We start from the raw sequence: 55,742 nt of genomic DNA on the forward strand, positions 1-55,742 counted from the left end.
TGCCGGGCCGCGCCGCGCGCCGCGTGGTCGCCGGGCGGCGGTATCACCACCGGGACGCCGAAGATCAGCGAGGCGATCTCGCGCACCGCCGGCAGCCGGCCGACCGCGCCGAGCAGCACCACCCGGTTGATCGCCACGCCCTGGGCGCGCAGCGTGTCCAGCGCGTCGGCGATGTTGCAGAGCATCCCCTCCACGGCGGCCCTGGCCAGGTGCTCGGGGGTCATCGACTCGGCCCGAAGGCCCGTCAGAGTGCCGGCCGCGTTCGGCAGTCGGGGGGTGCGCTCGCCGTCCAGGTAGGGCAGCAGGACCAGGCCGTAGGCACCCGGGGAGGAGCGCAGCGCCAGCTCGCTCAGGCCCTCCAGGTCGCAGCCGAGCAGTGCGGCGGTGGAGCGCAGCACCTGGGCGGCGTTGAGCGTGCCGACCATCGGCAGGTGGTTGCCGGTGGCGTCGGCGAACGAGGAGACGATGCCCTTGGGGTCCACCACCGGCTGCCCGTGCACGGCGAAGATGGTGCCCGAGGAGCCGAGCGAGACCACCGCGTCCCCGGGGACCAGGCCCAGGCCCAGCGCGGCGGCCATGTTGTCCCCGGTGCCGGCCGAGATCAGCAGACCCTCGGGGGTGTGCCCGGCGGGCTCGTTGGGGCCGAGCACCTCCGGCAGCCGCAGCAGTTCGTGGCCGAGCGCCAGCTTGACCAGGTCCTGGCGGTACTCGCCGGTGATCGGCGACCAGTAGCCGGTGCCGGAGGCGTCGCCGCGGTCGGTGGTGCGCCGCTGCGGGTGGCCGAGCAGCTGCCAGACCAGCCAGTCGTGCGGCAGCATCACCTCGGCGATCCGCCGCGCGTTGGCCGGCTCGAACTCGGCCAGCCAGCGCAGCTTGGCGATGGTGTAGGTGGCCGCCGGGACGGCGCCGATCGCCTCGGTCCAGGCGGCGGGGCCGCCCAGCGCGTCCACCAGGTGGGCGGCCGCGCCCGAGGAGCGCGGGTCGGTCCACAGCAGTGCCGGGCGGACCAGCACGCCGCCCGCGTCCAGCCCGATCATGCTGTGCTGCTGCGCGGAGACGCCGATCGCCCGGACCCCCTCCAGCAGGCCGCCGGTGGCCGCGTCGCCCAGCGAGTGCAGCCAGGACTGCGGGTCCGCCTCGGTGCTGCGGGCTCGTGAGGCCTCGGACTCCGGGTGCGGGGCCTTGCCCGAGCGCAGTACCTCACCGGTGTCCGCGTCACACGCGACGATCCGGGTGCGAAGGGTCGAGCTGTCGATGCCCGCAACGATGGCCATGATGGAGATCATGCCTCAGCCGGGCCCCGTGGGACGGTCGCCTGCGGCAAGTGTTGCCCACTCGGTACCGCCCGGCGCTACCGCCGGACGGTGCCCCAGCTGTCGTCCTGGTCCTGCTTGCGGTGGAAGTACGGCACCCGCTCGGTGAGCGCGTTCGGCAGCTTCTCGCCGACCTTGCCGGTCACCGCGTCCACCGCCTTTCCGGCCGCCGCGCCCGCCGACTCCTTGGCCCGGTGCGTGGCGTCCTGCACCCGCGGGTTCTGCGCGACCTTCTGCGCGGCGGCGGCGAGCTGCTCGTAGCGCTGCCGGCCGGCCCGCGCGCCCAGCACGTAGCCCGCCGCGGCCCCCACGATGAACGACAGCTTCCACATCTTTCGGCCTCCACCCTCGTACGCGGCACTTGCCGCGGTGCCCTACCCGTCCCGGCCGTCGGCGAACCGCTCGGCAGGGTCCCGCACTCGCGTGAGCCCCCAGCATCCCCGGCGCGGGCGCCGGGCGCCCGGCGGGCGCGCCGAACAGCCCGCCGCGAGGATCACGCGAAGATCAGCGGGCGAAAGCGATTGGCGGAGCACCCCCCTGGATGCGCTAATGTATGTCCCGCAGCGAGCGCTCCTGGGTGCCCGGCGCAGACAACACAATCCCGCATAGCTCAATTGGCAGAGCAGCCGACTGTTAATCGGCAGGTTATTGGTTCGAGTCCAATTGCGGGAGCTCAGGCAGCTGAGCCGGTGTCAACCGGCTCACGGTGCTTGGCACAGCGATCCCCCATAGCTCAATTGGCAGAGCAGCCGACTGTTAATCGGCAGGTTATTGGTTCGAGTCCAATTGGGGGAGCCAAACCGACGCCCTCCGGCCCACGCCGGGGGGCGTTCGGCGTTCTCAGCTCGCGGTGGCGCCGGTGGCCTGCCGGTACAGCGCGAGGATCCGGTCGTCGAAGCTCACGCTGTACGAGATGTCCGGGGTGTCCCCGCCGGCCTGGTAGCCGCCGATCACCCCGACCAGCTCCCCCTGGTCGGTCAGCCACGGGCTGCCGCTGGTCCCGTCCGAGAAGCCGCCGCAGTCGAACCGCTCCTGGGTGGCGCTCTGCGCGGTGGTCCGGGCCGAGCAGGTGACCGGAGTCTCCTGGTCGAACGGGTAGCCGGTGACCGTCACCGGCAGGTCGAAGCCGCGGTTCACACCGAGCCGGTTGCCGCCGCCCACCGCTTCCTCGATCTCCCGGCCGTCGGTGGGCCGGACGGTGAGGAAGGCGACGTCGTACTCGGGGTCGGCGTCGTCCTGCCAGTGCTGGTCCACGATGATCCGGTCCACCGTCCAACTGCCCAGCGGGGTCGTGCCGTCACGGTAGCCGGGCTCGAAGGTCAGCCCGTCGATGGTGCCGGTGCCGGACTGGTAGACGCAGTGCGCGGCGGTGACCAGCAGGTTGTGCGCCGGGCTGTCGACCACGCTGGCGGTGCAGGAGCGGGCGTTGCCGCGGTCCGCGTGCCGCAGCACGCCGATCCGCCCGACCGGCCCGTTCGACGGGGCGACCACGGCGCTGAGCGAGGGCGCGGCGTGGGCCGCCCCCTGCTGCTGACCGCCGCACCCGGCGCAGGCCAGCGCACCCACCACGGCGGCGCCGAACGCCAGGATCCGCCGCAGCCCGGCCATCCCGCCACCTCTCGGTCCCTCCCGGCACGCGGTGCGCCGGACGTCGGACTCAAGATCTACCAGGCCGCGCAGGCCGGACGCCAGCCCTCCACCAGCGGATCCGGTCAGCTGGTGGCCCGGTCGTAGAGGGCCTGCACGGCGTCCCCGAAGTAGCTGCTGTAGGAGGTGTCCGGGGTGTCCCCGCCCTCCTGGTAGCCGCCGATCACGCCGACCACGGTGCCGGTCCTGGTGGTGGGGTCGAAGCCGGTCACCCAGGGGCTGCCGCTGGTGCCGCCGGTGTAGTCCGGGCAGTCGATCCGCAGTTGGGTGGGGCTCTGCTGGGTGGTGTTGTTCACACAGGTGATCGGCACGTCGGCGCTGCTCGGATAGCCGGTCAGCTTCACCGGGAGCTGGAAGCCCTTGTTGGTGCCGAGCTTGTTGGCGCCGAGCACCTGCTGCACCTGCTGGCCGCCCTGCGGCTGGACGATCGCGAAGGCCACGTCCAGGTCCGGGTTGCCGCTCCTCGCCCAGCTCTGGTCGACGGTGATCGCGGCCAGCGGCCAGACCCCGTTCGGCGCCTCGCCGCTGCGGTAGCCGGGGACGAAGACCAGATCGTCGCGCTGCCCGACCCCGGGGTCGTAGACGCAGTGCGCCGCGGTGATGATCAGGTTCTGGCCCGCGCTGTCCACCACGCTGGCGGTGCAGAAGTGGTCGCCCGAGGAGTCCTTGGTGAAGACCGCGCCGACCAGTGCGTTGAGTGTGGTGGGGGAGGCGGTACGGGTGGTGCCCTTGTGCTTGTCGAAGGCGGCCAGGAAGCGCTCACGGTTCCAGCCGGCGCCGCCGTTCGCGCTCGCCGCCGTCCCCGCGGGTGTGGTCACCCAGACCGCGCCGTTCGGCTGTTCCGCCGAGGAACCGCAGCCGACCGTCGCCGCGAGCAGCGCGACCGCCAGGCCGAGTGCCGGCTTTCGCCCCGTCATCCGACTCCCTCCACCGCTGTCCGCACCGCCCGGACCCCGGAACCGCAGCTCAGGGGCCGGGAGCGCACTCGTGGTACGCCCCCGGCGCGCACCACGGCTGATCGACCGGATATGCTGCCCGAGGCGGCCCTGCGGGGCCGTCTGTGCTGCGATGGACAGCCACTGTGGTGGCCGGTGCCGACGCGGTGAGTTCGGGGCGGTAGCTCAGCCGGTTAGAGCAGGGGACTCATAATCCCTGGGTCGTGGGTTCGAGTCCCACCCGCCCTACCTACGCTTTACGGGGTCTCGCGCGGGTCTCACCAAGGTGAACTCCGGGATTTCGGGGTCGCACCAGGGGGAATCGTAGGGCACGGGCCCGATTCTGACGGCGCGACAGGCCGCTGTTCACCCTGATGGAGAAGTGCGGCGGGTTCGGCGTTGACCGTGCTGTCGGCCGTACGGCTGAACTTCGCTGTGACAGGTTGCATGCGCATGGATGCGCCGTGTGATCGTTGCATGTGTCGAACCGCCATCACGCTCCCATGTGCTGAACAACGATGCGGCTGCTCGCGCCCTGAGTGCTGAGCCCCGCGCCCTGTCCTGAGCCCGGTCTGGAGCCCTACGGCCCGCAGGCGAGCAGGACCGGGACGGTGGGCAGCGCCAGGGCGAGCAGGCAGTAGGCGGTGCGCAGGGGGCGGGGGAGCGGGTGGACGGGGAGCAGGCGGCGGACGCGTTGGGCGGTCGCGAGGTGGCCGGCGGCGAGGGTGCCGGGCGGGGTGGCGGCGGTGGCGACCGCGCACAGGGCGGTGGCCAGGGTGTGCGGGGCGCTGTGGCGCAGGGCCCGGTCGTCGGCGGCCATCTCGATCAGCACGGGGATCTGTTCGGCCGCCGCACGGGCCAGCGGTAGGCGGGGCAGGGCCCGGCCCAGCGCTCCGGCGGCGCTGCTCGGCAGGTGGTGACGGCCACTCAGATGGGCACGCTCGTGGGCCAGCACGGCCGCGCGCTGCGGTGCGTCCAGCAGTTCGAGAGCGCCACGGGAGAGGATCACCCGACCGCCCCGGCCGGGGACGCACCAGGCGACCGCCCGCGGGTCCTCGACGGTCCACCAGGCCTCGGCGGCCTCCTGACGGGCCACCAGGTCGAGCAGCTCGCGGTGCCTGGCCCGGGCCCGGGCCGCGCGGAACCAGGCCGGGCCGACCACGGCGGCGGCCGACGCGAGCACCAGGGCGCCGATCAGCAGCGCCTGCCGGTGGCCGGTCGGCCCCTCGACCATCCGCTCGGCGTCCCGGGCCAGCCAGGTCAGTGGCGGGCCGCTGAGGTGGCCGGGCTCGGTGAGGGTGTGCACGGTCATCGCCACGGCGGTGGCGAAGGCGAGCCACAGGCTCAGCCAGAGCGCGAGCGCGGCCCGTGGCGCGCGCACGGCCCAGCGGGCCCGGGCCAGCGCCGACGGCGCGAAGCCGCCGACCCAGGTGCCGAAGAGCAGCAGCAGGAGCAGGCCGATCACGCTGCGCCGCCGTCACGCGGGGCGCCCTCGGTCAGCACTGCGCGCAGCGCGGCGGCCTGCTCGGCGTCCATGCCCTCGACGAAGAGCAGCAGCGCGGCGCGCGGGTCGTGGCTCTCGCCGAGCACCTCGCGCATCAGGTCGGCGGTGTACTCCTCGCGGCTGCGCACCGGCTGGTACAGCCAGGCGCGTCCCTCCTTGTGCCGGCGCAGTCGGCCCTTGCGGTAGAGGATGTCGGCGACCGTGGTGACGGTGGTGTAGGCGATCGGGCGGGTCCGGTTGAGGTCGTCGACCACCTCGCGCATGCTGGTCGGCCGCCCGCGGGCCCAGAGCCGCTCCATGATCTCGGTCTCCAGCTCGCCGAACCCGCGCACCGCCCCGCTCCTCTCGACCCGCTCCCCTCGCCCACTCGCCGGCCAGCCTAGCCGCAGGCCCCGGTCCAGGCCTCGGTCGCTCACCCCAGGCGTCGGTCGCTCAGTTCCAGCGTCCGGCGAGCCAGCGGGCGCCGCGCAGCAGGGCCAGCCGGCGGCGCTGGCGGCGGGAGTTGCCGCGGGCCTGGGCCGGGACCCGGCCGGGCGGGGCGCCGGCCAGCGCGGCCAACCGGCCGGCCGCGCGGGCGAGCTCGGCGAGCAGGCGGCGGCGCCGGGCGGGGTCGGTGCTGTGCAGCAGGGCGGCGTGCAGCCCCTCGATCTCGGCGACGGCGGCCGCCAGGCGAAGGTCGGCGGCGTCGGTGGACCGGTGGTCCCCCCAGTGCTTGGTCAGCGGTGTTCCCTTCCGAGTAGGTCAGCCGTAGGTGAGGCCGGCGCAGGGATCGGCGTCGGCGGGGCGGCTGTTCTGCGCGATTCCGGTGGGCAGGCCCGTGGGTGACGGGCCGGCCGATGGCGAGGCGGTGGCGGCGGCCGTGGCGGCGTAGTCGTCGCCGAGGGTGACGGTCAGCGGGACGGTCGCCTCGGCGTCGGCGCGCACGTCCGCGCCGGGGAAGTACTGGGCGAGCTGCTCGGCCTCCCCCTGGTGACCGGGGCCGTAGCCGATGGTGGTGACCGCGTGCTCGATCCCGCCGCTGCCCGCGCTGACGTCCTGGTACCCCTTGGCCCGCAGCTCGTGGACCGCCTGCAGGGACAGGCCGTAGGTGCGGGTGCCGTTCTGGACGAGGACCGGGACCGTGAGGTTGACGGCCGGGCTGGCGGAAACCGGTGCGGCGGTGCTCGGATCCGCCGGTCGGCCGGTGCTCTGGCCATCCAGTGTGCGGTCCTGGCGCAGGAGCGTCCACAGGGTATCGACGTCGGGATGGACCAGGGCGACCCGGTCTCCGGCGTACCGCCAGGGCGCGGTGACGAAGGTGATGTCGGCGAGTTTGATCGAGCGCATCGACTGGGCGAACGAGGCCAGCTTCATCGGGCTGCCGAGCGCCGGGTCGACGGTGAGCGACTTGGTCGCCGCGTCGGCGAGCGGCAGCAGCGCGGTGAGGTCGAAGCCGCGGTCCTGGATCTTCTTGATCAGGGCGCCGAGGAAGGCCTGCTGACGCTTCATCCGCCCGATGTCCGAGCCGTCGCCGATCCCGTGCCGGGCGCGGACGAAGTCCAGTGCGGACTGGCCGGCCACGTTCTGGCGGCCCTTCTTCAGGTGGATGCCGAAGCCGTTGATGTCGTTGGGGACGCAGACCGGCACCCCGCCGACCGCGGCGGTCATCGTCGCGAAGCCCTTGAAGTCGACCACGATGGTGTGGTGGACCCGCAGGCCGGTCATGGTCTCCACGGTGTTCTGGGTGCAGGCCGGGTTGCCGGTCGGGCTCGCGCCCAGCGAGAAGGCCGAGTTGAACATCTGGTCGTGCTGCGGCACGGTCCACTTGCCGTTGGGCAGCAGGCAGCGCGGGATGTCCACCAGCGAGTCGCGCGGGATCGAGACGCCGACCGCGTGCCGGTGGTCGGCGTAGACGTGCAGCAGGACGGCGGTGTCGGAGCTGCCCGCGCCGAGCTCGCCGCCGGCCAGCGTGTCGTTGCCGTTGGCCCGGCTGTCCGAGCCGAGCAGCAGGATGTTGACGGGTTGTGAGCCGCTGGCGTCGGCCGGCCCGTCCGGCGGCCGGTCGCTGGCGATTCCGGCGCTGTCGAAGATCGACAGGTTGCCGTTGAGGTGCTCGTAGAACCAGAAGCCGGCGCCGGCGGTGGCCAGGACCAGGGCGGCCGCGGTCAGCCCGGCGATCTTCGCCAGGTGGCGGCGTCGGTGCTGGGCGGCGGAGGGCTCGGGCCGTACGCTGGTGCCTTCGGGCTTGCCTCGGGCACGCTCCTTGCCGGGACGGTCGGTCATCGAAGGTCTCCGCACGGTTGCCGGTGGGCTGATGGCTCGTCAGGGCCGGTTGCCCGGTTGGGCGCCCGGGGCCTCTCTGGGGGCGACCCACTCGGATATCCGGTTGCACACTTGCGCAATTTAGCAAGTAATGGGCATGCCGCAAAACCCGGCGGCGTGGTCAAGCGGGGGATGCGGCCGTTCGGCCCAGGATCAAGCAGGCGCCAGCAGACGTCGCAGGGCGTCGGGAGGCGTCAGAAGCCGGGGGACTCGGGCTGCTGTCCGGGCGCGGGGGTCGGCGCGGAAGTCGGACCCGGCGTCGGCTGGGCCGTGCCGTGCACCGTCGCCCGGCCGTACGGCGGAGGCGTCGCGCCCGAGGACGGCGGCGCCGGCGGGGTGGCCCGCAGGTACATGGTGTCGTTGTCCGGCGGGCCCACCGGCCCACCCTGCTCGGGCACGCCGCCCTGCGCCGGTGCGCCGGCCGGTGCGGCCACGGGTGCGGCCATCGGCGCGATCGTCCCCGAGGGCTCCGGCTCGGGCTCCAGCATGGTCCGCCCGGCCGCGTCGCTCAGCTTGATCAGCAGCGCGGTGAGCAGCCAGTTCGCCATCGTCGAGGAGCCGCCGGCGGCCAGGAACGGCAGCGCCTTGCCGGTCAGCGGGATCAGCCCGGTGACCCCGCCGACCACCACGAAGACCTGCAGCGCCACCGCGCTGGCCAGGCCGGTGGCCAGCAGCTTGCCGAACGGGTCGGAGAGGCTCAGCGCGGTCTTCAGCCCGCGCTGGATGAACAGCCCGTAGACCATCAGCACGGCGATCACCCCGGCCAGGCCCAGCTCCTCGCCGATCGTGGTGAAGATGAAGTCGCTGCGCCCGGCGAAGCCGATCAGCCAGGGCCGGCCCTGGCCGAGGCCGGTGCCGGTCAGGTGGCCGGTGCCGAAGCTGAACAGCGCCTCGGCCGGCTGGTTCGAGCTGACCGCCGGGTGCGGCTGGCCGAGCGTCTTGTAGTAGTCCAGCGGGTGCAGCCAGGCCTCGACCCGGCCGTGCACGTGCGGCTCCAGGGTGCCGACCACGGTCGCCCCGCCGACCGCCATCAGCATGCCGAGCACGGTCCAGCTGGTGCGTTCGGTGGCCACGTAGAGCATCACGATGAAGACGCCGAAGAAGATCAGCGAGGTGCCCAGGTCGCGCTCGAAGATCAGCACCAGCAGGCTGATCACCCAGATCGCCAGCACCGGTCCGGCGTTGCGCCCGCGCGGCAGGCTCAGGCCCCAGATCTTGCGGCCGACCAGCGCCAGCGCGTCCCGGCTGACCATCAGATAACCCGCGAAGAAGACGCAGATCGCCAGCTTGACGAACTCGTCCGGCTCCAGCGAGATGCCGGGCAGCCGGATCCACCGCTTGGCGCCGAAGCTGTCGCCGGGGAAGAAGGCCGGCGCCATCAGCAGCACCAGCGCGCCGACCATCAGGATGTAGACGTAGCGCTGGAGGATCCGGTGGTGCTTGACCAGCACGATCAGACCCAGCGCCACGGCGACCGCGATGAAGATCCAGGTCACCTGCTGGGGTGCGGCCGGCAGCTTCTGGAAGTCGCCCTTGGCCGCGTGCACGATCTTGTAGGACTGGTCGAGCCGGTCCAGCAACACCTGGCCGAAGCCGTTGAGCAGCACCGCGCAGGGCAGGATCAGCGGATCCGCGTACCGGGCGAAGCGGCGCATCACCAGGTGCGCGACCAGGGTCAGGCCGGTGAACATGACGCCGTAGACCAGCAGCCCCTTGGGCAGCTTGCCGTTCATCGCCTCGTTGGCGTCGATGTAGGCGAAGAAGCAGACCGCCAGGGCGAGGCCCAGCAGCGCCAGCTCCACATTGCGCCGCCGGTCGGCCCCGCGTCGGCCCTCGGCCCGCTGGCTGGCCCGTTGGCTGCCTATCACACGAACTCCCCACCGGCGCGGCACTCTGGACCGGCGAATTCTCGCATGCCGAGCGGTGTGGCGGGGCCACCGGGCCGCGCAGCGGTAGTGGAGCGCGCCCTGTGCGCCCCGGGGCGGCGCGGTTAGACTGAGCGGCCACATGACCAGGGAGAGGGCGGTACGGATGACGGGCTGGACCAAGCTCGACGACCCATCCCCGCAGCTCCTGCAGCAGGCGGCGGCCTCCTTCGGCCTGCTCGCCTCCACCATGCGGCTGCACATCGTGTGGGTGCTCAGCCAGGGCGAGGCCGACGTCGGCACGCTGGCCGAGCGGGTCGGCGGCACCCTGCAGGCGGTCAGCCAGCACCTGGCCAAGCTCAAGCTGGCCGGCATCGTCTCCAACCGCCGCGAGGGCCGACGCCAGGTCTACGAGGTGGAGGACCCGCAGGTGGCGACGCTGGTCCGGCTGATGATCGAGAAGCTGGACGCCGCCCAGCCGACCCTGGGCGGCGAGGTGCGCCGGTTCCGGGGCAGCGGTGCCTGAGCGGCTGCGCTCGGTCCCGCCACCGCTTCCGGGCGGACCGGCGGACCGGCCGGCCCGGCTGAGCCGACTGCAGGCGCTGCGCGCGGTGGAGGCCTCCCCGCGCGGACTGACCGAGGCACAGGCCGAGGAGCGGCTGGCCCGGTACGGCGAGAACACCGTGCTGCCGCCGCCCGAACCGAGCGGCCCGCGGCGGGCGCTGACCGCGCTGGCCGACCCGTTCACCGCGCTGCTGACCGTGCTCAGCGCGGTCAGCGCGCTGATCGGCTCCTGGGGCGGCGCGACGATACTCGCCCTCCTGGTGACCGGCGCGGTGGCGCTGCGGCTGGCCGGCGAGCGGCGCAGCGCGGCGGCCCTGCGCGCGCTGCGGGCGTTGCTGCCGAGCACCGCGACCGTGCTGCGCCGGGCCGAGCACGGTGACCTGCCGCTGGCCCGGGAACTGCCCGCCGACCAGTTGGTGCCGGGCGACGTGGTGCGGCTGAGCTGGGGCGACGCGGTGCCCGCCGACCTGCGGCTGCTGCGCGCCGAGGGGCTGACGGTGGATCAGTCAGCGCTCACCGGGGAGAGCGAGCCGGTCGCCCGCACCGCCCCCGACCTGCCGCCGCAGGCTGCCACGGACAGCCCGTTCGAGGAGCCGCACCTGCTCTTCGCGGGCAGCACGGTGGTCACCGGCAGCGCCACCGCGCTGGTCCTGGCCACCGGCGCCACCACCCGCTTCGGCGCCGCCCACCGCCCGCTCACGGCGCCCGGGCCCGGCCCCAGGTCCGCCGTCGAGCGGGGTGTCCGGCGGGCGGTGCGCGCGCTGATCGGGTTCATGGTCGCCGCCGTCCCGGCCACCGTGGCCGCCGACACGCTGCTGCACGGGTGGAGCCGCACGCTGCTGCCGTTCGCGGTGGCGGCGGCCGTCGGGCTGACGCCGGAGCTGCTGCCGCTGGTGGTCAGTTCGGTGCTGGCCCGCGGCAGCCGGGAGCTCGCCCGGACCGGGCTGCTGGTGCGCCGACTGCCGACGGTCGGCGAGCTGGGCGCGCTGGACGTGCTCTGCCTGGACAAGACCGGCACCCTGACCAGCGGCGAGCTCGCCGTGGTCGGCGGCCTCGACCCGGCGGGCCGGCCCGACCCGGAGCCGCTGCGTCGGGCCGCGCAGCTCGCCGAGGCCGCCCTGCTGGAGGCCGAGCCCGGGCTGCTCGACCCGCTGGACGAGGCGCTGCTGACCGCCGCCGACCGGGCCGGGCTGCTCGACGGCCCGTCCCCGGTGGTGCAGCAGCTGCTGCCGTTCGACCCGGCCAATCGCTGTTCCGGCGCGGTGCTGCGCACGACGGGCCGTCAGACCCTGCTGGTCAAGGGCGCCCCGGAGGCGGTGCTGGCCCGGTGCACGGAGCTGGACGAGTCGCAGCGCGCCGCCCTGGAGGAGCTGGTCGCCGACCGCACCGGCCAGGGCCTGCGGCTGCTCGCGGTGGCCCGCGCCGAACGGACCGCGCGGCTCGGCGGGTTTGCGGCCGACGCCCCGCTGACCCTGCTCGGCTTCGTCGCGGTGCGCGAGGAGCCGGTGGACTCCGCGGCCGCCGCACTCGCCCTGCTCGCCGACCTCGGCGTCACGCCGACCGTGCTGACGGGTGATCACCCGCGGACCGCGCTGCGGCTCTGCGAGCAGCTCGGGCTCACGGTGCGGCGGGTGCTGCTCGGCGCCGAGCTGGCCGCACTGGAGGACGGCGCACTGGCCGCCGCCGTGGCCGAGGGGGCGGTCTTCGCCCGCTGCGACCCGGAGCAGAAGGCCCGGGTGGTGCACGCGCTGCGACGGACCGGACGGACCGTCGGCTTCCTCGGCGACGGCGTCAACGACGTCCCCGCGCTGCGCGCCGCCGACGTCGGGATCGCCACCGCGGGAGCGGTCGGCGCCGCCCGGGCCTGGGCCGACCTGCAGCTCGGCGACGGCGATCTGGCGAGCGCCGGGCGCGCCCTGGTGGCGGGCCGGGAGGCGGTCGCGCGGGTGGCCGCCTATCTGCGGATAGCGCTCTCCTGCAACCTCGGCAACGCCCTCTCGATGCTGGCCGGCGGGGTGCTGCTGCCGTTCCTTCCGATGCTGCCCGCGCAGGTGCTGCTGCAGAACCTCTGCTTCGACGCGGCCCAGCTCTCCTTCGCGGTGAGCGGGCGGTCACTGGGCCCGGCGGAGCGACCGGTGCGGCTGCCCTGGGGTGCGCTGGCGGGCTTCGCGGCGGTCTTCGGTCTGCTCAACTCGGTCTCGGACATCGCGCTCTTCGAGGCGATGAGCCGAGCCGCCGACGGCTTCCACGGCCCGGGCGCGGCGGCGGTCTTCCACACCGCCTGGTTCACCGAGAACCTGCTGACCCAGGCACTGGCGCTGCCGGTGCTCTACTGCCTGAGCAGCACGGTCAGGCTGCGCCCGCCGCGTCCGGTCTGGTGCGCGGCGGCCGCCCTCGCGCTGGTCGGCGTGCTGCTGCCGCTCGGCCCGCTCGGCCGGGCACTGGGCTTCGGCCCGCTGCCGACCGAGGCCTACGGGCCGCTTGGGCTGGTCGTGCTCTGCTACGCGGTGCTGCTGTGCGCGGGTCGCGCGTTCTGGCGAGCCCTGATGCGGCGTCGCGCCTGACCGGTGGTCGGCCCGGACGGACTGCGCTACGCGCCGGCCCCCGTGAGCATCCGCTGCAGGAGGTCGCGCAGGGTGCGGCGCTCGTCGTCGGCCAGGGCGGCCAGCGGCTCGCGGGCGAAGTTCAGCGATTCGCGCAGCTCCGCGGAGGCGCCCTGGCCGGATTCGGTGGCGGCGACCAGCTTGACCCGGCGGTCCTGCGGGTCGGCCTCCCGGGTGACGAAACCGCGCAGCTCCAGGCGGTCGACGATGCCGGTGATGTTGGACGGTTCGCAGCTCAGCGTCTGGGCGATCTGGCGCATCGGCATCGGCCCGCGGCGCAGCAGCGCCAGCACCTTGGCCTGGGCACCGGTGAGCGAGCGGGCGGCGGCCGCCTCCTCGTACTCGCGGTGGAAGAGCGCGACCAGGCCCGCCATGAGGTCGACCACCTCACGGGTGAGCTCGTCGGTCGCACCGGGGGTGGTTGCGGGCTCTGTCTCCAAGCGCTCCATGGGAACGAGTCTACCTGAATATTTGACAATCTGAACCTTTCAGGTCCAGTGTTGCTTCAGTAACTCAACCTTTCAGGTCAGGAGCATGTCCCATGGCAGTGCAGCCCGTGCCCGCCACCGCCCGCGAGTGGCACCTCAAGGCCCGTCCGAACGGCTGGCCCGTCCCCACCGACGTCGAGCTGGTCGAGGCACCGGTGCGCGCGCCGGAGCCCGGCGAGGTGCTGGTTCGCAACGCCTACCTGTCGGTCGACCCGTACATGCGCGGCCGGATGAACGACGTGAAGTCGTACACCCCGCCGTTCCAGCTGGGCAAGGCGATGGAAGGCGGCGCGGTCGGCCACGTGGTGGCCTCCGCCGCCGAGGGCTACGAGGTCGGTGACGCCGTGCTGCACTTCGGCGGCTGGCGCGAGTACGCCACCGTCCCGGCGCAGCACGCCGTCAAGGTGGACGAGGCGCACGCCCCGCTCTCCTACTACCTCGGCGTCCTCGGCATGCCCGGACTGACCGCCTACGCGGGCCTGTTGGAGGTCGGCGCGTTCAAGCAGGGCGACACCGTCTTCGTCTCCGGCGCGGCCGGCGCGGTCGGTTCGCTGGTCGGCCAGATCGCCAAGCTCAAGGGCGCCTCCCTGGTGGTCGGTTCGGCCGGCTCGGCGGAGAAGGTGGCCACGCTGACCGGGGAGTTCGGCTTCGACGCGGCCTTCAACTACAAGGACGCCCCGGTCCACGAGCAGCTCGCCAAGGCCGCGCCCGAGGGCATCGACCTGTACTTCGACAACGTCGGCGGCGACCACCTGGAGGCCGCCATCTCCGCGCTCAACGTGCACGGCAGGGCGGTGCTCTGCGGCGCGATCGCGCAGTACAACGACACCGGCGCGCCGGTCGGCCCGCGCAACCTGGCGCTGGCGATCGGCAAGCGGTTGCGCCTGGAGGGCATGCTGGTCGGCGACCACGCCGCGCTGCAGGGGCAGTTCGTCACCGAGGTCGCGGGCTGGCTGAAGGACGGCAGCCTGAAGTACGAGGAGACCGTGGTGGACGGCATCGAGCACACCATGGACGCCTTCCTCGGCCTGCTGCACGGCAGCAACACCGGCAAGATGGTTGTCCGGCTGGCCTCCTGAGCAGTCCTCGGACCAGCGCGCCCCGGCGGACCCCCAAGGTCCGCCGGGGCGCGCGGCGTTGTGGCGCGCGACCCCCGCAGACGGATTCAGGCCCGTTCCGACGGAGCGTCAGACGGCCCCGGGTGCGGCGCGATAGCGTGGCCGCACCGCCGCTGCGCCACCGGATGGGGCCGTTCGGGGGAGAGATCCCGATCAGGGGTAGACCTCTTCCCGGAACTGACTACCATGGTTGAAGCCTGTCCGTTTTGCTCAAGTTAGTTACCTATTGTCGATTGACCCTGAGCAGTTGACTGACCTGAGCACCGAACGGGCAGGAGTCGAGCCAAGTGGCGCCCAGGACCAACCGGCCACCGGCACGAGGCAGCTGGGGAAGGCGACCCTCGTCCACAGCCTGGAGGTCCCGGTGACGACACGTGGAGTCCTGTACATCCACTCCGCGCCCCGCGCGCTGTGCCCGCACGTCGAATGGGCGGTGGCGGGCGTGCTAGGCGTGCGGGTCAGCCTTGACTGGATCCGCCAGCCGGCGGCTCCCGGCCAGTGGCGCTCGGAGTTCTCCTGGCAGGGGGAGGTGGGCACGGCGTCCAAGCTCGCCTCCGCGCTGCGCGGTTGGCAGTTGATGCGCTACGAGGTGACCAGCGAGCCCTGCGCCACCGCCGAGGGCGAGCGCTACAGCAGCACCCCGACGCTGGGCATCTTCCACGCCGTCACCGGCATGCACGGGGACATCCTGATCCCCGAGGACCGGCTGCGCGCGGTGCTGCTGCGGGCCCGCAGCGAGGGCACCGACCTGGAGGCCGAGCTGTCCCGGCTGCTCGGCAAGCCCTGGGACGACGAGTTGGAGCCGTTCCGCTACGCCGGTGAGGGCGCGCCGGTGCGCTGGCTGCACCAGGTGGTCTGACAGTCCGACAGAGCAGGGCGGCCTCCCGAGGGAGACCGCCCTGCTCAAGCCGCTGCCGAACGAGCGTCAGACGCTGCCGGACGAGCGTCAGACGCTGCCGGACGAGCGTCAGACGCTGCCGGACGAGCGTCAGACGCTGCGGAAGGCCAGCACCACGTTGTGGCCGCCGAAGCCGAAGGAGTTGTTCAGCGCGGCGATCTGCCCGGCCGGCAGCTCGCGCGGCTCGAACCGGACGATGTCGGCGTCGACCTCGTCGTCCAGGTCCTCCACGTTGATCGTCGGCGGGGCCAGACGGTGGTAGAGCGAGAGCACGGTGGCGACCGTCTCGATGCCGCCGGCGCCGCCCAGCAGGTGGCCGGTCATCGACTTGGTGGCCGAGATCGCGACGTGGTTCAGGTGCTCGCCGAGCTCCTTGCGCAGCGCCTTGATCTCCGCGACATCACCCTGCGGGGTGGAGGTGGCGTGCGCGTTGACGTGCACCACCTCGGCCTTGTCCAGGCCGGTCGACTCGAACAGGTGGGCCAGCGCACGGGCCACGCCGGAGCCGGTCGGCTCGGGCTGGGCGATGTGGTGGGCGTCCGAGGAGAGACCCTGGCCGACCGCCTCGCAGTAGACCCGGGCTCCGCGCTTGGCCGCGTGCTCGGCCGACTCCAGGACCACCACGCCGGCGCCCTCGCCCAGCACGAAGCCGTCGCGGGCCTTGTCGTAGGGGCGGGAGGCGCGCTGCGGCTCGTCGTTGTTCTTGGACATGGCCATCATGTTGGCGAAGGCCACGATCGGCAGCGGGTGGATCGCCGCCTCGGTGCCGCCGGCCACCACCACGTCGGCGCGGCCGGTGCGGATCATCTCGATCGCGTAGCCGATCGCCTCGGCGCCGGAGGCGCAGGCGGAGACGGGGGTGTGCACGCCGGCCCGGGCACCGACCTCGATGCCCACGTTGGCGGAGGGGCTGTTGGGCATGAGCATCGGCACGGTGTGCGGGGACACCTTGCGAACGCCCTTCTCCTTCAGCACGTCGTACTGGTCGAGCAGGGTGGTCACGCCGCCGATGCCGGAGGCGATCACGGCGCCGAGGCGCTCGGGGGCCAGCTCGGAGGCCTCGTCGGTGGCCGCCACCTGGTAGCCGGCGTCGGCCCAGGCCTCACGGGCGGCGATCAGCGCGAACTGGGCCGAGCGGTCCAGCTTGCGGGTCAGCGGTCGGGGCAGCACCTCGGCCGGGTCGACGGCCGTGCGCGCGGCGATCCGCACCGGCAGGTCGGCCGCCCACTCCTCCTCCAGCGCACGCACGCCGGACCGGCCGGCGAGCAGTCCCTCCCAGGTGGAGGCGGCGTCGCCGCCCAGCGGCGTGAAGGCGCCGATACCCGTGACTACCACGGTGCGGTTTTCAGTGGTCACTGGTCTGTCTTCTCTCACTGTGCAGGGTGGGGGCCTGGGTTGGCCGGGGGCCGTAGGAGGAGGGGGTTCCCCCGGGGAGCGGTCGGCTCCCCGGGGGAGGGTGCATCAGCTGTTGGCGAGGATGTAGTCCACCGCGTCGCCGACGGTCTTCAGGTTCTTGACCTCGTCGTCCGGGATCTTGACGTCGAAGCGCTCCTCAGCAGCCACGACGACCTCGACCATGGACAGCGAGTCGACGTCCAGGTCGTCGGTGAAGGACTTGTCGGACTCGACGTCCTCGGTCGGGATCCCGGCGATCTCGTTGACGATCTCAGCGAGACCTTCCAGGATCTCTTCCTTGCTAGCCATCTTGGCTGCTCCTCATCGGTGATTGCCGGCGCCCCGCGGAGTGCGCGGCGCCTGTTGACGGTACGTAAGGCGCTTTTGGTGCCTAAGGGAGGGTAACGACTGCCGCGGCGTAGACCAGACCCGCCCCGAACCCGATGATCAGGGCGAGGTCTCCGCTCTTGGCCTCACCGCTCTCCAGCATCCGCTCCATGGCCAGCGGAATGGAGGCCGCGGAGGTGTTGCCGGTCTCGGCGATGTCGCGGGCGACCGGCACCGAGTCGGGCAGCTTGAGGGCCTTGATCATGGCATCGGTGATCCGCATGTTGGCCTGGTGCGGGATGAACGCGCCGAGCTGGTCGGCGGTGATCCCGGCCGCGTCCAGGGCCTGCTGGGCCACCTTGGCCATCTCCCAGACCGCCCAGCGGAAGACCGGCTGGCCGTCCATCCGCAGGGCGGGCCACTTGATCTCCGCGCCCGGGCCGTTGACGGCGTCGGGCTTGGCGAAGGCGGTGTCCCAGGCCTCGGTCTGGGTGATGACGTCCTTCTGCGAGGCGTCCGAACCCCAGATCACCTTGCCGATGCCGGGCGTGTCGGACGGGCCGACGACGGCCGCGCCGGCGCCGTCGCCGAAGATGAAGGCGGTGGAGCGGTCGCTCTTGTCGGTCAGGTCACTGAGCCGCTCGACGCCGATCACCAGCACGTACTCGGCGCTGCCGCCGCGGATCATGCCGTCGGCCAGGCTCAGGCCGTAGCCGAAGCCGGCGCAGGCGGCCGAGATGTCGAAGGCCGGCGCGGTGCCGCAGCCGAGCCGCAGCGCGATCTCGGTGGCGATCGCCGGGGTCTGCTTGAAGTGCGAGACGGTGGCCACGATCACGCCGCCGATCTGCGCCGGATCGATGCCCGCCTGCGCGATCGCCTTGCCGGCGGCCTGCACCGACATCTCGGAGACGGTCTCCTCGGGGCCGGCCCAGCGCCGCTCGGTGATGCCGCTGCGGGTGCGGATCCACTCGTCCGAGGACTCGATCCAGGTGAGCACCTCGGAGTTGGGGATCACCCGGACCGGGCGGTACCCGCCGACACCGTGGATGCGGGAGTAGGAGGCGCCGCCGGCGGGGCGGATCTGCGGTGCTTCGGTCATGCGGCGTTCTCCTCACCGGTGTGCTCGGCCACCAGCTCACGGGCCTTCTCGAGGTCGGCCGGGGTCTTCAGGGCGAACGTGGCGATGCCCTTGACGTTGCGCTTGAGCAGGCCGGTCAGGGTGCCAGCCGGTGCCACCTCGATCACGCAGGTGGCGCCCAGCTGCTGGATGGTCTCCATGCACAGGTCCCAGCGGACCGGGTTGGAGACCTGCGAGACCAGGCGGGCCAGCACCTCGGCGCCGGACTGCACGACCTCGCCGTCCTTGTTGGAGACGTACCCGACCGACGGGTCCGCCACCGTGAGGGTCGGGGCCAGCTCGGCCAGCCGCTTGACGCCCGGCTCCATGTGGTGGGTGTGGAAGGCACCGGCCACCTTGAGCGGGATCAGCTTGGCCCGTCCCGGCGGGTCGGCCTTCAGCGCCGCCAGCTGGTCCAGGGTGCCGGCCGCGACGATCTGGCCGCCGCCGTTGTTGTTCGCGGCGGTCAGGCCCAGCTCGGCCAGCTTGGCCGCGACCTCCTCCGGCTCGCCGCCGAGCAGGGCGGTCATGCCGGTCTCGGTGACGGCGGCGGCCTCGGCCATCGCGCGGCCGCGCTCACGGACGAAGGTCAGGGCGTCGGTGGCGCCCAGCACCCCGGCGAGAGCCGCGGCGGTGATCTCACCGACGCTGTGGCCGGCCACGGCGCCGACCAGCTTGCGGACCGCCTCCTCCTCGGGCAGCAGCGCGCGAGTGGTGACCAGGCCGGCGGCGACCAGCAGCGGCTGGGCGACGGCGGTGTCCTTGATCTCCTCCTCGGAGGCCTCGGTCCCGTAGTGCACCAGATCGATCCCGGCCACCTCGGACCAGCCGCGCAGCTGGTCGGCAACGCCGTCCAGCTCGAGCCAGGGGCTGAGGAATCCGGGAGTCTGGGCACCCTGTCCAGGGGCGACGATAACGAGCACGGTTCAACCCTCTCTCGCCAGGCGCCCGTGGGCGGGTAGGCGACGGTAACGAAGAAAAGCAGCGCGGATTGTGGAGTCTCTACAGGATGACCGAATCAGTCCGAGGTCGACTCGAGCCTGCCCAGAGCCAGCGCGATGCGGAGCGTGAACGCCGAACGCACGTCCGACGGAGCGTAGCCCGTGACGTCTGTCACACGACGCAGCCGGTAGCGCACGGTGTTCGGGTGGACGAAAAGCATCCGGGCCGCGCCCTCGAGCGAGGAAGCCTGCTCCAGGTAGACACTCAGCGTCTCCAGGAGTGCCGAGCCGGCCTCGTCCAGCGGTGTGTAGATCTCCTCCACCAACTGACGTCGTGCCACCTGATCACCCGCCAGCGCGCGCTCGGGCAGCAGGTCGTCGGCCAGCACCGGGCGCGGGGCGTCCGGCCAGGCCGCGCAGGCCTTCAACCCGGCCGCCGCGGCATGGGCCGAGCGGGTGGCCGAGAGCAGGTCGCCCACCGTCGGGCCGACCACCACCGGGCCGGGAGCGAACTGCCCGATCAGCGCGCGGGCGGCGTGCACCGGCTCCTTGTCGCCGCCGACCACCACCACCAGCCGCTTGCCCAGCACCCCGGTCAGCACGTGCAGCCGGGCGTACCTGGCGGCCCGGCGGATCGCCTCCACCACCGCCTCGCTGTCCCCGTCCGGGGCGCTGCCCATCACCACCCGCACCTGGCTGGGCTGACCCCAGCCGAGCGCGGCGGCCCGGGACAGCACGCCCTCGTCGGCATCGCCGGAGAGCAGCGAGTTCACCACCAGGGCCTCGAGCCGGGCGTCCCAGGCACCGCGGGCCTCCGCCGCCTGGGCGTAGACCTGGGCGGTGGCGAAGGCGATCTCGCGGGCGTAGACGAGCACCGACTCGCGCATCCCGTCCTCGTCGCCGGGCGCCGCGACCTCCGGGATCGCCTCCTCCATCACCTCGATGGTGGTGCGGATCAGCTCCACGGTCTGGCGCAGCGTGATCGCCCGGGTGAGCTCCTTCGGCGCGGTGCCGAACACGTCGGTGCTGATCGCCTGCGGGGCCTCCGGGTGGCGGTACCACTCGGTGAAGGCGGCGATACCGGCCTGGGCGACCAGGCCGATCCAGGAACGGTGCTCGGGCGGCATCCGCCGGTACCAGCCGAGCTGGTCGTCCATCCGGGCGATGGCCGCAGTGGCCAGCTTCCCGGCCGACTTCTCCAGCCGCCGGAGGGTGGCGGCGCGCAGTTCGACGCGCTCGGCCGCCAGGCGGCGCTCCACGGCGGTCCCACCGGAGGAGGCGCTCTGTCTCACGGCACGCTTCGCCCGGGGCCGCTGGTCCGGCTTCGCGGCAGCGGGCCGGTGCGTTGCCGGCTTCTCGTCGGCTGGCTTCTCGGAGGCATCTGAGGGGTCTGGCACAGGGACAAGACTGCCTCACCGCGCGCCGGGTTCGCGCCCGCCCCCCGTTCGCACCGCTACGGTGTGGCAAGTGACCGACCCCGCGCGCCCCCGGGCCGACCTGCGCCGTACCGCCGAACGCTATACCTCGGAGCCGACCGCCGGGGTGCTGACGCGACACGCCTTCTCGTTCTCCGGGCACTACGACCCGAAGAACATCCACTTCGCCGCCCTGCAGGCCTGCAACGAGGAGACGCTGGCCCCCGGCGCCGGCTTCGACGAGCACCGCCACCGGGACACCGAGATCCTCACCTGGGTCCTGGAGGGCGCCCTGGCCCACCGTGACACCGACGGCCACGCGGGGGTGGTGCGCCCCGGCATGGTGCAGCACCTGAGCGCCGGGCGCGGGGTCTCGCACACCGAACGCAACGTCGGCGGGTCCGACGTCCCGGTCCGGTTCGTGCAGATGTGGCTGCAGCCGGACGTCTTCGGGACGGAACCCTCGTACGGGCTGCGCCGGGTGACCCCCGCCGCCGACGGCCTGACCCTGCTCGCCTCCGGCATGGAGCGGGACACCGCCTCCGAGGCACTGCGGCTGCGCCGCTCGGACGCGGCGCTCTGGCTGGTCAGCGCCGGCCCCTGGACGGCCCTGCCCGACCTGCCCGAAGCCCCTTACCGCTACGCCCATCTGACCGCGGGTTCGCTCGGCTACCGCACCATCCCCGGGCCGCGCGGCGTGGGCCGCTCACTGGAGCCCGGGGACAGCGTGCGGATCACCGGCGAGGCCTTCGCCGCCCCGGTGGCCGGGGAGGCCGGGGCGGAGCTGCTGCTGTGGGAGATGCACTCGGGGCTCAAGCTGGGGTGAGCGGGGAGGGGCACGGGTGCGGCCGAAGCCAGGGCAACCGGCTTCGGCCGCACCGTTTTCGAGGCAGCGGTGTGTCAGGACTGGACGGAACGGTCCAGGGCCGGTTCCGTCCAGCGGAACCCCCTTCCACCACCTCTGAGCTGCGAGGAAAGTAGAGCTCGTCGACGGGGGCAACACCCCGCGGACACCGGCCCAAAGGCCCGGACCACACCGACCGCTGCTCCTGCAGGGCAGCCGTCGCGGACGGCGCCGCCTCTCGAACTTCCGGCCGTTCAGGCCGCTCGCACGACCTCCACCACCCGAACGGCGCCGCCGCGTGCCGCCATGTCAGGAGCACAGCCATGTCTGCCTCGAAGCCCTCCCGCCTCCTCAAGGCCGCACTCGCCGCCGCCGTCCTGGGCTCAACCGTCTTGACTGTCACCGCCGGTAGCGCCTCCGCCAGCGTCGGCACCAGCATCGTCAGCATCGCCTCCGCGAACCTCGGAAACGGTGCGACGAGTCTGAACAGCGCGGGTGGCTACGGCTACTACAACAGCGCCAACGAGAACTGGTGCGCCGACTTCGCGAAGTGGGTGTGGGCGCAGGACGGCGTCAATGTCACCGGCCTCACCGCCGCCGCGGGCAGCTTCCCGAACTACGGTTCGGGGATGCACCAGTCGCCCAAGGTCGGTGACGCTGCGGTCTTCGAGTTCAACGGCGTCGACTGGGCCTCCCACGTCTCGATCGTGACCTCCGTCAACCCCGACGGCACCGTGAGCACCATTGGCGGGAACCAGGGAGCCGGCGTGGTCAGCGCCGGCGTCATCTCGTCCAGCGGCTACTACGGCTCCAAGCACGTCAGTGGCTACGTGAGCCCGGTCGGTGGACGCGACTTCACTGCGCAGGTGAATGTCCAGCTGGACATCGTGGGTGCGGACGGTGCGCAGTACAGCCAGTTCGGGAACTACGGCGCGGGGGCGTTCAACCCGGGGTGGACGAATGTGGGCGGTGCGTCGATCACGAAGATCACCAGTGTGAACGTGGGTGGTGATCTGGTGCACTTCTACGCGGTGGCGGGTGGGCGGGTCTTCGGGCAGGACCACATTCCGTCGCAGAACCGGTGGACCGGTTGGGCGGAGATCCCCGGTGGCGCGTCGAGTGTGAAGGACATCGCGGCGAGTGCGAACGGCAACAACGTGATCCTGTCGATCATCGGTGGGGACGGGGTGCTGTACACGCAGTACGGCAACTACGACCAGGGCCACTTCGACCAGAGCTGGACCACCCGCAACGGCGCGAACCTGACCAGCATCACTTCGGTGACCGGGAACAGCAACACGATCCGGATCTACGCGGTGGGCTACGGCGGCCGTGTCTACGGCGAGGACTTCACCCTGTCCAGCAACAGTGTCGGCGGCTGGGGCGAGGTCCCGGGCGGTGCGCTGGGTGTGAAGGACATCGCGGCGAGCATGACCGGCAACAACGTCATCATCTCGATCGCCGGCGCCGACGGGGTGCTGTACACCCAGTACGCCAACTACGACCAGGGCCACTTCGACGCCAACTGGACCACCCGCAACGGCGCGAACCTGACCAACCTCACCACGGTCAACGGTGACAGCAACACCATCCACATCTACGCGATCGGCGCCGGTGGCCACGTGTACGGCGAGGACTTCACGCTGTCGAGCAACAGCGTCGGCGGCTGGGGCGAGATCCCCGGTGGCGCGGTCGGGGCCAAGGACATCACCGCCTCCAACTCCAACTGATCGAGGATCGGCGCGCCGCGACCCAGCTGGTCGCGGCGCGCTGTTGTCCGCCAACCAGCCTGCTGATCAAAAGATTTGAGGGTATCCCCATGCTCAAGCCCGCTCGCCGGAAGTACTCCCTGGCCCTCGCGGCCGCCTCGCTGCTCGCGGTCGTCGCGCCGGTCGCCACCGCGGGGACCGCCTCCGCCGCCTCGGTCAGCACCTGGGACAAGGTCGCCCAGTGCGAGAGCAGCGGTGACTGGTCCATCGTCAGCAGCGGGACACCGACGTACTACGGCGGCCTGCAGTTCAGCGCCAGCACCTGGTCCGCCTACGGCGGCACCCAGTACGCGCCCCAGGCCAACCTCGCCACGAAGCAGCAGCAGATACTCATCGGTGAGAAGGCGCTCGCGAGCCAGGGCCAGAGCGCCTGGCCGAAGTGCGGCCCGCTGGCCGGCCTCGGCGCCGACACCGCCAACCCGTACCCGTCGACCGCCGCGCCCAGCAACGTGCAGTTGGACATCGTGGGTGCGGACGGTGCGCAGTACAGCCAGTTCGGGAACTACGGCGCGGGGGCGTTCAACCCGGGGTGGACGAATGTGGGCGGTGCGTCGATCACGAAGATCACCAGTGTGAACGTGGGTGGTGATCTGGTGCACTTCTACGCGGTGGCGGGCGGGCGGGTCTTCGGGCAGGACCACATTCCGTCGCAGAACCGGTGGACCGGTTGGGCGGAGATCCCCGGTGGCGCGTCGAGTGTGAAGGACATCGCGGCGAGCGCGAACGGCAACAACGTGATCCTGTCGATCATCGGTGGGGACGGGGTGCTGTACACGCAGTACGGCAACTACGACCAGGGCCACTTCGACCAGAGCTGGACCACCCGCAACGGCGCGAACCTGACCAGCATCACCAGCGTCACCGGGAACAGCAACACGATCCGGATCTACGCGGTGGGCTACGGCGGCCGTGTCTACGGCGAGGACTTCACCCTCTCCAGCAACAGTGTCGGCGGCTGGGGTGAGATCCCGGGCGGTGCGCTGGGTGTGAAGGACATCGCCGGGAGCATGAACGGCAACAACGTGGTGCTGAGCATCGTGGGTGCCGACGGGGTGCTGTACACCCAGTACGCCAACTACGACCAGGGCCACTTCGACCCGAACTGGACCACCCGCAACGGTGCCGGCCTGACCAACCTCACCACGGTCAACGGTGACAGCAACACCATCCACATCTACGCGATCGGCGCCGGTGGCCACGTGTACGGCGAGGACTTCACGCTGTCGACGAACAACGTCGGCGGCTGGGGCGAGATCCCCGGTGGCGCGGTCGGGGCCAAGGACATCACCGCCTCCAACTCCAACTGATCGCGCGAGGCGTCGGCGGGGGCGGCCGCCCTCAAACGCGGCGGACCTGGACTTCGCGGCGGCCCGGACGGCCCCAGCGGGGTGTCCGGGCCGCTCATGATGGGCCGGACAGGCCCTAGCCGCGCAGCTCGGTCAGGACCGCGTCCGTCAGCGCCGGCCAGACCTCGGCGGCCCAGGGACCGAAGTCCCGGTCGGCCAGGGCGATGCAGGCCACGCCCGCCTCGGGGTCGACCCAGAGGAAGGTGCCGGACTGGCCGAAGTGGCCGAAGGTGTTGGGCGAGCTGAGCGCGCCGGTCCAGTGCGGGGACTTGTGGTCGCGGATCTCGAAGCCGAGACCCCAGTCGTTGGGCTTCTGGTGGCCGTAGCCGGGGAGCACGCCGCTCAGGCCGGGGAAGGCGACCTCGCGGGTGGCGGTCGAGACGGTGGAGGGGTGCAGCAGGCGGGGCCGCTGGAGTTCGGCGGCGAAGCGGGCCAGGTCGGCGGCGGTGGAGATGCCACCGGCGCCGGCGGGGGTGCGGTGGACGGCCTCGATCGTGGTGTCCAGCATGCCGAGCGGCTGGAAGACGGCCTCGGCCGCGTACTGCTCGAACGGGATGCCCGCGGCCTCGGCCAGGGTGGCGGCCAGCACGTCGAAGCCCGCGTTGGAGTAGAGGCGGCGGGTGCCGGGAGCGGCCATCGCGCGGTGCTCGTCGAAGGCCAGGCCCGAGGTGTGGGCGAGCAGGTGACGGACCGTCGAACCCTCGGGGCCGGCCGGGTCGTCCAGTTCGAAGACGCCCTCCTCGACGGCGACCAGGGCGGTGTAGGCGGTCAGCGGCTTGGTCACCGACGCCAGCTGGAAGCGGTGCTGCTGCGGACCGTGCGCGCCGAGCAGTGCGCCGTCCGCGCCGCGAACCACCGCCACGGCCGCCGTGTCGACGGGCCAGTCCTCGATCATCTTCAAGCTCTGCATGTCAGGAACTATCTCAGGAAGCGCGGCCGGCCCGCGTGGGAGGCTTGCTTGGAGTGCACTCCAACTGGATAGCGTCCTTCTCGACGCCGAACTTACTCGACGCCGAACTTGGGGAGGGAGTCCGATGAGTGCCGAGCCCGCTTCCGCGGTGGACGACCGGCTTGCGGCCGATCGCAGCCTGCAGCACACCATCAGCGAGGTCTCCGAGATCAGCGGCCTGACCGCGCACACGCTGCGCTGGTACGAGCGGATCGGCCTGCTCGACCCGGTGGACCGCTCGCACGCGGGCCGTCGGCTCTACAGCGACCGGGACCTGGTCCGGCTGGACTTCCTCGGCAAGCTGCGGCTGACCGGGATGCCGGTCGCGGACATGCTGCGCTACGTGGAGCTGTTCCGGGCCGGGGACGAGACCTTCGACGAACGACGCGACCTGCTGGTCGCCCACCGCGACGAGGTCCGGCAGAAGATCGCCGACCTGCACGCGACCCTCGCGGTGCTCGACTACAAGATCGATCTTTATTCAGGGAAGAGGCAGAGCGAATGAGCCAGTCCGAGAACGATGTGAACCTGCCCGCCGTCGAGCTGCCCACTGTCGAGTTGGGCAAGGGCGGCCCGCTGGTGGGCGTCCAGGGCCTGGGCTGCATGGGGATGAGCGAGTTCTACGGGCCCACCGACACCACCGAGGCGCTGGCCACCCTGGAGGCCGCGCTGGCGGCGGGGATCACCCACTTCGACACGGCCGACATCTACGGTTCCGGGCACAACGAGGAGCTGATCGGCCCGTTCGTCCGGGCCAACCGCGACCGGGTGGTGCTGGCCACCAAGTTCGCCATCGAGCGCAAGGCCGAGGACCCGTCCTACCGCGGCGTCCGCAACGACCCGGCCTACATCCGGGCCGCCGTCGACGCCTCGCTGCAGCGGCTGGGCATCGACGTGATCGACCTGTACTACATGCACCGGCGCGACCCGAACATCCCGCTCGCCGAGTCGGTCGGCGCGATGGCCGAGCTGGTGCAGGCGGGCAAGGTGCGCCACCTCGGACTCTCCGAGGTGACCGGCGCCGAGCTGCGCGAGGCGCACGCGGTGCACCCGATCGCGGCGCTGCAGTCGGAGTGGTCGCTCTTCTCCCGGGACGTGGAGCGCACCGCGGTGCCGGCCGCCGCCGAGCTGGGCGTCGCCTTCGTGCCGTACTCGCCGCTCGGTCGCGGCTTCCTGACCGGTGCCTTCGCCAGCGCCACCGAGCTGGCCGAGGACGACTTCCGCCGCTCCATGCCGCGCTTCACGGGTGACAACGCGGCCGCCAACGCGGCGTTGATCGCGCCGATCCAGCGGGTGGCCGCCGCGCGCGGGGTGACGGTGGCTCAGGTCGCGCTGGCCTGGGTCCAGCAGCGGGCCGAGGTGCACTCGCTGACGGTGGTTCCGATCCCGGGCACTCGCAAGCGCAGCCGGCTGGCCGAGAACGTGGCGGCGGCGACGCTGAAGCTCACCGAGGCGGAGCTGGCGGTGCTGGAGCCGATCGCGGGTGAGGTCGAGGGCAACCGTTACGCGGACATGAGCTTCAGTTCCGCCGGGCGGGAGTGAGCAGCGGTCAGGACAGGCGGTAGCTGACCGCCTGGTAGTCCCCCAGCGCGATCGCGGCGAAGTTGTGCAGGCTCGCGGTGCCGTCGGCGAAGTACCCCATGTGCCCGGCGGCACCGGTCGAGGCGATCTGCTCGGCGCCGAAGTCCGCGCTGGTCGGGTCGGCGCCGTGGCCCAGTCCGCCGACCTCGAGGTAGGGGACGTTGCCGATCCAGTCGCTCGGATTGCGGGTGGCCCAGACGTGCACGCCGGTGCCCAGCTCGTCCGCGTTCTGCACGCCCATCCCCGGGCTGCCGAGCACCACCAGGTCGGTGGTCTCGCCGCGCAGCTTGGGCGCCAGCGTCCCGCAGACCACCGAGCCGTAGGAGTGGCAGAGCAGGGCCGGCGGCGCGGTCGGAGAGCTGGTCTGGGCGAGGCCGCCGAGCAGCCGGGCCAGGCGCGGTGCGCCGACGTCGGCCAGCCGCGAGGTGACGGCGTCCGGGCCCAGGCCCACGGGGGTGACGTACCCGGTCCAGGCGACCACGGCGGTCCGGGTGCCGGGCGCCTCGCGCTGCTCCTCGGCGCGCAGCGCGCGGGCCATCCCGGCGGGGGAGCGCAGCGGCTCGACCGAGCGGTCGAAGTGGCCGAGGTCGGTGTCGGAGCCCGGCACGATCACCGAGACCCGCTGGGCGCTCGCCAGGTCCCCGAAGACCTCGCTGACCAGGCCGCGCCCGCGCGGGTCGAAGGAGAGGATCTGCCGGCCGGGGGTCAGCAGCGCCTGGCAGTCGTTGGCCCGGGAGACGGCCAGCGCGTGCTGGTCGGCGTCGAGCGACTTGTCGGCGGCGCGGGCCCTGGCGGTGGCCACCTCGGCGGTGACGGCCAGCGCGTTGGCCCGGTAGCGCAGCTGCAGCGGGGCGCCGTCCAGGTTGCCCACCACCAGGGGGTAGGCGTGCGCCAGCTGGTCCTGCTGGGCGGGGGTGAGCGAGGCGAAGAAGGCCGCGACGGCGGCGGGCTCGGCGGTGGCCGGATCGGGCAGCGCCCGGCCGAGCGAGTGGTCCTTGACCCAGGCGTCCGCACCGGCCGGCGGGGTGCTGATCGCGACCTGCTCGTTGGAGGCCGCGGCCTGGGCGGCGGCGGCGCCCGCGTCGGCCAGGACCGCACAGGTCGCGAAGGCGCCGATCAGCATCCGCTTCAGCCGCCTGCGCTGCATCGCGTCAACTCCTGGTGGTACGGCAGCTGGTCTGGCGACAGCCGGTCCTAAGATGGCGTTCAGTCGGCCAGCGTATGTGGTCAGGTGTCGCGATGGAGACGACCCAAACTGTGGGTTGAATCACAGTGCCGATGAATCACCAGGTCGGCGGCCGTTCGAGGGCTGCGCGGCGTCGAACTCGCGGACCAGTTTCTTGGGCGCGGTGCGCCGCCAGGCCTCGGTGACCAGGTCGCGCAGCTCCTCGGGATCCGCCAGGTCGAGCCGGACCCGGACCCAGCCGAACCGCCCGACATAGGGCGCCTTGCTGTACACCTGCGGTGCGGCGGCGAGCAGTTCGGCCTGGTCGGCCGGGGAGGCCTTGATGCTGACCGAGTCGGAGCCCTCGGCGCCGACCGCGAACATCTTCTCGCCGACCCGCAGCGTGAGTTCGCCCCAGGTGGGGCGCTCGGCGGTCTGCGGCAGGCTCAGGCCGAGGGCGAGGAACTCGTCGAAGGTGACCATGGGGTCAGGGTAGGGGCTGCCACTGTCACCCGACCGAGCGCACGCTGACGTGGCGTCAGGACCACGTGGAGGTGAGCGCCGGGCCGAGCTGGTCCAGATGGCGCTGGATCACCGCGATCATCCCCTCGGGGCCGTCGTCCTCCGGGTCGCGGCCGGCCGCTTCGGCGGTCCAGGCCAGGTGCGCGGTGCGGATCGTGGCGCCGAAGACCGCGGCGAGCAGTCGCGGACGCAGGTCGGTGGCCGGGTCCAGGCCCTCGCGGGCCGCCAGGATCTCGGCCACCCGCTGCTCCTGGTCGGTGGACCGGCGCAGGTGGGCGGCGAGCAGGGTGGGCGTGGTCTCGATCAGCTGGACCAGCTCCAGCGCGGCGGTGACGCCCCGCCCGCTCTCGTGGTGTGCGGCGCCGAGGTCGCGCCAGGTCGCGCAGATCGCCTCGCGCAGCGCCAGCTGCGGGTTCTCCTCGGCCGGGCGGGCCTGCAGCCGCTCGACGAAGTAGTCCTCGGCGTCGGTCAGCACGGCGAGCGCGGCCTCCTCCTTGTTGGCGAAGTACCGGAAGAAGGTGCGCTGCGAGACGTCCACGGCGTCGGCGATCTCGTCGACCGTGGTGCGGGCGTAGCCCTGGCTGAGGAAGAGCCGGTGTGCGGCGTCGACCAGCGCGTCCCGGGTGCGCTGCTTCTTGCGTTCGCGCAGGCCCGGCGGGGTGCTGGGGGGAGCCGTCGAGGTGGGGGCCATGCGAACACGATAGCGCGGTGCGGAGTTGGCACTTCTTGCCTTGTGTCAGCTACTGACATAATCTCCCGATGGTGGCGCCCGTGCGGCCGATGTGCTCGTGGGGACGGGCTTGGGCCCGGGCGCCACCCGTATCGCCGATCTGACGGTACGTCAGCTAGCGTGTCGCCTTGCGGATCACCGTGCCGGGCGCTGGGCTACGCCCATGACCAGCCACGTTTCCGTCCGTGACGGCTCCGTCCAGGACGATCAACGGCTCGACCCGCCAGCTCGCCGCTCCGGCCGCCTGGCGACCTTCCTCGCCCCGTGGTGGGTGTTCGCGCCGACGGTCGGCGCCGTGCTGACGGCGCTCATGGCGGTTCGGCTGTTCCTGCCCGGCCCGATCGGCATGGCCGACAACGGCGACGGAGCGCGCCGGATGTGCGCGGCGGACGTCGTCGCCCAGGCGGACCGCGGATCCACGCTCTTCTTCAAGTTCGTCAACCTCACCTACACCCACGCCGCGCCCGGGATCTGCAACCCGGCGCAGACCTATCCGGGCAGCGGCGCGTGGCTGCTGCACCTCGCGGTGCCGCTGAGCCACTGGTGGGGCCTGTCGGGGGACTTCGACCTGCGGGCGCTCGCCGGGCTGTTCTGCCTGCTGATCGGCCTGGCCGCCACGGTGTTCGCCGCCGCGCTGCGCGGAGGTCTGCCGGCTCGGTCACTGATCTGCCTGCTGCTGTTCGTGGTGGTGGCCGACGCCGCGTTCGCCGGCTACGCGGCCTCGCCGTACAGCGAGTCGGCCGGACTGCTCGGGATCCTGCTCGCGACCGCCGGCGCCACCCACCTGGGCGGCTCGGTGCGGGCGCGCGCGGGCGGCCTGCTGGTGTTCACCGCCGGCGCGGTGCTGGCGGTCGCCGCCAAGGCCCAGTCGGTCTCGATGGTGCTCCCGTTCGTCGCGCTGCTGCTCACCGTCCGGATCCCGCTGGGCCGGGCCCGGGGAGCCGTGGCCGGCCGCCTTCCGGCGCTGCTGGCGGCGGCCGTGATCGTCACCACCGGAGTGGTCACGACGAACTCGCAGGTGCCGGAGTTCAAGGAGATCAACCCGACCGAGGCGGTCTTCGTCGGCCTGCTCGGCAAGAGCCCCGACCCGGCGGCCTCGGCCGTCGAACTGGGTCTGCCGGCCGACTTCGCGAAGTACGCGGGACGGAGCTGGTGGGTGCCGCAACCGCCGCAGCAGGACCCGCGCTGGCCCCGGGTCCGGGACCGGATGAACTACCCGAACATCGCCTGGTTCCTGGTCCGAAACCCGGGCATCGCGAGCCGGATCGCGCTCAGCGCGCTGGACGACTTCGGCGCCGCCCGCCCCGACTACCTCGGCTCCTACCCGGTCGGTGCGCAGCAGCCGCCGGGGGCGCGGGAGTCACGGATCGCGGTCTACAGCTCCGTGGTCCAGGACGTGGGCGGTGGCCTGCTGCTGGTCGTGCTGGGCATCGGCGCGGTGGGCCTGTGGTGGCGCAGGGGCGACGGCGACGACCGTCGGCGCGCGTTCCTCGCGGCCGCGGCCGCGCTGGCGGCCCTGGCCCTGGTGCAGTTCTTCACCGCCGCCTACGGCGAGGCGATCGAGAACACCAAGCACATGGTCTTCTCGATCTTCGCGACCGGGCTGGTCTTCGTGCTGGCCGCGGCCGCCGTCTTCTGCGGTCGGGGCGCGGTGGCGCCGGCCGGGGACGAGTTGCCGGCCGAGGGTGAGCTGCCGCCGCCGCGCGGTCAGGCGGACGGCGCGGACGGTGCGGACGGCGTCGAGGGTAGGGAAGGCAGCGGGGGCAGCGGCGGCAGCGAGGAGTCGGCCGGCGGATCGCCGTCGAGCAGCTCGCGGGCCTCGCGCAGGTAGCGGCTGCGCTCCTCGAACTCGAGGTTCGGGAAGTAGTCCTTGAGCCAGGCGGCCGCCTCGGCCGGCGGCAGGTGCAGCTCGGCGAGCAGCCAGCGGGCGCGGGTGAGGATTTCTTCGTGCATGGCCGCATCGTCACCGGACGGCCGAGCGCGGGCGCGCCGGAGTGAGCCGAACGGCCGAGGGCCGGACTCCCTGGGGGAGTCCGGCCCTCGGCCGTCAGCGGGTGCGGATCAGGCGTCGCCGCCGGCCGCGCCCGGGTGGGCGGCGGCCACGTCCAGCAGCTGGTAGCGGTCGATCGCCTCCTTGAGCGCGGAGCGGTCGATCTTGCCCTGCTTCGCCAGCTCGGTCAGCACCCCGAGCACCACCGACTGCGCGTCGATGTGGAAGAAGCGGCGGGCCGCACCGCGGGTGTCGGCGAAGCCGAAACCGTCGGCGCCCAGCGACTGCCACTGGCCCGGCACCCAGCGCGAGATCTGGTCCGGCACCGCGCGCATCCAGTCGGAGACGGCGACGAACGGGCCCTCGGCGCCCTGCAGCTTCTGCGTCACGTACGGGACGCGCTGCGGCTCCTCCGGGTGCAGCAGGTTGAACTCCTCGGCCTCCACCGCGTCACGACGCAGCTCGTTCCAGGAGGTCGCCGACCAGACGTCCGCCTTGACGTTCCACTCCTCGGCGAGGATCCGCTGGGCCTCCAGCGCCCACGGCACCGCGACACCCGAGGCGAGGATCTGCGCCGGGATCTGGCCGGCCGTGCCGGCCTGGTACTTGTGGATGCCCTTGAGGATGCCCTCGACGTCCACGTTCTCCGGCTCGGCCGGCATGTGGATCGGCTCGTTGTAGACCGTCATGTAGTAGAAGACGTCCTCGCCGTGCGGGTGCTCGGCGGTGGCGCCGTACATCCGGCGCAGGCCGTCCTGCATGATGTGCGCGATCTCGAAACCGTAGGCCGGGTCGTAGGCGACCACGGCCGGGTTGGTCGAGGCGAGCAGCTGCGAGTGGCCGTCCGCGTGCTGCAGGCCCTCACCGGTCAGCGTGGTGCGGCCGGCGGTGGCGCCGATCACGAAGCCGCGGGACAGCTGGTCGGCCATCTGCCAGAACTGGTCGCCGGTGCGCTGGAACCCGAACATCGAGTAGAAGACGTAGACCGGGATCAGCGGCTCGCCGTGGGTCGCGTAGGACGAGCCGGCGGCGATCAGCGAGGCGGTGCAGCCGGCCTCGGAGATGCCGTCGTGCAGCATCTGGCCGGTCGGGGACTCCTTGTAGGCCAGCAGCAGCTCGCGGTCGACCGACTCGTAGGTCTGGCCGAGCGGGTTGTAGATCTTGGCCGACGGGAAGAGCGAGTCCATGCCGAAGGTGCGGTACTCGTCGGGGGCGATCGGCACGAAGCGGTTGCCGATGCCCTTGTCCCGCATCAGGTCCTTGAGCACCCGGACGAACGCCATGGTGGTGGCGATGGTCTGGTTGCCGGAACCCTTCTTGACCGCCTTGTACGCGTCGTCGCCCGGCAGCTCCAGCTTGCGCGGCCGCACCTTGCGGGTCGGCATGTAGCCGCCCAGCTCCTTGCGGCGGTCGTGCATGTACTGGATCTCTTCGGAGTCCTTGCCCGGGTGGTAGTAGGGCGGGTAGCCCTCGTCGAGCTGCTTGTCCGTGATCGGCAGGTGCAGCCGGTCGCGGAACCGCTTCAGGTCCTCGACCGTCAGCTTCTTCATCTGGTGGGTGGCGTTGCGGCCCTCGAAGTTCGGGCCCAGGGTCCAGCCCTTGACGGTCTGCGCCAGGATCACGGTCGGCTGGCCGACGTGCTCGCGGGCCGCCTTGAACGCCGCGTAGACCTTGGCGTGGTCGTGGCCGCCGCGACCCAGGTGCTGGATCTGCTGGTCGGTCATGTTCTCGACCATCGCGCGCAGCCGCAGGTCGCCGCCGAAGAAGTGCTCGCGGATGTACGCGCCGGTCTCGGTGGCGTAGGTCTGGAACTGGCCGTCCACCGTGGTGTTCAGCTTGTTGACCAGGACGCCGTCGCGGTCCTGCGCCAGCAGCGGGTCCCAGCTGCGGTCCCAGATCAGCTTGATGACGTTCCAGCCGGCGCCGCGGAACTGCGACTCCAGCTCCTGGATGATCTTGCCGTTGCCGCGGACCGGGCCGTCCAGACGCTGCAGGTTGCAGTTGACCACGAAGGTCAGGTTGTCCAGGCCCTCACGCGCGGCGAGCGACAGCTGGCCGAGCGACTCGGGCTCGTCCATCTCGCCGTCACCGAGGAAGGCGTAGACGTGCGAGCTGGAGGTGTCCTTGATGCCGCGGTGCTCCAGGTAGCGGTTCATCCGGGCCTGGTAGATCGCGCCGAGCGGGCCGAGGCCCATCGAGACGGTCGGGAACTCCCAGAAGTCCGGCATCAGCCGCGGGTGCGGGTAGCTGGACAGGCCGTAGGGCGCCTTGGACTTCTCCTGGCGGAACGAGTCGAGCTGCTGCTCGCTCAGTCGGTCCAGCAGGAAGGCGCGGGCGTAGATGCCGGGGGAGGCGTGACCCTGGAAGAAGATCTGGTCACCGGACTCGCCGTCGGCGTCCTTGCCACGGAAGAAGTAGTTGAAGCCCACGTCGTAGAGCGACGCGGAGGAGGCGAAGGTGGCGATGTGCCCACCGACGCCGATCCCCGGGCGCTGGGCCCGCGAGACCATGACGGCCGCGTTCCAACGGGTCGCGTTCAGGACCTTGCGCTCGATCTCCTCGTTGCCGGGGAAGAACGGCTCGTCCTTGGTGGCGATCGTGTTGACGTAGTCCGTGCTGCGCATCTCGGGCACGGCCACACGCTTCTCGCGGGCACGCTCGATCAGGCGGAGCATCAAGTAGCGGGCGCGCTCACGTCCCCGCTCGTCGATGGCCGCATCGAGCGACTCCAGCCATTCCGCGGTCTCCTCGGGATCGAAGTCCGGGACCTGACTCGGAAGGCCGCCAATGATGATCGGGTTGCGATCGGATCCGGAAGCCACGCTGTTCCTTCACTGTCGGACGAATCTTGAAATGTGTCGCGCCGCCTCCATCGTGCTACCGCGCTCGGAGATCCGTCATCTCTACCGATCGGTAACCGTCCTGGCTGGTCAGCGAGGTCGGTCAGGTGGCGTGCGGCCGGCTGTCCGCGGGGGAATGCCGGAGTGAGGGCCAACAGGAGACTCTACGCCCGTGATCGCGCTCGCCTCGAATGCTGTTCGCATTCCGGGCGGTCGGGCCCGTGACGGCGTGCGCGGGCGGGCTCTGAACAGCGCCGAAACCTGCCGGAGCACGCGCGGCATCCGCAGCATGGGCGAACGGCCAGCAAAAGGGCAAATCGGTGTGATTCCCGGCACAGGACACGGCGTGTCTTGCTACGAGACGTCAACCTTTGGGTGGGATCGGGGGTCGGGTACTTGCGCGAACCGCCGCGCCCGTGTGGACTACGGCCACAGCCCTGGCGCCGATGCCAGGCCGAATACTGGAGGTTATTCCCGTGAGCGCGACCGCGGACCCCGCGGACAAGTCCAACCCGGCCTTCAAGCTGGGCTTCGAGCCCGGCCAGATTGTCCAGGAGCTCGGGTACGACGATGACACCGATCAGGATCTCCGCGAGGGCATCGAGGAGATCACCGGTGAGGAGCTCGTCGACGAGGACTACGACGACGTCGCAGACGGCGTCCTGCTGTGGCACCGCGAGGAGGACGGGGATCTCACCGACATCCTCGTTGACGCCCAGGAGTACCTCGCCGACGGTGGCCTGATCTGGCTGCTGACCCCCAAGAAGGGCCGTGACGGGCACGTCGAGGCCCATGAGATCGCCGAGGCGGCGCAGACCGCAGGCCTCTCCCAGACCAGCTCGATCGCGGTGGCCGCCGACTGGGCCGGCGCCCGACTGGCCACCCCGAAGGCTGCCAAGTCAAAGCGCTGACGACTCGCCCGGTCCGACCGGGCCGCTGCCTTGACGGGCCCCGCTGGAGTTTCCTCCAGCGGGGCCCGTCGCCATCCGGGCCCGGTTCGTGCGGGCTGCCGGAAGGCCTGTTCGCCTCCGGCGAAACTCTCCCTCGAGAGGCTTGCTCTGTCACTCGTTCGGCCGAATTCGGGAAACCGGATGCGAGGATGTGGCCGCGGTCGGCCGTTGCGCCGAGACACTGTCGAGAAAGGTCCTCACCATGGCCATCGAGGTCGGCACCCAGGCTCCGGACTTCGAGCTGAAGAACCAGCACGGCGAGCTGGTCAAGCTCTCCGACTTCCGGGGCGAGAAGAACGTCGTACTGGTGTTCTACCCGTTCGCCTTCACCGGCGTCTGCACCGGCGAGGTCTGTGCGATCCAGAAGGAGCTGCCGCGCCTGCAGAACGACGACGTGCAGATCCTCGCGGTCTCCAACGACTCGCCGTTCACCCTGCGCGTCTTCGCCGAGCAGGAGGGCCTGGACTACCCGCTGCTCTCCGACTTCTGGCCGCACGGCGCCGCCTCGCGCGCCTACGGCGTCTTCGAGGAGGAGAAGGGCTGCGCGGTGCGCGGCACCTTCGTGATCGACAAGGCCGGCGTGGTCCGCTGGTCGGTCGTCAACGGCCTGCCGGACGCCCGGGACGAGCAGGAGTACCTGAAGGTGCTCGCCTCGCTCTGAGTCACCGGCCGTGACTCCTTGACGGTCCAGGGCCCGGCGTGGCGGGGGAATCCCAGCCACGCCGGGCCTTATCGCTTCACGGTCGGGAACCCGGCACTACGATCGGGCCGTTGGCCGATGGAGAGCGGAACCGATTCTTGGAGGAACCTGTGGGTGTCAGCCTGAGCAAGGGCGGCAATGTCTCGCTCACCAAGGAGGCCCCGGGCCTGACGGCCGTGCTCGTCGGCCTCGGCTGGGATGCGCGTACCACCACCGGCGTCGACTTCGACCTGGACGCCAGCGCGTTGCTCTGCAACGACCAGGGCAAGGTCACCAAGGACGCCAACTTCGTCTTCTTCAACAACCTCACCAGCCCGGACGGCTCGGTCGAGCACACCGGCGACAACGTGACCGGTGAGGGCGAGGGCGACGACGAGGTGATCAAGGTCAACCTGGCCGCCGTCCCGGCCGACGTCTCGAAGATCGTCTTCCCGGTCTCGATCTACGACGCCGAGACCCGGACGCAGAACTTCGGCCAGGTCCGCAACGCCTACATCCGGGTGGTCAACCAGGCCGGCGGCACCGAGATCGCCCGCTACGACCTGAGCGAGGACGCCTCCACCGAGACCGCGATGGTCTTCGGCGAGCTCTACCGCAACGGCGCCGAGTGGAAGTTCCGCGCGATCGGCCAGGGCTACGCCTCCGGCCTGCGCGGGATCGCGCAGGACTTCGGCGTCAACGTCTGAGCCTCGACGACCGACGGTCCACCGGTACGCGCTGCCGCCCGGCTCTCAGCTGAGCGGCAGCGCGTACACCCGGTCGTCCTGCAGCGCGATCAACTGCTCGCCGTCGGTGGCGAACTGCCACGCGACGTCGGTGCTGATCCCGTTGCGGAAGACCCAACGCAGCGTGTGCGCCTTGGTGTCCACGGCGAACAGGCCCTTGTCGTTGGTGGCCACGAACAGGGTGTCCTTGACCAGGAACGGCGCGATGGTCATGGTGCACTCGTCGGTCAGCGGGAGCCGCCACAGCTCGGCGCCGCTGTCCGCCTGGAACGCGATCAGCACCGGTGCGGCCGGCGGGGTGTAGAGCGTGCCGTCCAGGGTCACCGTCATGCCGCCGAGCACCGAGTAGGCCACCCCGTCCCCGACCGCGGCCGGAGTGAACCAGATCCGCTTCTGCGGCGGCGTCTTCACCCAGGCGGGCTTGCCGTCGGCCACCGTGACGGCCTGCAGGCCGGTGCCGGCGGCGGAGCAGAAGACCCGGGTGCCGTCGGTGGCCGGCTGGTAGAGCGCCTGCGCGTCGGTGTCGGCGAACCAGAGCTGCTCGCCGGTGGTGGTGGAGCGGGCCACCAGGTTCTTCTCGGAGTCGGTGTACAGCAGCATCCCGCCGGCCAGTACGGCGGCCACCGAGCGGTCCGCGTCCGGCTTGCGGTGCTGGCTCCACAGCACCGAGCCGTCCTTGTGGGAGAGCGCGAAGATTCCCGGCGCCTGCGGGACGGTGGAGCTGGGCAGACCGGAGTCGTCCAGCGTCATGAAGCTGCACAGGGCGTAGACCGCGCGCTCGTCGGCCGCCAGCACGTCCTCCGCGACCAGCACCGTCCTGGGGTCGGTTCCGGGCTTCTGACCGTAGCTCCAGAGCACCGCGCCGCCGGCCGCGTCCACGTTGAGCAGCTCGCGCTGGGAGTAGGCGATGGTGCCGGAAGCCAGGCTGAGGTCGCCGGCCGTCGCGTCCGGATCGCTCCAGCGCACCTTGCCGTCCTTTCGGCCCAGTGCGTAGAGGCCGTCGCCGCCCAGGTAGACCAGGTCGCCGGCGCACACGGCGCGGGTGTGCAGCGCGCTGGACTTCGGCAGGCGGTAGCTCCAGTTGGGGTCGGGGGCCTCGCCCTTGGCCCGGGTGCGGGTGGCCGTGGGGCTGGGCTGGGGGCGGTGGGCCGAGCGGTCGGCTGCTGGGGCGGCACGGGCTTGGGGCCGGGCTTGTCGGTACCGGTCAGCGCCCAGGCGGCGCCGCCCAGCGCGGCGAGCAGCACCGCGCCGCCGCCGGTGAGCAGCAGGCGCCGGGACGGGCCCTTGGCGGTCGGCACGGTGAGGGGGTTGGTGTCGACGACCTCGGTGGGCGTCGGGGCGGTGGCCGGCCGCGGCTGCTCGGCGGCCGGCCCGCCGGCCACCGCCCCGCCACCGGTGGCCGGCACGCTGCCGCGGTCCGGGACCTCCAGGTCCAGCACGGCGGCCGCGTGCCCGGCGATCTCCGAGGCCACCGGGCTTGGCAGCCAGCCGGTGAACGCGTCCGGCCCGCCGCCGAGCAGCTCGACCAGCTCCGCCGGGGTCAGCCGGTCGGCCGGGTCCTTGGCCAGGCAGGCCGCGACCACCGGCCACAACTCCTCCGGCAGGGCGTCGAGTGACGGCTCGTCATGGATCACCCGGTACAGCTGGGCGGCCGCCGAGCTGTCACCGGCGCCACTGAACGGCCCGGCCCCGGTTGCCGCGTAGACCAGCACCGCACCGAGTGAGAAGACGTCCGAGGCCGGTCCGGTGGGCGAACCGGCCGCCTGCTCAGGGCTCATGAAGCCGGCTGAGCCGACCACCAGGCCGGTGCCGGTCAGCCGCTCGTCGTCCAGCGCCCGGGCGATGCCGAAGTCGATCACCCGGGGGCCGTCGGTGGCCAGCAGGACGTTGGAGGGCTTGAGGTCGCGGTGCACCAGGCCCGCGCCGTGCACGGCCACCAGGGCTCGGGCCAGGCCGGCGCCCAGCGCGCGGACCGAGGGCGCGGGCAGCGGGCCGTGGGTGCTCACCGCCTGGGTGAGCGAGGGGCCGAGCACGTACGCGGTGGCCAACCAGGGCACCGGGCCGTCCGGATCGGCGTCCACCACCGGGGCGGTGAAGGCGCCGCCGACGGCCCGGGCCGCCGCCACCTCGCGGCCGAAGCGGCGACGGAACTCCTGGTCGGCGGCCAGTTCGGGGCGCACCACCTTGACCGCGGCGGTGCGACCACCGGCCGAGCGGGCGAGGTAGACCAGGCCCATGCCGCCGGCGCCGAGTCTGGCGAGCAGTCGGTACGGGCCGACCGTGGTGGGATCGGTCGGGTCCAGTGGCTGAATCGGCATGCTGCGCGGCTCCCCGTTGCTGTTGTGCTGGTGATCGTAAGGCCTTCGACCACTTGGTAGGTTCGAAGTTCAGGATGTTCAGTGGGCGGTTCAGGACTGTTCGGGCGGGAGCGGGCGTAGACATGTATGTCGGCCCGTCGGTGCTCTGTGCTGGTCGGGCCGCCAGGGAGTGGGAGGATTACCACGATGAGTGTCACGCTCGCCAAGGGCGGCAATGTCTCGCTGAGCAAGGCCGCGCCGAATCTGACGCAGGTGCAGATCGGTCTCGGTTGGGACGCCCGGTCGACCACCGGTGCGCCCTTCGACCTGGACGCGAGTGCGCTGCTCTGCTCGGGCGGCCGAGTGCTCGGCGACGAGTACTTCGTCTTCTACAACAACCTCAAGAGCCCCGAGGGTTCCGTCGAGCACCTGGGCGACAACCTGGTCGGCGGCGCCGAGGGCGAGGAGGGGGACGAGGAGGTCGTGCTGGTCAACCTCGAACTGGTCCCCGCGCAGGTGGACAAGGTGGTCTTCCCGGTCTCGATCTACGACGCCGAGGCCCGGCTGCAGAACTTCGGCCAGGTCCGCAACGCGTACATCCGGGTGGTCAACCAGGCCGGCGGCACCGAGATCGCCCGTTACGACCTGAGCGAGGACGCCTCGAGCGAGACCGCGATGATCTTCGGCGAGCTCTACCGCTACCAGGGGGAGTGGAAGTTCCGAGCGGTGGGGCAGGGGTACGCCTCCGGGCTGCGTGGCATCGCCCTGGATTTTGGAGTCAACGTACAGTGAGGATCATGCCGACCGCATCATCCGAACTCATGGCTGAAAGGTAGTCATACCCGTGTTCCTCCGCACTTTCGGATGGTCCTTCGCGACCACGATCGCCGGGCTGGTGGCAGCCGGACTGATCTGGGGCGCCCAGGGCTTCGGCGTGGTGCTGATCCTCGCGATCCTCGAAATCTCGCTCTCCTTCGACAACGCGGTGGTCAATGCCACGGTTCTGAAGCGGATGAACCCGTTCTGGCAGAAGATCTTTCTGACGGTCGGTGTGCTCATCGCGGTCTTCGGCATGCGGCTGCTCTTCCCGCTGGCGGTGGTCGGCCTGACGGCCCACATCGGCCCGAGCACCGTGATCGACCTGGCGCTGCACTCCGACCACACGTACAACGGTCTGACCTACGCTCAGCACCTGGAGGCCGCGAACCCGGCGATCGCCGCGTTCGGCGGGATCTTCCTGCTGATGATCTTCCTGGACTTCATCTTCGGGGACAAGGACTACAACTGGCTGCGCTGGATCGAGCGGCCGTTGGAGAAGATCGGCAAGCTGGAGGCGCTCTCCTCGGTGATCGCGCTGGTCTCGCTGGCGCTCGCCGCCCGGTTCTTCGCCGGCGCGCACGCCGAGACGGTGCTGCTGGCCGGCCTGCTCGGCCTGGCCACCTACCTCGCGGTGAACGGGCTCTCCGGCGTCTTCGAGTCCACTCTCGAGGAGGAGGAGGCCGAGGAGGAAGAGGCCGAGAAGTCCGGCAAGTCCATCGTCCAGGTGGCCGGCAAGGCCGCGTTCTTCCTCTTCCTGTACCTGGAGGTGCTGGACGCCTCGTTCTCCTTCGACGGCGTGGTCGGCGCCTTCGCGATCTCCAACGACATCTTCCAGATCACCCTGGGCCTGGGCATCGGCGCGATGTACATCCGCTCGCTGACCGTCTTCCTGGTCCGCAAGGGCACCCTGGACGACTACGTCTACCTGGAGCACGGTGCGCACTACGCGATCGGCGCGCTGGCGGCGATCCTGCTGATCTCCATCGAGTACAAGATCCCGGAGATCGTCACCGGCCTGATCGGGGTGGCCTTCATCGGGGCGGCGCTCGGCTCCTCGATGCTGCGCAACCGGCGCGAGACGGCGCTGGAGGACGAGTCCGAACGAGAACCGGCTGTGGCCGGGAAGAACTGAGGCAGGCAGATGTGAAAGGGCCCCGCACCGGGTGGTGCGGGGCCCTTTCACATCTGCTGGCCTGCTCGGCTTGGCCTGTTGGTCATTGGCTGTTGGTCATCGGCCAACTGCTCAGCCGAGGCGCTTCTCCATCGCGCGCAGCTTGCGCTCCAGCGAGTCGAAGGGCGAGTCCAGCTTGGGCATCGACAGCGTGTCGTCGTCCGGCGTCAGGTCGACGCTGTCGCGCCGACCGGACTCCACAGCAGTGCGGCGCGGGGCCGCGGACAGGGCGGCGGGCTCCAGCGCGGACGGGCCGACCCTGGCCATCGGGTCCTCGGACTCAGCTAGCGCAGGCTCCGTAGCGGGCTGGCCCTCGCGGGACCCGGAGGTCAGCGCGGGCACCTGGCGCCCGCCGCGGCTGCGGCCCAGCATCCCGCCCCGGGAGATCGCCTTCAGCTCGGCCCGCTCGCGCCGGTCGGCGCTGCGCGCGGCCGACTTGGCCTCCATCTTGGCCGCCCGCTCCTCGCGGACCTCCTCGACCGCCTCGTCCAGGCTGCGCACGTTCTCCAGCAGCATCAGCGACCAGGCGGCGTAGGTCTCGCGCGGCGCCCGCATCCAGCGCACGATCCGGATCTGCGGCAGCGGCCGCGGGATCAGGCCCTGCTCGCGCAGCGCGGCGCGACGGGTCTGCTTGAGCGCCCGGTCGAAGAGGATCGCCGCCGAGATCGACATGCCGGAGAAGAACTGCGGGGCACCGTCGTGCGTGCCGCCACGCGGCGCGTGCACCCAGTTGAACCAGGCCGAGGCGATCGCGAAGACCCAGACCAGCAGGCGGGAGCCGAGGGCCGCGTCACCGTGGCTGGCCTCACGCACCGCGAGCACCGAGCAGAACATCGCGGCGCCGTCCAGACCGAACGGGACCAGGTACTCCCAGCCGTGGCTCAGACCCAGGTTCTGGGTGCCGAAGCCGACCAGGCCGTGGAAGGAGAGCGCCGCCGCGACCCCGGCGCAGACGAACAGCAGCACGTAGGAGGCGATCCCGTAGACCATCTCCTTGCGGCGACGGCGCTCCTCGGTGCGCTCCCAGGAGTCCCCGCTCTCCTCGGCCTTCGCGTTCTTGAAGCGCAGGGTGGCGACCAGGATGGCCACGAGCAGCAGGGCCGCGCCGCCGACGACGGCCCAGACCAGTTGTATGGACGAGAGTGACATTGCGGCGTGAGCCTCTGCTTTCCGCGGTCGGGGCGGGAGGTTTGGGACGGACCCGCGTTACGGGGACACCTGTGCGGCAAGACGATATCGCGTCCGAAGGAGCCGCATAGTACGGGAGTGGGGGTTCGGCGGCCATCCGCCGGGCGGGTGGCATGACGAGTCGTCGGATCCGACGGTGGCTCAGGCCCACTGCTGGGTATGGACGGCAGTGCACAATGGAGCGTCAGATGGTCGTCACTGCCGGTCACGGTGCTGGCGAGGGGCCGAAGTGAGGCTGGGGGCGGGGCGGCAATGGGTGCGGTCTGGGAGTTCCTGAGGGGCGAGCGCAACCTGCCCGATGTGGTGGGGCAGGGCGGAAAGGTGATACTCACCAAATCCCGGCCGCAACACCCGATCACCGGAGAGGGGCCGACCACCGGCACCCTCTACGTCAACCTGCACTGGACCGCCCGGATCGTCCAGGGCTCGCAGGGCCAGCTGCGCCGCAAGCTGCTGCAGCCGCGGCTGCTGCGGCAGAACGACCAGGACAACTTCCAGGGCGGCGCGCAGAACGTCGACCTCGACCTGGCCTGCATGTACGAGCTCACTGACGGGACCCGCGGCGTGGTGCAGCCGCTGGGCAAGTTCTTCGGCGACCTGCAGCACCCGCCGTACATCAAGCTCAGCGGCGACGACCAGTACGGGGCGCCCTCCGGTGAGTCGATGTACATCAACCTGGAGAAGAAGGAGCTGTTCAAGCGGCTGCTGATCTTCGTCTACATCTACGACGGCACGCCGGCCTTCGAGAGCACCCACGCGCAGATCCAGATCGTCCCGCCGACCGGGCCGCGGATCGAGGTCAGCCTGGACCAGCGGGAGGCGGCGGCCCGTTCGTGTGCGGTGCTGCTGATCGAGAACGTCGGCGGGCAGTTGATGGCCCGTCGGGAGGTGCGGTACGTGCACGGGTTCCAGGCGGACCTGGACCGGCTGTACGGGTTCGGGATGCAGTGGCAGCGGGGGTACAAGGAGGAGTAGGGGCCGGTCGGTAGTTGGATCGGCCGGGTCGGATCAGCGCGGCTGGATCAGCGCGGTCGGATCGGCGTGGTCGGATCAGCGCGGCTGGAACTGCGGGCCCTGCGGGGGGAGGGCGAAGGGGGGCTGGGGCTGGGGGTAGCCGTAGGTCGGTTGGGGCTGCTGCTGCGGTTGGGGCTGGGCTTGCGGCTGCGGCTGCGGGTAGCCGTAGCTGGGCTGTGGCTGGGCCTGCGGCTGCGGGGTGGGCTGCTGGGGGTAGCCGTAGCCCGGGGGGTTGGCGGGCGGCGGCGGGATGGTCGCGGGCGCGGTGGGCGGTGCCGTGGGGGCGACCGGGGGCGGGGTCAGGGTGTAGCTCGCGGGCTCCTCGGGCGCTGCGTGGGTCGCGGCGGGCGCGGGTGTCGGGGTGGGCGTCGGTGCGGCGGGAGTGGCTGCCGGTTCGGGCGTCGGCTCCTCGTCCACCGTGATGCCGAAGTCGGTGGCCAGCCCGCTGAGCCCCGAGGAGTACCCCTGTCCGACCGCGCGGAACTTCCAGCCGCCGTCCCGCCGGTACAGCTCGGCGCAGACCAGCGCGGAGACCGCCTCCACCTCGTGGATCGGGAACTCGGCGAGCGGCTCGGCCCCGGCCGGCGCCGCCGCGTCGTGCAGCAGCACCCGCAGGCCGCGCACCTCGTGGAAGGTGCCGGACTCGGCGGAGCCCGCGAGCACCACCCGGTCCACGTCGGCGGGCAGCTTGGCGAGGTCGATCTCGACCGTGTCGGCGATCTCCTCGCTGCCGGGCACCCGGTGCTTGGGCAGGTGGCGCACCACGCCCAAGGGGTGCCGCGGCTGGTTGTAGAAGACGAAGTCGGTGTCCGAGCGGACCTTCCCGTTCGCGCCGAGCAGCAGGGCCGAGGCGTCCAGGTCCGGCGCGCCCGCGGCCGAGCTCCAGCGGAGCACGGCGCGCACCGCCGCCGCGGTCAGCGAGATATTGGCGCCCTTCGCCATCACGTGCGTCATAGCTGACCATCCTGCCCGGTGGTCACCCCCACGGACAATGCGCCCTGCCCTTTCCGAGATGGCTGAAAACTTGCGATGATCCGCAAGTGAGTGCGGTGGCCTGCACATTGGCCAAGTTCAGAAAATTCCATGTTACCGATGGTCTGATGAGGAGGGAATGGACCGTACGATGCGGCGGTCTCCACTGTTCTGTCGCCCCTGGGAGTGCATTTTGCGCCACTTCGGCCAGCTGGGTGCGGACGCGCGCCGCCGGCTCTTCCGTACCGAGCCCGCGCCGTTCGACCGCTACAGCGCCGCCGCAACGCTCGCCACCGCGCTGGGCGCCACCCTCTACAGCCCCGCCGCCCGCCGCACGCTGGCCGTCGATGTGCGTCGGCAGGCCGCCAACGGTGTGGTGTCGATGGTGCTCTGCCTGGAGGACGCGATCGCCGACCGGGAAGTGCCGGCGGCCGAGGCCAACCTGGTCGAGCAGCTGCGCCTGCTCGCCGAGTCGCCCGGCGCCGAGCTGCCACTGCTCTTCGTCCGGGTCCGGACCCCCGAGCAGATCGGTGACCTGACCCGGCGGCTCGGCCCGGCCGTGCGGCTGCTCAGCGGCTATGTGCTGCCCAAGTTCACCGAGGAGTGCGGCCCGGCCTATCTGGACCAGCTGGCCGAGGCCGAGGAGGCCTGCGGACAGCGACTGTTCGGCATGCCGGTGCTGGAGTCGCCGGAGATCGCCCACCTGGAGCGCCGGCGAAGCCACCTGCTGGCGATCGCCGACCTGCTGGCCAAGCACCGGGAGCGAATACTCGCCGTCCGGCTCGGCGTCACCGACGTCTGCTCGGCCTACGGGCTTCGTCGCTCCGCCGAACTGACGGCCTACGACCTGCCGTTGGTCGCCGGAGTGATCGGCGACGTGGTCAATGTGCTCGGTCGGGTGGACGGCACCGGCTTCACCGTCACCGGCCCGGTCTGGGAGTACTTCCCCGGCCGGGGCGCCGGGCCGCTCCAGCACACGCTGCTGCGGGAGATCGAACTGGACCGGGCCAACGGGCTGTTGGGTAAGACCTGCGTCCACCCGAGCCAGGTGCCGGTGGTGCACGCGAGCTCGGTGGTGACGCACGAGGAGTACTGCGACGCGCGGGACGTGCTGCGGCGCGACGGCGGCGTGCTCGCGTCGAGCTACACCAACAAGATGAACGAGGCCAAACCGCACCGCGCTTGGGCGGAGCGGGTGCTGCTGCGCGCCGAGGCGTTCGGGGTGGCCAGGCCCGAGATCGGGTTCGCGGAACTGTTCGCGGCCTGCCTGGCTGCGGAGGTGGACGGTGGTTGAGATGTGGCGTGGCGCGTGGGTGGCCGACCGGCTGGGCATATCGCTGGCCGGTGCGGACCCGGCGGAGTCGGCCGAGCTGCGCTCGGTGCTCGGGCTCGCGGTGCGGGAGGGGAACGGCCGGCGGGCGCACCTGCTGGTCTCCGAGATCCTCGGCAAGCACGTGCCGCAGCGACCCTCGGTGGTGTACGGCGCCGGGCGCCGGCTCGGCGCGGCCGTGCGGGCGCGGCTGGACGGCGCGGCTGACGCTGGCGGGCGGCGCGACGGCACGGCTGATGTTCGTGGGCGGCTGGGCGGTGCGGCGGATGTCCGTGGGCGGCTGGGTGGTGCGGCGGACGTCCGGGTGCTCGGGTACGCCGAGACGGCGACCGGCCTCGGGCACTGTGTGGCCGACGAGTTGGGCGCCGTCTACCTGCACTCCACCCGTCGGTCGGTCCCCGGCGTGGCGCCGATCGGCGGCTTCGAGGAGGAGCACTCGCACCACACCTCGCACCTGCTGCTGCCCTGGGATCCCGAACTGCTGTCAGGTGATGGTCCGTTGGTTCTGGTCGACGACGAACTGTCGACCGGTCAGACGGTGTTGAACACGATCGCCGAGCTGCATCGACGGTGGCCGCGCGAGCACTACCTGCTCGCCGCGTTGGTCGACCTGCGCGGCGAGGCGGACCGGGAGCGGCTGGCCCGGTTCGGGGCGGAGCTCGGTGCGCGGATCGAGGCGGTGGCGCTGGCCCAGGGGAGGGTGGAGCTGCCGGCCGATGTGCTGGAGCGGGCGGCGGGGCTGGGGGAATCGGTGCCGGGCGTGGCCAGTGGGCAGGGCGAGCCGGGTGCTCTGGTGCGGGCGCGGCTGGACTGGCCGGTGTCGGTGCCGGACGGCGGCCGGCACGGGTTCACGCCCGCGCAGCTTCGCCAACTCGAAGCGGCCCTACCTCAGTTGGGCGAGCAGCTGGCGGCCGCGCTGGCCGGCGACGAGCGACGGGTGCTGGTGCTCGGCTCCGAGGAGCTGATGTACGCGCCGCTGCGGTTGGCAGGCGCGTTGGAGGCGGCGCTGCCGGCGGTCGAGGTGCGGTTCTCCAGCACCACCCGCTCGCCCGTGCTCGCCGTCGACGATCCCGGCTACCCGATCCGGACCAGGCTGCGCTTCCCCGCACACGACGTGGCGGCACGCGATGTGGCGGCACGCGACACCACAGCACGCGACACCACGGCGCGCGACACCTCGGCTGACCACACCACGGCCGGGCCGCGCTATGCGTACAACGTCGCGCCGGGCGCCGGCGCAGAGCGCTTCGACGCCGTACTGCTGGTGCTGGACGCCGTCGGTGACACCCCCGAACTGCACGCCCCCGACGGCCTGTTGGCCCGGCTGCGGGAGGTCACCGACCGGGTGGTACTGGCCGTGCTGCCCTCGGCGGGCGCCCTGCCCGCGCCGCTCGGCGGGCCGGAGTTCTCCTCGTACGCCGCCGCCGAGGTGGGCTGGCTGCTCACCGACCTGTCCGGGGTGCCGCTGGAGGCGCCCACCGAGGAACGCGAGGAGGCCGTGCAGTCGGGCGGTGCGCACTACGCGGAGTCGCTGCCGGTGGAGTTCCAGCCCAGCCCCGAGTACCAGGAACTGTTCCAGGAGGCGCTGCGCGGTTCGGCGCGGCGGATCGCGCTGGCGGTCGGCACAGTGGCCGAGATGCTGCTGGCCGAACGCGGTTCCGGGCTGGTGCTGGCCTCGCTGGCCCGGGCCGGTACGCCGGTCGGCATCCTGATCCGGCGCTGGCTGGCCGCCGGGCACGGGATCGAGGCACCGCACTACGCCGTCTCGATCGTTCGCGGCCGCGGCATCGACCGGGTCGCGCTGCGCTACCTGGCCGCCCGGCACGATCCGTCGCGGGTGGTCTTCGTGGACGGCTGGACCGGGAAGGGCGCGATCGCCCGCGAGCTGGCCGCCGCGCTGGACGGCACACCGTTCGACCCCGCGCTCGCCGTGCTGGCCGACCCCGGCCGGTGCGTGCGGACCTACGGCACCCGGGACGACTACCTGATCCCGTCCGCCTGCCTCAACTCCACCGTCTCCGGCCTGGTCTCGCGCACCGTGCTGCGGGACGACCTGATCGGCCCCGGCGACTTCCACGGTGCCAAGCACTACGCAGAGTTGGCCGCAGCGGACGTTTCCGGACAGTTCCTGGACACCGTCGCCGGATACTTTGCGGCAGTCCGTCAGCAGGCGGTCGCGGAAGCGCAGCGGCTGGCCGGCACCGACCGGACGCCGAGCTGGGAGGGCTGGGCGGCGGTGGAACGGATCAGCACCGAGTACGGCATCGACAACGTCAACCTGGTCAAGCCCGGGGTCGGCGAGACCACCCGGGTCCTGCTGCGTCGGGTGCCCTGGCGGATCCTCGCCCGCCGCGGCGCCGGGCCCGACCTGGACCATGTCCGGCTGCTGGCCAAGCAGCGCGGAGTCGCGGTGGAGGAGGTGGACGAGCTGCCGTACTCCTGCGTCGGCCTGATCCACCCGCACTACAGCCGAGGCGCCACCGGCGCCTCCGGACGGACGGTGGCCGAATGATGCACCTGGTGGCGAGCGACCTGGACCGCACGCTGATCTACTCGCCGCGCGCGCTCGGCCCGTCCGTTCCCGAGCTGACCCTGGTGGAGCGCGACGACGAGGGCGAGCCGCTCTCCTACTTCACCGCGCGGGCCGGGCAGTTGCTCGCCGAACTGGCGCAGTGGGCGGTCTTCGTGCCGGTCACCACCCGGACCCTGAAGCAGTACCGGCGGATCGAGCTGCCGGTCGCCGCGCGGTACGCGATCTGCGCCAACGGCGGCCGGCTGCTGGTCGCCGGGAAACGGGACCGGGACTGGGAGACCGCGCTGGACGCACGGCTGTCCGCGTCCGGTGTCGCGCTGGCGGAAGTGGTCGAGCAGCTGCAGACCTTCGCCGACCCCCGGTGGACACGCAAACAGCGAGTCGCCGAGGACCTGTTCGCCTACCTGGTGATCGAACGCAAGCAGCTGCCCGCCGGCTGGCTGGCGGAGCTCACCGGCTGGTGCGCGGAGCGCGGCTGGACGGTCTCGCTGCAGGGCCGCAAGGTCTACGCCGTGCCGCGCGCACTGACCAAGAGCGCGGCCGTGGCGGAGGTCACCCGGCGGCTGGACGGCCCGTGCACCGTGCTCGCCGCCGGCGACTCGCTGCTCGACGCGGACCTGCTGCTGGCCGCCGACGCCGGCTGGCACCCCGGGCACGGCGAACTCGCCGAACAGGGCTGGACCGCCCCGGGCGTCACCGGCCTCGCCACCCGCGGGGTGCGGGCGGGGGAGGAGATCCTGGCGACGCTGCTGGCCCGGGTGACCGGGGGGCAGCGGCCGGCGTAGCCCGGGGTGGTCCCTCTGCCGGGGCGGCCCCCCTGTGTCGGTGGTGGCCCCTGCGTCGGTGGCGGCGTCAGCCGCAGCAGCCGCCACCGCAGCAGCCGCCGCCACCGCCGGACGGGGCCTGCGGGGCGGCGCCGCCCGCGCCGGTGACGGCGACGGTGGAGAGCAGCTTGGTGGTGTCGGTGTGCCCCTGGGGGCAGACCGCCGGGTCGTTGGCCTGCGCCATCGTGCGGCGCAGCTCGAAGGTCGCACCGCAGGTCCGGCAGCGGAAGTCGTAGCGTGGCATGCCCGCAGCGTACCCGGCGGTGGGGCGACGCGGGTGGCTGTTACGGGTGGCCGTTGTGGGTGGCCGTTACCTGCGGCCGTTGTCCAGCTCAGTGCGCGTGTCCGCCGCGGATCATGGCCACCACGCCTGCGGCCGCCTCACGTACCCCGTCCAGTTCGGTGAGGAAGTGCCAGTAGTCCGGGTGGCGCCCGGCCGCCGTCAGCGCGGCCGTCGCCCGGTCCAGCCGCTCGACCGCCGCGTCCAGCGGCCCCGCGTGGCGCGGGTCCGGGGCCTGGCGGCCCGCCATCGCCAGCCGCTGCGCGTCCCGCAGGGCGAACCGGGCGCGCTGCACCTCCGCCTGCGGGTCGCGCTCCACCTCGGTCAGCCGGCGCAGGCGCTCGCTCACCGCCGCCACCGAGCCGTCGGCGGTCTCCAGCAGCGCCCGGACCGTACCGATCGCTGCCGTCGCGTCCGCCCAGCGCTGCTCGTCCCGGGCCCGGGCGGCCTCGGTCAGCTTGCCCTGGGCCGTCCGCCCCGACTCCGCGACCTGCTGCGGCACCCGCTGCAGGTCCTGCCAGCAGGCCGCCGAGAAGCGCCGGCGCAGCTCGCTCAGGGCCGGCTCCACGGTGCCCGCCTTGGTCTCCAGCGCCTGGACCCGGGTACGCAGGCTGCTCAGCCGACGGTCGATCTCGCGCGCTCGTTCCGGCAGTTGCGCGGCGTCCGCCCGGATCGCCTCGGCCCGCCGGGCCACGTCCTCGGCCCGGTGCAGGGTCTCGGTCACGCCGTGCCGGCTCGCGCCCTCGTTCAGCCGGGTCAGCTCCGGCGCCAACTCGGCCAGCCGCCGGGCCAGGTCGTCCGCGGTCAGCCCGGCTGCCCGCACCGCGTCCAGCGCGCCGCTCGCGGCCAGCAGCGCCCGCTTGGCCTGCTCCACCGCGGGCGCCACCCGGATCAGCTGCGCCTCCGCGTGCTGGACCAGCGGCTGCAGCCGTGAGAGGTACGCGCTGAGCTCGGCCTGCTTGGCCGCCAGCTCGCCGCGGGCCCGTTCCAGTCGCTGCCGAGCCTGCGCGGCGGCCCCCGGCGGCAGTTCGGGCGCCTCCAGGTCGACGGCGTCCAACGCCTCGAAGTAGGCCAGGTTCACCTGGTTGATCCGGGTGGTCAGGTCCTGGAAGTCGGCAAGCGCCTGCCGCACCGCCGCCGCGTCCTCGGCCGCCCGCACCGTCTCGACGGCGAGCTCCACCTCGCGCTGCGCGGAGTCGAGTTCGTAGAACGCCTGCTGCGCGGCGTCCCGCGCGGCCAGCGCCTCGGCCCGCTGGGCGTCCCCGCCCCGCCGCCCCCACCAGGACCCGCGCCCGCCCGCGCCGGGCCCGCCGCCCGCGAACGACCCCGCCAGTGCGACCAGCACCCCGGCCATCGCCACCGGCATCAGGGCCAGCTCCGCGACACCCCGCGCCCGGTACCCCCGCGTGCTACCCGCCCTCACTCCGCGCTCCCTGCTCGCCACCGACCCGACTCGACCCCTCATTCTCGCCGATCACCCCCACCTTGGACCCCTCCGCCCCCGCCCCCGCCCGAGCCCTGCTCGGCGCCCCCACCCGGACCAGGTACTCTTACTCTTCACCGCAAGGCCCCCACCCCGGGACCGCCCTGCGGCGGGGGCGCGTAGCTCAGTGGTAGAGCGCTGCTCTTACAAAGCAGATGTCGGCGGTTCGAAACCGTCCGCGCCCACAGTCGACGATCGTGGGTCGTCAGCACAAAGGGCCAGTTCAGAGGCGTGATCCTCGCGAACTGGCCCTTCGCCGTTTCCGGGGCCGACGGGGTGGTCGGTCGAGGTCAACGAGATGACCCTCGACTCAGCGTCCTACATCCTCGAGTACGACTTCGACGCCTGAGCCCTCAGCGCTTTCGCATCGGACGGCTGGTCGACTGCCAGACGCTCCGGCGGCGCGCTATCTCGTAGAGGTGCCCAACCTCGGTGGGGGACAGCACGGCTGGCGAACGCGGTAGAACCTGGGCGATGGTGGCGCCGTCCAGCACGAACGCTTTGGGAACCTCAGCCGCGATGTTGATGTAACGACCTTCTCTACGGTTTCAAGGCGCCGCGCACGGCGCGGCACGGCACTCGCCCGGCCGCCCGCCGCCAACCGGCCAGACCACTCCGCCATCCGTGCGCTACCGTGCTGGCATGCCAACGTCCGACCGTGTTCATGGCCAGAACGATCTTGCCGCAACGCCGCTGGACGAAGACCTTGTCCAGAGCCGGGAAGATCTCGTGGCATTCATTCGCGATCTTCACGCCGAGTACCTCCAACGCGGCACCGGATGGGAAAACGCGAGTCTTGATCGCTTCCTCGAAGCCCTCGCTAGCTGGATCGAGGACTCGCCGGGCTCGTACCGCAATCGCAAGCTTGAACTACCTGCCGAGGGCGACTGGACCTTCTTCGCTCGCGCTCTCGGAGCGGCCACGGTCTACGAGTGAGCTGACGGCAGCGTGTGAGCGATGAGGCGGACGACCCAAAACGCACCCCGGGTCACGCCCCTTACCGTGCGCACGACCTCATCGCGTGCGAGGCTACAACGCCTCCATGGCCTGGCGGTGCGCCCGTGCCAGAGCCGTGCCAGAACGGGCGGTGCGTGGCGGTCAATCAGGGGCTTCAAGAGGCCAGGGCCAGCCGAAGACCCACGGGTGGCAGGGACCAGGTCAGACCGGCTGCCCCGGCAGGGTGCCGCTGAGCCGGGCGATCTCCGGCAGCCGAGTGAAGTCGGCTGAGGAGCGGGCCGGGCGGGACGCGTCCAGGCCGAGGATCGCCTCCTGACCTGCAACTTCACGATGCACACCGCTCAGTTGCCCATCGGAGTCGAACCCGATCGATTTGCGGCGCCGACCGGCCGATTGCGCCGAGTACTGCGTCGCGTGCCCGGCTGGGGGAGTCGTCGGGTTCGGTGAAGACGGCATCGAGGTCGGACAGGGGCGCGAAGGGCGCCAAGGCACGGGCGCCGAAGACCGCTGACTCGGCCAGCAGGACGCGCCGACCGGCCGAGCGGAACAGCTGGCGTCGCAATTCAGCCTCGGCGAGGTCGTCGACGGTCAGCCCTGCCTCGGAATCGGCGCCCGAGCAGTCCGCGAACACGGTGTCCACCTGGATGCCCGCCAGCGCGCGCATGGCGATCGGCCCGGCGAGCAGCCCGCCTGGTCCGCGCTGGCCACCGGTCAGGATCACCGTGGGCGTGGTCTGGCTCGTGCTGTTGAGCAGGCCGTCGATTCTGAGCGAGTTGGTCACCACGGTGATGTCCTGGCGGTCCGTCAGTTCAGCTGCCAGCAGCTCTATCGTCGAGCCGCCGACCAGGCCGATGGCCATGCCCGGCCGCACGGTGGCCGCCGCCGCGGCCGCGATTTCCCGCAACTCCGTGCGCTGCCCGCCGGGTCGGTCGGGGCTCGGTTGCGGCGCGCGTGTCGCCTCGGGTCCGTTCAGCGCTCCGCCGTGCACCCGCACCGCGTACCCCGCGGACTCAAGGGCAGCCAGGTCGCGGCGGATCGTCATGGGTGAGACGGCCCACCGAGCGCTCAACTCCTTGCTGCGGACCGCGCCGGAATGCTGCAGCTCGAGACGGATGCGGTTGCGGCGCTCCTGCGTGAGCGGGGCGGCATCGGCTGCTTGACGGGGCATCGCTCCTCCTACTCCTCGCTCGGCACCTCACGGGGCGTGCGCAGTTACGGGCGGTGCCCGGCCGGCCGACTGCGGCCGGCCGGGCACCGCCCGTTCGCTGTCGGCTCAGCCGGCGGCGAGCTGGGAGATTTCCGTGCTGGTCAGGGTCCGGTTGTAGAAGTGGACGTCGTCGATCTGTCCGTTGGTCAAGTCGACGGGGCCACGGTTGTAGGTGCCGGCCCCGATCACGGTCGCTCCCCTGGCCGCCCAGGGGCTGGTGAAGGAGGTGCTGCCCTGGAGGGTGCCGTTGACGTAGAGGGAGATGGTCTGGGTGCTGCTGTCGTACATCCCCAGGACGTGGAACCAGGTGCCCGTGGTCGCCGACGAGGTGGCCGTGACCACGGCGGCGGAGGAGGACGTGGAGTCGGAGGATCGGGTGGCGAAGGTGAACTTGCCGCCCGACAGCTGCAGGTAGAACGGGCTGACGTTGAATCCGGCCAGGCTGGCGAAGGTCTGGTTGCCGCCGCTGACGGTGTTCAGCTTGACCCAGGCCGCGACGGTGTAGCTCTGGCCGGTGTCGATGACCGAGGACGGGATGACCGCTTCGGTTCCGGTCGTGCCGTCGAAGCTCAGCGAGTTGGAGCCGACCTTGCCGTTGCCGGCCCAGGCGGTGTTGCCCTCCTTGTAGCCGTTGTCGGTGTTGCCGAGCAGGTTGGTGACGGCCTGGCCGCTGCCCTCGTCGAGCTGGTAGTAGCCGGCGGCGCCGGTGCCCAGGGCGTACGCCTCATGCGAGTTGAGCGCGCGGGGGACCATGCGGACGTCGTCGATGGCGCCGTTGACGAAGTCGACGTTGCCGCCGTTCCACTTGGCGCGGCCGATGGTGGTGTGGCCGTTGGCCTTCCAGGGCGAGGAGAACGCGGTGCTGCCCTGGAGGGCGCCGTTGACGTAGAGCGCGATGGTGTGGGCGCTGTTGTCGTAGACGCCGGTCAGCTGGTACCAGGTGCCGGTGGTCGGAGCGAGCCCCAGGACCTGGGTGGCGGTGGAGCCGGTGGAGTCGGAGCTGCGGGTGGTGAAGGCGAACTTGCCGCCCGTGAGCTGCAGGTAGAACGGGCTGATGGAGCTGCCGTCGGTGCTGGCGTAGGTCTGGTTGCCGGTCAGGCTGTTCGGCTTGACCCAGGCGGAGACCGAGTAGCTGCCGCTGGTGTCGACTGCGGTGGTGGGGACGTCGACCCAGGAGTTGCTCGCGCCGGTCAGGTTGACCGCGCTGGTGCCGACCTTGCCGGTGGTCCAGGAGGCGCCGGCCTGCAGGGTGCCGTTGTTGCTGTCGCCGCTGATGTCAGCGGTGGCCGTGCCGGTGTTCTCGTCGAGCGGCCAGTAGCCGCCGTTCTGGAGTGCGGTGGGTCCGGCGACGGCGGAGCCGTTGTAGGCGCCGATGTTGGGTGCGGTGCTGGAGGAGACGGGGTTGCCGAAGTAGTCCTGGCCGCCGTTGCCGGAGATCAGGGTGCCGGCGCCGAGCGCGGGGGAGCCGGACTGCAGCTCGTACACCGAGGCGGAGGCGCGGCCGGTGCCGCCGGTGCCGGGCGAGACGAACAGCGGGTTCGAGGTGATCTTCGCCGAGTCGGACGGCTCGCTGCTGGGGTGGTTGCCGTAGAAGAGGTTGTGGCTCCAGGTGGTGTTCGCCGTGGAGTAACCGCCCGTGCCCAGCTTGTAGATGAGGTTGTTGGAGAAGCTGACGTTGCTGTTGGGCGTGCCGTCGGTGAGCTTCCCGTTGTCGCCCTCACCCATGTAGATGGTGTTGTTGTACACCTGGGCGGTGGTGTTGCTGTCGACGCCGCTCAAGGTCGGGAAGATGGCGTTGGAAGCGCCGTCATTCTGGCTGATGTTGTAGCGGATGACGGACGTCTTCGCGGCGAAACCGCTGCTGCAGCACCACTCGGTGAAGCCGAACGGGTTGTCGTGGCTCCAGTTGTACTGGATGACCGTGCCGCTGGTGTTGTTGTCGATGTCGAACGCCTGGCCGTCGACGAAGTTGCGGAACTGGCGGGAGACTTCGTTGTTCTGGAAGACGGCGTTGGTCGTCCACCCGTTCCACAGGCCGGCGCCGGAGTAGCGGTAGCCGTTGTCGAAGGCGACGTTGTTCTCGATGAGCGGGGAGGCGCAGAAGACGCAGACGATGTCGTTGCCGCCCGCGTCGGTGATGGTGTTGTTGTTGATCACCACGTTGGTGCTGTTGATGTTGTGGTTCAGGCCCAGGAGGGAGCCGATGTAGACGGCGGCCGCGTCGTCGTGGGCGAGCGTGTTGCCCTGGACCAGGACGTCGTTCCAGCCGCTGGTGGCGTTGTTGTCGGTGACGTCGAAGGCGATGCCGGCGGACTGGCTCGGCTGGACCGGGTTCTGGACGTTCGCCCAGAAGCCCAGCACGTTGTGGATGTTGTTGTTGACGATGTGGATGCCGTTGAGGATCCCGCTGGTGTCGTTCTCCAACTGGACGCCGCTGCGCACGGCAGCGCTTCCGGCGGTGTTGGTGATCTCCAGGTTCTGGATCGTCCAGTTCTGCTGGTCCTTGAGGAACACGGTGGCGGCCGCGCCGCCGCCGTTCAGGATGGGCGCGGCACCGGAGCCGTAGCTGGAGACGGTGATCGGGTTGCCGGTGCTGCCGGAGCCCTGGGGCTGGAGCTCGCCGGTCCACGAACCGCCGTCCTGGAACAGGATCTGGTTGCCGGCGGTGAACGTGGTGGCGTTGACCTTGGCGATGCTCTGCCAGGGCGTGCTGGAGCTGCAGCCGTCGTTGCTGTCGCTGCCGCCGCTGGCGGAGACGAAGAAGGTGGTGCAGGTGGCCGCGTGCGCTTGCGTCGCGGGCACGATCACGACACCGAGCGCAGTCAGCGCGCTCGCTGCCGTTGCGAGGAGGCGTCTTTGCCACTTTCGCATGGCGTTCCCCTTTGAACGGTGGGTGTGGGGGGTGGGGGTGAGGCCGAACCCGGTGCGGGGGAAGGGGCAGTGGGTGCCCGCACCGGGTCGTTCTGGGGTGGGGTTCAGACGATCGTGCTTCTCAGTTCACTGCCACGGCATTGAGGACGTCCGTGTCGATGTGGACCGAGGCCGAGCGGGCGAGCCCGCTGACGACCGTCTGGAACTGGTCGTGCAGGTAGTCCTGGCGCACCTGGGACGCGGCCTGGCTGAAG

The 55,742-nt window shown here is 71.7% G+C and carries 49 protein-coding genes, 4 tRNA genes and 3 pseudogenes (2 of these 56 cut by a window edge); 25 read left to right on the top strand and 31 right to left on the bottom strand.

Annotation, left to right across the window (positions count from 1 at the left end):
* A protein-coding gene (locus BR98_RS29425; protein WP_035854296.1) for an FGGY family carbohydrate kinase crosses the window boundary here: on the bottom strand, positions 1–1,274 show its 5' portion. 163 nt of this gene lie to the left of the window's left edge; the window shows 1,274 of its 1,437 coding nt (coding positions 1–1,274); its start codon is at positions 1,272–1,274; its stop codon lies off the left edge, out of view.
* Between the two features lie 77 nt (positions 1,275–1,351).
* Entirely contained in the window at positions 1,352–1,645 is a 294-nt protein-coding gene (locus tag BR98_RS29430; protein WP_035849413.1) for a hypothetical protein, read from the bottom strand.
* A 267-nt stretch (positions 1,646–1,912) separates the two neighbouring features.
* Between BR98_RS29430 and BR98_RS29435 the strand changes: the two genes are divergently transcribed.
* Both BR98_RS29435 and BR98_RS29440 read left to right on the top strand, forming a co-directional pair.
* Positions 1,913–1,985 (top strand) — tRNA-Asn (locus BR98_RS29435).
* A gap of 50 nt (positions 1,986–2,035) precedes the next feature.
* Positions 2,036–2,111: transfer RNA gene (locus BR98_RS29440), tRNA-Asn, on the top strand.
* 42 nt (positions 2,112–2,153) lie between these two features.
* On the opposite strand, the gene BR98_RS29445 is transcribed toward BR98_RS29440, so the two are convergent.
* Both BR98_RS29445 and BR98_RS29450 read right to left on the bottom strand, forming a co-directional pair.
* Entirely contained in the window at positions 2,154–2,921 is a 768-nt protein-coding gene (locus BR98_RS29445; protein WP_051970364.1) for a trypsin-like serine peptidase, read from the bottom strand.
* A gap of 104 nt (positions 2,922–3,025) precedes the next feature.
* Entirely contained in the window at positions 3,026–3,877 is an 852-nt protein-coding gene (locus BR98_RS29450) for a trypsin-like serine peptidase (RefSeq protein ID WP_035849415.1), read from the bottom strand.
* A 193-nt stretch (positions 3,878–4,070) separates the two neighbouring features.
* Here BR98_RS29450 and BR98_RS29455 point away from each other — a divergent pair.
* Positions 4,071–4,144, top strand: a tRNA-Ile gene (locus tag BR98_RS29455).
* A 331-nt stretch (positions 4,145–4,475) separates the two neighbouring features.
* Here the strand turns inward: BR98_RS29455 and BR98_RS29460 are convergent.
* The 5 genes from BR98_RS29460 to BR98_RS29475 all read right to left on the bottom strand — a co-directional run bounded on the left by BR98_RS29460 (position 4,476) and on the right by BR98_RS29475 (position 9,568).
* Positions 4,476–5,360 (bottom strand): M56 family metallopeptidase, encoded by an 885-nt coding sequence (locus BR98_RS29460; RefSeq protein WP_051970366.1) that lies wholly within the window; start codon positions 5,358–5,360, stop codon positions 4,476–4,478.
* Positions 5,357–5,731: a BlaI/MecI/CopY family transcriptional regulator gene (locus tag BR98_RS29465; protein WP_035849424.1), complete on the bottom strand. Its 375-nt coding sequence runs from the start codon at positions 5,729–5,731 to the stop codon at positions 5,357–5,359. The genes BR98_RS29460 and BR98_RS29465 overlap by 4 nt, the downstream gene beginning before the upstream one ends.
* A 100-nt stretch (positions 5,732–5,831) precedes the next feature.
* Positions 5,832–5,957 carry a hypothetical protein gene (locus tag BR98_RS42140; protein ID WP_267886097.1) on the bottom strand — a complete coding sequence of 42 codons (126 nt, stop codon included), beginning with the start codon at positions 5,955–5,957 and terminating at the stop codon, positions 5,832–5,834.
* Between the two features lie 183 nt (positions 5,958–6,140).
* The gene (locus tag BR98_RS29470; protein ID WP_035849427.1) at positions 6,141–7,661 is read right to left on the bottom strand and encodes an LCP family protein; all 1,521 of its coding nucleotides are present in this window, start codon (positions 7,659–7,661) and stop codon (positions 6,141–6,143) included.
* 233 nt (positions 7,662–7,894) lie between these two features.
* Positions 7,895–9,568, bottom strand: a complete 1,674-nt coding sequence (locus BR98_RS29475; protein WP_063774856.1) for an FtsW/RodA/SpoVE family cell cycle protein — start codon at positions 9,566–9,568, stop codon at positions 7,895–7,897.
* Between the two features lie 139 nt (positions 9,569–9,707).
* Here BR98_RS29475 and BR98_RS29480 point away from each other — a divergent pair, with 139 nt between their 5' ends.
* Complete coding sequence (locus BR98_RS29480; protein WP_232247661.1) at positions 9,708–10,091, top strand: ArsR/SmtB family transcription factor; 384 nt, start codon at positions 9,708–9,710, stop codon at positions 10,089–10,091.
* Positions 10,084–12,693, top strand: a complete 2,610-nt coding sequence (locus tag BR98_RS29485; protein WP_063774857.1) for an HAD-IC family P-type ATPase — start codon at positions 10,084–10,086, stop codon at positions 12,691–12,693. Before BR98_RS29480 ends, BR98_RS29485 begins: the two co-directional genes overlap by 8 nt.
* 26 nt (positions 12,694–12,719) lie before the next feature.
* Here BR98_RS29485 and BR98_RS29490 read toward each other — a convergent pair whose 3' ends face one another.
* Entirely contained in the window at positions 12,720–13,181 is a 462-nt protein-coding gene (locus BR98_RS29490) for a MarR family winged helix-turn-helix transcriptional regulator (protein WP_051971215.1), read from the bottom strand.
* A gap of 92 nt (positions 13,182–13,273) precedes the next feature.
* On the opposite strand from BR98_RS29490, the gene BR98_RS29495 reads away from it, so the two are divergent.
* Both BR98_RS29495 and BR98_RS29500 read left to right on the top strand, forming a co-directional pair.
* Positions 13,274–14,299 (top strand): NADP-dependent oxidoreductase, encoded by a 1,026-nt coding sequence (locus tag BR98_RS29495; protein WP_035849432.1) that lies wholly within the window; start codon positions 13,274–13,276, stop codon positions 14,297–14,299.
* A gap of 403 nt (positions 14,300–14,702) precedes the next feature.
* On the top strand, positions 14,703–15,197 hold the full coding sequence (locus BR98_RS29500; protein ID WP_035854304.1) for a DUF3145 domain-containing protein: 495 nt from the start codon (positions 14,703–14,705) through the stop codon (positions 15,195–15,197).
* Between the two features lie 129 nt (positions 15,198–15,326).
* Here BR98_RS29500 and fabF read toward each other — a convergent pair whose 3' ends face one another.
* The 5 genes from fabF to BR98_RS29525 all read right to left on the bottom strand — a co-directional run bounded on the left by fabF (position 15,327) and on the right by BR98_RS29525 (position 20,263).
* The gene (gene fabF / locus BR98_RS29505) at positions 15,327–16,592 is read right to left on the bottom strand and encodes a beta-ketoacyl-ACP synthase II (protein ID WP_035849435.1); all 1,266 of its coding nucleotides are present in this window, start codon (positions 16,590–16,592) and stop codon (positions 15,327–15,329) included.
* 105 nt (positions 16,593–16,697) lie between these two features.
* On the bottom strand, positions 16,698–16,940 hold the full coding sequence (locus BR98_RS29510) for an acyl carrier protein (protein ID WP_035849438.1): 243 nt from the start codon (positions 16,938–16,940) through the stop codon (positions 16,698–16,700).
* Positions 16,941–17,022: 82 nt separating this feature from the next.
* Positions 17,023–18,057: a beta-ketoacyl-ACP synthase III gene (locus BR98_RS29515; RefSeq protein WP_035849441.1), complete on the bottom strand. Its 1,035-nt coding sequence runs from the start codon at positions 18,055–18,057 to the stop codon at positions 17,023–17,025.
* On the bottom strand, positions 18,054–18,998 hold the full coding sequence (locus BR98_RS29520; protein ID WP_035849444.1) for an ACP S-malonyltransferase: 945 nt from the start codon (positions 18,996–18,998) through the stop codon (positions 18,054–18,056). The genes BR98_RS29515 and BR98_RS29520 overlap by 4 nt, the downstream gene beginning before the upstream one ends.
* A 95-nt stretch (positions 18,999–19,093) precedes the next feature.
* Positions 19,094–20,263: a PucR family transcriptional regulator gene (locus BR98_RS29525; protein WP_035854305.1), complete on the bottom strand. Its 1,170-nt coding sequence runs from the start codon at positions 20,261–20,263 to the stop codon at positions 19,094–19,096.
* A gap of 220 nt (positions 20,264–20,483) precedes the next feature.
* Here BR98_RS29525 and BR98_RS29530 point away from each other — a divergent pair, with 220 nt between their 5' ends.
* From BR98_RS29530 to BR98_RS36715, 3 genes are all read left to right on the top strand, one after another.
* Positions 20,484–21,257, top strand: coding sequence for a pirin family protein (locus tag BR98_RS29530; RefSeq protein WP_035849447.1), 774 nt, complete (start codon positions 20,484–20,486; stop codon positions 21,255–21,257).
* A gap of 341 nt (positions 21,258–21,598) precedes the next feature.
* Complete coding sequence (locus BR98_RS29535) at positions 21,599–23,005, top strand: CHAP domain-containing protein (RefSeq protein ID WP_035849449.1); 1,407 nt, start codon at positions 21,599–21,601, stop codon at positions 23,003–23,005.
* 89 nt (positions 23,006–23,094) lie between these two features.
* Positions 23,095–24,351 carry a transglycosylase family protein gene (locus BR98_RS36715; protein WP_051970372.1) on the top strand — a complete coding sequence of 419 codons (1,257 nt, stop codon included), beginning with the start codon at positions 23,095–23,097 and terminating at the stop codon, positions 24,349–24,351.
* Positions 24,352–24,466: 115 nt separating this feature from the next.
* Here the strand turns inward: BR98_RS36715 and BR98_RS29545 are convergent, their stop codons facing one another.
* A complete protein-coding gene (locus BR98_RS29545) occupies positions 24,467–25,300 on the bottom strand; it encodes a serine hydrolase domain-containing protein (RefSeq protein ID WP_035849452.1) in 834 nt (277 codons plus the stop codon).
* Positions 25,301–25,424: 124 nt separating this feature from the next.
* On the opposite strand from BR98_RS29545, the gene BR98_RS29550 reads away from it, so the two are divergent.
* A complete protein-coding gene (locus BR98_RS29550; protein WP_035849455.1) occupies positions 25,425–25,844 on the top strand; it encodes a MerR family transcriptional regulator in 420 nt (139 codons plus the stop codon).
* A complete protein-coding gene (locus BR98_RS29555) occupies positions 25,841–26,881 on the top strand; it encodes an aldo/keto reductase (protein WP_051970375.1) in 1,041 nt (346 codons plus the stop codon). Before BR98_RS29550 ends, BR98_RS29555 begins: the two co-directional genes overlap by 4 nt.
* A gap of 7 nt (positions 26,882–26,888) precedes the next feature.
* On the opposite strand, the gene BR98_RS29560 is transcribed toward BR98_RS29555, so the two are convergent.
* The 3 genes from BR98_RS29560 to BR98_RS29570 all read right to left on the bottom strand — a co-directional run bounded on the left by BR98_RS29560 (position 26,889) and on the right by BR98_RS29570 (position 29,298).
* A complete protein-coding gene (locus BR98_RS29560) occupies positions 26,889–28,067 on the bottom strand; it encodes an alpha/beta hydrolase (RefSeq protein ID WP_035849458.1) in 1,179 nt (392 codons plus the stop codon).
* 120 nt (positions 28,068–28,187) lie between these two features.
* The gene (locus BR98_RS29565) at positions 28,188–28,568 is read right to left on the bottom strand and encodes an MmcQ/YjbR family DNA-binding protein (RefSeq protein ID WP_035849460.1); all 381 of its coding nucleotides are present in this window, start codon (positions 28,566–28,568) and stop codon (positions 28,188–28,190) included.
* Between the two features lie 55 nt (positions 28,569–28,623).
* Positions 28,624–29,298: a TetR/AcrR family transcriptional regulator gene (locus tag BR98_RS29570; protein ID WP_035849463.1), complete on the bottom strand. Its 675-nt coding sequence runs from the start codon at positions 29,296–29,298 to the stop codon at positions 28,624–28,626.
* A gap of 202 nt (positions 29,299–29,500) precedes the next feature.
* On the opposite strand from BR98_RS29570, the gene wsfD reads away from it, so the two are divergent.
* Positions 29,501–31,168 (top strand): glycan biosynthesis hexose transferase WsfD, encoded by a 1,668-nt coding sequence (gene wsfD, locus BR98_RS29575; protein WP_035849466.1) that lies wholly within the window; start codon positions 29,501–29,503, stop codon positions 31,166–31,168.
* A 230-nt stretch (positions 31,169–31,398) separates the two neighbouring features.
* Here wsfD and aceE read toward each other — a convergent pair whose 3' ends face one another.
* Positions 31,399–34,149 carry a pyruvate dehydrogenase (acetyl-transferring), homodimeric type gene (gene aceE / locus BR98_RS29580; RefSeq protein ID WP_035849468.1) on the bottom strand — a complete coding sequence of 917 codons (2,751 nt, stop codon included), beginning with the start codon at positions 34,147–34,149 and terminating at the stop codon, positions 31,399–31,401.
* Between the two features lie 494 nt (positions 34,150–34,643).
* On the opposite strand from aceE, the gene BR98_RS29585 reads away from it, so the two are divergent.
* The 3 genes from BR98_RS29585 to BR98_RS29595 all read left to right on the top strand — a co-directional run bounded on the left by BR98_RS29585 (position 34,644) and on the right by BR98_RS29595 (position 36,503).
* Complete coding sequence (locus tag BR98_RS29585; RefSeq protein ID WP_035849474.1) at positions 34,644–35,078, top strand: DUF3052 domain-containing protein; 435 nt, start codon at positions 34,644–34,646, stop codon at positions 35,076–35,078.
* Positions 35,079–35,319: 241 nt separating this feature from the next.
* The gene (locus tag BR98_RS29590; RefSeq protein ID WP_035854309.1) at positions 35,320–35,778 is read left to right on the top strand and encodes a peroxiredoxin; all 459 of its coding nucleotides are present in this window, start codon (positions 35,320–35,322) and stop codon (positions 35,776–35,778) included.
* 149 nt (positions 35,779–35,927) lie between these two features.
* On the top strand, positions 35,928–36,503 hold the full coding sequence (locus BR98_RS29595; protein WP_035849476.1) for a TerD family protein: 576 nt from the start codon (positions 35,928–35,930) through the stop codon (positions 36,501–36,503).
* Positions 36,504–36,548: 45 nt separating this feature from the next.
* Here the strand turns inward: BR98_RS29595 and BR98_RS41640 are convergent, their stop codons facing one another.
* From BR98_RS41640 to BR98_RS42675, 3 genes and pseudogenes are all read right to left on the bottom strand, one after another.
* Complete coding sequence (locus tag BR98_RS41640; protein ID WP_035849485.1) at positions 36,549–37,355, bottom strand: outer membrane protein assembly factor BamB family protein; 807 nt, start codon at positions 37,353–37,355, stop codon at positions 36,549–36,551.
* A gap of 30 nt (positions 37,356–37,385) precedes the next feature.
* A pseudogene (locus tag BR98_RS42670) lies at positions 37,386–38,132 on the bottom strand (hypothetical protein); the annotation flags it as partial.
* Positions 38,120–38,860, bottom strand: a pseudogene (locus tag BR98_RS42675) (serine/threonine-protein kinase); the annotation flags it as partial. The pseudogenes BR98_RS42675 and BR98_RS42670, both read right to left, overlap by 13 nt.
* 186 nt (positions 38,861–39,046) lie before the next feature.
* Between BR98_RS42675 and BR98_RS29610 the strand changes: the two are divergent.
* Positions 39,047–39,631, top strand: coding sequence for a TerD family protein (locus tag BR98_RS29610; protein WP_035849488.1), 585 nt, complete (start codon positions 39,047–39,049; stop codon positions 39,629–39,631).
* A 52-nt stretch (positions 39,632–39,683) separates the two neighbouring features.
* On the top strand, positions 39,684–40,790 hold the full coding sequence (locus BR98_RS29615; RefSeq protein WP_035849490.1) for a DUF475 domain-containing protein: 1,107 nt from the start codon (positions 39,684–39,686) through the stop codon (positions 40,788–40,790).
* A 111-nt stretch (positions 40,791–40,901) separates the two neighbouring features.
* Here BR98_RS29615 and BR98_RS29620 read toward each other — a convergent pair whose 3' ends face one another.
* The gene (locus BR98_RS29620; RefSeq protein ID WP_035849493.1) at positions 40,902–41,978 is read right to left on the bottom strand and encodes a DUF2637 domain-containing protein; all 1,077 of its coding nucleotides are present in this window, start codon (positions 41,976–41,978) and stop codon (positions 40,902–40,904) included.
* Between the two features lie 291 nt (positions 41,979–42,269).
* On the opposite strand from BR98_RS29620, the gene BR98_RS29625 reads away from it, so the two are divergent.
* A complete protein-coding gene (locus BR98_RS29625; RefSeq protein ID WP_035849495.1) occupies positions 42,270–42,992 on the top strand; it encodes a Tellurium resistance in 723 nt (240 codons plus the stop codon).
* A 75-nt stretch (positions 42,993–43,067) separates the two neighbouring features.
* On the opposite strand, the gene BR98_RS29630 is transcribed toward BR98_RS29625, so the two are convergent.
* Positions 43,068–43,985, bottom strand: coding sequence for a TerD family protein (locus BR98_RS29630; protein WP_035849498.1), 918 nt, complete (start codon positions 43,983–43,985; stop codon positions 43,068–43,070).
* Positions 43,986–44,196: 211 nt separating this feature from the next.
* On the opposite strand from BR98_RS29630, the gene BR98_RS29635 reads away from it, so the two are divergent.
* The 3 genes from BR98_RS29635 to BR98_RS29645 are packed head-to-tail and all read left to right on the top strand — an operon-like array spanning position 44,197 to position 48,651.
* Positions 44,197–45,297 carry an HpcH/HpaI aldolase/citrate lyase family protein gene (locus BR98_RS29635; RefSeq protein ID WP_035849500.1) on the top strand — a complete coding sequence of 367 codons (1,101 nt, stop codon included), beginning with the start codon at positions 44,197–44,199 and terminating at the stop codon, positions 45,295–45,297.
* A 1-nt stretch (position 45,298) separates the two neighbouring features.
* Positions 45,299–47,845, top strand: coding sequence for a phosphoribosyltransferase (locus BR98_RS29640; RefSeq protein ID WP_035849501.1), 2,547 nt, complete (start codon positions 45,299–45,301; stop codon positions 47,843–47,845).
* A complete protein-coding gene (locus BR98_RS29645) occupies positions 47,842–48,651 on the top strand; it encodes an HAD family hydrolase (RefSeq protein ID WP_035849503.1) in 810 nt (269 codons plus the stop codon). The genes BR98_RS29640 and BR98_RS29645 overlap by 4 nt, the downstream gene beginning before the upstream one ends.
* A 67-nt stretch (positions 48,652–48,718) precedes the next feature.
* On the opposite strand, the gene BR98_RS29650 is transcribed toward BR98_RS29645, so the two are convergent.
* Entirely contained in the window at positions 48,719–48,934 is a 216-nt protein-coding gene (locus BR98_RS29650; protein WP_035849505.1) for an FmdB family zinc ribbon protein, read from the bottom strand.
* An 88-nt stretch (positions 48,935–49,022) separates the two neighbouring features.
* Positions 49,023–50,435 carry a coiled-coil domain-containing protein gene (locus BR98_RS29655; protein ID WP_051970379.1) on the bottom strand — a complete coding sequence of 471 codons (1,413 nt, stop codon included), beginning with the start codon at positions 50,433–50,435 and terminating at the stop codon, positions 49,023–49,025.
* Positions 50,436–50,566: 131 nt separating this feature from the next.
* On the opposite strand from BR98_RS29655, the gene BR98_RS29660 reads away from it, so the two are divergent.
* The 3 genes and pseudogenes from BR98_RS29660 to BR98_RS29665 all read left to right on the top strand — a co-directional run bounded on the left by BR98_RS29660 (position 50,567) and on the right by BR98_RS29665 (position 51,389).
* Positions 50,567–50,638 (top strand) — tRNA-Val (locus tag BR98_RS29660).
* Between the two features lie 89 nt (positions 50,639–50,727).
* Positions 50,728–50,802: pseudogene (locus BR98_RS42680) on the top strand (GntR family transcriptional regulator); the annotation flags it as partial.
* A 293-nt stretch (positions 50,803–51,095) separates the two neighbouring features.
* Positions 51,096–51,389: a DUF7660 family protein gene (locus BR98_RS29665; RefSeq protein WP_063774858.1), complete on the top strand. Its 294-nt coding sequence runs from the start codon at positions 51,096–51,098 to the stop codon at positions 51,387–51,389.
* Positions 51,390–51,611: 222 nt separating this feature from the next.
* Here the strand turns inward: BR98_RS29665 and BR98_RS42145 are convergent, their stop codons facing one another.
* From BR98_RS42145 to BR98_RS29680, 4 genes are all read right to left on the bottom strand, one after another.
* Positions 51,612–51,746 (bottom strand): hypothetical protein, encoded by a 135-nt coding sequence (locus BR98_RS42145; protein ID WP_267886098.1) that lies wholly within the window; start codon positions 51,744–51,746, stop codon positions 51,612–51,614.
* On the bottom strand, positions 51,736–52,578 hold the full coding sequence (locus BR98_RS29670) for a DeoR/GlpR family DNA-binding transcription regulator (RefSeq protein ID WP_051970382.1): 843 nt from the start codon (positions 52,576–52,578) through the stop codon (positions 51,736–51,738). The genes BR98_RS42145 and BR98_RS29670 overlap by 11 nt, the downstream gene beginning before the upstream one ends.
* Positions 52,579–52,683: 105 nt before the next feature.
* Positions 52,684–55,419: a LamG-like jellyroll fold domain-containing protein gene (locus BR98_RS36725; RefSeq protein ID WP_232247667.1), complete on the bottom strand. Its 2,736-nt coding sequence runs from the start codon at positions 55,417–55,419 to the stop codon at positions 52,684–52,686.
* Positions 55,420–55,609: 190 nt separating this feature from the next.
* Positions 55,610–55,742: the 3' end of a hypothetical protein gene (locus BR98_RS29680; protein ID WP_035849510.1), read on the bottom strand. The gene runs 722 nt beyond the window's last position; 133 of the gene's 855 nt are visible here — the last part of the coding sequence; its start codon lies off the right edge, out of view — the gene reads right to left on this strand; the stop codon is at positions 55,610–55,612.

Origin of the sequence: Kitasatospora azatica KCTC 9699 (assembly GCF_000744785.1) — a bacterium.
Classification (GTDB): domain Bacteria; phylum Actinomycetota; class Actinomycetes; order Streptomycetales; family Streptomycetaceae; genus Kitasatospora; species Kitasatospora azatica.

Excerpts from the sequence above, each read along its gene's own strand:
- BR98_RS29645 (WP_035849503.1), top strand. The coding sequence starts at position 47,842 with ATGATGCACCTGGTGGCGAGCGACCTGGACCGCACGCTGATCTACTCG.
- BR98_RS29655 (WP_051970379.1), bottom strand. The coding sequence starts at position 50,435 with ATGAGGGGTCGAGTCGGGTCGGTGGCGAGCAGGGAGCGCGGAGTGAGG.
- BR98_RS29630 (WP_035849498.1), bottom strand. The coding sequence starts at position 43,985 with ATGACGCACGTGATGGCGAAGGGCGCCAATATCTCGCTGACCGCGGCG.
- BR98_RS29565 (WP_035849460.1), bottom strand. The coding sequence starts at position 28,568 with ATGGTCACCTTCGACGAGTTCCTCGCCCTCGGCCTGAGCCTGCCGCAG.
- BR98_RS29620 (WP_035849493.1), bottom strand. The coding sequence starts at position 41,978 with ATGTCACTCTCGTCCATACAACTGGTCTGGGCCGTCGTCGGCGGCGCG.
- BR98_RS29610 (WP_035849488.1), top strand. The coding sequence starts at position 39,047 with ATGAGTGTCACGCTCGCCAAGGGCGGCAATGTCTCGCTGAGCAAGGCC.
- BR98_RS29545 (WP_035849452.1), bottom strand. The coding sequence starts at position 25,300 with ATGCAGAGCTTGAAGATGATCGAGGACTGGCCCGTCGACACGGCGGCC.
- BR98_RS29555 (WP_051970375.1), top strand. The coding sequence starts at position 25,841 with ATGAGCCAGTCCGAGAACGATGTGAACCTGCCCGCCGTCGAGCTGCCC.
- BR98_RS29665 (WP_063774858.1), top strand. The coding sequence starts at position 51,096 with ATGCCAACGTCCGACCGTGTTCATGGCCAGAACGATCTTGCCGCAACG.
- BR98_RS29515 (WP_035849441.1), bottom strand. The coding sequence starts at position 18,057 with ATGACCGAAGCACCGCAGATCCGCCCCGCCGGCGGCGCCTCCTACTCC.
- BR98_RS29450 (WP_035849415.1), bottom strand. The coding sequence starts at position 3,877 with ATGACGGGGCGAAAGCCGGCACTCGGCCTGGCGGTCGCGCTGCTCGCG.
- BR98_RS29445 (WP_051970364.1), bottom strand. The coding sequence starts at position 2,921 with ATGGCCGGGCTGCGGCGGATCCTGGCGTTCGGCGCCGCCGTGGTGGGT.
- BR98_RS29650 (WP_035849505.1), bottom strand. The coding sequence starts at position 48,934 with ATGCCACGCTACGACTTCCGCTGCCGGACCTGCGGTGCGACCTTCGAG.
- BR98_RS29625 (WP_035849495.1), top strand. The coding sequence starts at position 42,270 with ATGGGTGCGGTCTGGGAGTTCCTGAGGGGCGAGCGCAACCTGCCCGAT.
- BR98_RS29480 (WP_232247661.1), top strand. The coding sequence starts at position 9,708 with ATGACCAGGGAGAGGGCGGTACGGATGACGGGCTGGACCAAGCTCGAC.
- BR98_RS36715 (WP_051970372.1), top strand. The coding sequence starts at position 23,095 with ATGCTCAAGCCCGCTCGCCGGAAGTACTCCCTGGCCCTCGCGGCCGCC.
- BR98_RS29495 (WP_035849432.1), top strand. The coding sequence starts at position 13,274 with ATGGCAGTGCAGCCCGTGCCCGCCACCGCCCGCGAGTGGCACCTCAAG.
- BR98_RS29535 (WP_035849449.1), top strand. The coding sequence starts at position 21,599 with ATGTCTGCCTCGAAGCCCTCCCGCCTCCTCAAGGCCGCACTCGCCGCC.
- BR98_RS29550 (WP_035849455.1), top strand. The coding sequence starts at position 25,425 with ATGAGTGCCGAGCCCGCTTCCGCGGTGGACGACCGGCTTGCGGCCGAT.
- BR98_RS29430 (WP_035849413.1), bottom strand. The coding sequence starts at position 1,645 with ATGTGGAAGCTGTCGTTCATCGTGGGGGCCGCGGCGGGCTACGTGCTG.
- BR98_RS29590 (WP_035854309.1), top strand. The coding sequence starts at position 35,320 with ATGGCCATCGAGGTCGGCACCCAGGCTCCGGACTTCGAGCTGAAGAAC.
- BR98_RS29470 (WP_035849427.1), bottom strand. The coding sequence starts at position 7,661 with ATGACCGACCGTCCCGGCAAGGAGCGTGCCCGAGGCAAGCCCGAAGGC.
- BR98_RS29640 (WP_035849501.1), top strand. The coding sequence starts at position 45,299 with ATGTGGCGTGGCGCGTGGGTGGCCGACCGGCTGGGCATATCGCTGGCC.
- BR98_RS29570 (WP_035849463.1), bottom strand. The coding sequence starts at position 29,298 with ATGGCCCCCACCTCGACGGCTCCCCCCAGCACCCCGCCGGGCCTGCGC.
- BR98_RS29510 (WP_035849438.1), bottom strand. The coding sequence starts at position 16,940 with ATGGCTAGCAAGGAAGAGATCCTGGAAGGTCTCGCTGAGATCGTCAAC.
- wsfD (WP_035849466.1), top strand. The coding sequence starts at position 29,501 with ATGACCAGCCACGTTTCCGTCCGTGACGGCTCCGTCCAGGACGATCAA.
- BR98_RS29490 (WP_051971215.1), bottom strand. The coding sequence starts at position 13,181 with ATGGAGCGCTTGGAGACAGAGCCCGCAACCACCCCCGGTGCGACCGAC.
- BR98_RS29670 (WP_051970382.1), bottom strand. The coding sequence starts at position 52,578 with ATGCCCCGTCAAGCAGCCGATGCCGCCCCGCTCACGCAGGAGCGCCGC.
- BR98_RS29560 (WP_035849458.1), bottom strand. The coding sequence starts at position 28,067 with ATGCAGCGCAGGCGGCTGAAGCGGATGCTGATCGGCGCCTTCGCGACC.